This is a genomic window from Streptomyces sp. NPDC101110 (genome assembly GCF_044759525.1).
In the GTDB taxonomy this organism is placed as follows: domain Bacteria; phylum Actinomycetota; class Actinomycetes; order Streptomycetales; family Streptomycetaceae; genus Streptomyces.
In genome coordinates this window covers 110,909-165,079 of record NZ_JBIVZM010000011.1, presented here as the reverse complement: position 1 = coordinate 165,079, position 54,171 = coordinate 110,909, and the positions used below count along the sequence as shown (strand labels likewise).

58 protein-coding genes, 1 pseudogene and 1 riboswitch (2 of these 60 only partly in view) are annotated in these 54,171 nt (G+C 72.1%); of the genes and pseudogenes, 35 read left to right on the top strand and 24 right to left on the bottom strand.

What is annotated here, in order from left to right; genetic code table 11:
• The 3 genes from ACIQU3_RS25360 to ACIQU3_RS25350 form a co-directional block, all read left to right on the top strand.
• A protein-coding gene (locus tag ACIQU3_RS25360) for a luciferase family protein (protein ID WP_403738314.1) crosses the window boundary here: on the top strand, positions 1–89 show its 3' portion. 313 nt of this gene lie to the left of the window's left edge; only the last 89 of its 402 coding nucleotides appear in the window; its start codon lies off the left edge, out of view; its stop codon occupies positions 87–89.
• A gap of 3 nt (positions 90–92) precedes the next feature.
• Positions 93–1,265 carry a bifunctional class I SAM-dependent methyltransferase/NUDIX hydrolase gene (locus ACIQU3_RS25355; RefSeq protein WP_403738310.1) on the top strand — a complete coding sequence of 391 codons (1,173 nt, stop codon included), beginning with the start codon at positions 93–95 and terminating at the stop codon, positions 1,263–1,265.
• A gap of 129 nt (positions 1,266–1,394) precedes the next feature.
• Entirely contained in the window at positions 1,395–2,627 is a 1,233-nt protein-coding gene (locus tag ACIQU3_RS25350) for a phosphodiester glycosidase family protein (protein ID WP_403738305.1), read from the top strand.
• 2 nt (positions 2,628–2,629) lie between these two features.
• Here the strand turns inward: ACIQU3_RS25350 and ACIQU3_RS25345 are convergent, their stop codons facing one another.
• The 6 genes from ACIQU3_RS25345 to ACIQU3_RS25320 form a co-directional block, all read right to left on the bottom strand.
• The gene (locus tag ACIQU3_RS25345; protein ID WP_366712424.1) at positions 2,630–2,824 is read right to left on the bottom strand and encodes a hypothetical protein; all 195 of its coding nucleotides are present in this window, start codon (positions 2,822–2,824) and stop codon (positions 2,630–2,632) included.
• Between the two features lie 122 nt (positions 2,825–2,946).
• On the bottom strand, positions 2,947–3,810 hold the full coding sequence (locus ACIQU3_RS25340) for a phosphatidylinositol-specific phospholipase C/glycerophosphodiester phosphodiesterase family protein (protein WP_403927856.1): 864 nt from the start codon (positions 3,808–3,810) through the stop codon (positions 2,947–2,949).
• A 205-nt stretch (positions 3,811–4,015) separates the two neighbouring features.
• Positions 4,016–5,116, bottom strand: coding sequence for an acyl-CoA dehydrogenase family protein (locus ACIQU3_RS25335; RefSeq protein WP_403927854.1), 1,101 nt, complete (start codon positions 5,114–5,116; stop codon positions 4,016–4,018).
• Positions 5,095–6,276 (bottom strand): acyl-CoA dehydrogenase family protein, encoded by a 1,182-nt coding sequence (locus ACIQU3_RS25330; protein ID WP_403927851.1) that lies wholly within the window; start codon positions 6,274–6,276, stop codon positions 5,095–5,097. Before ACIQU3_RS25330 ends, ACIQU3_RS25335 begins: the two co-directional genes overlap by 22 nt.
• Positions 6,273–7,238, bottom strand: coding sequence for an NADPH:quinone oxidoreductase family protein (locus ACIQU3_RS25325; RefSeq protein WP_403927848.1), 966 nt, complete (start codon positions 7,236–7,238; stop codon positions 6,273–6,275). The genes ACIQU3_RS25330 and ACIQU3_RS25325 overlap by 4 nt, the downstream gene beginning before the upstream one ends.
• Before the next feature lie 107 nt (positions 7,239–7,345).
• Positions 7,346–7,918 carry an XRE family transcriptional regulator gene (locus tag ACIQU3_RS25320; protein ID WP_366712415.1) on the bottom strand — a complete coding sequence of 191 codons (573 nt, stop codon included), beginning with the start codon at positions 7,916–7,918 and terminating at the stop codon, positions 7,346–7,348.
• A gap of 77 nt (positions 7,919–7,995) precedes the next feature.
• On the opposite strand from ACIQU3_RS25320, the gene ACIQU3_RS25315 reads away from it, so the two are divergent.
• From ACIQU3_RS25315 to ACIQU3_RS25280, 8 genes and pseudogenes are all read left to right on the top strand, one after another.
• The gene (locus ACIQU3_RS25315; RefSeq protein ID WP_403927846.1) at positions 7,996–8,931 is read left to right on the top strand and encodes an NAD(P)/FAD-dependent oxidoreductase; all 936 of its coding nucleotides are present in this window, start codon (positions 7,996–7,998) and stop codon (positions 8,929–8,931) included.
• A gap of 29 nt (positions 8,932–8,960) precedes the next feature.
• Positions 8,961–10,499: an ATP-dependent DNA ligase gene (locus ACIQU3_RS25310; RefSeq protein WP_403738281.1), complete on the top strand. Its 1,539-nt coding sequence runs from the start codon at positions 8,961–8,963 to the stop codon at positions 10,497–10,499.
• Positions 10,496–10,957, top strand: a complete 462-nt coding sequence (locus ACIQU3_RS25305; protein WP_403738278.1) for an NUDIX domain-containing protein — start codon at positions 10,496–10,498, stop codon at positions 10,955–10,957. The genes ACIQU3_RS25310 and ACIQU3_RS25305 overlap by 4 nt, the downstream gene beginning before the upstream one ends.
• A 75-nt stretch (positions 10,958–11,032) precedes the next feature.
• Complete coding sequence (locus ACIQU3_RS25300) at positions 11,033–12,418, top strand: NADP-dependent succinic semialdehyde dehydrogenase (RefSeq protein WP_403738276.1); 1,386 nt, start codon at positions 11,033–11,035, stop codon at positions 12,416–12,418.
• A gap of 25 nt (positions 12,419–12,443) precedes the next feature.
• Positions 12,444–12,680, top strand: a complete 237-nt coding sequence (locus ACIQU3_RS25295; RefSeq protein WP_234749462.1) for a DUF6213 family protein — start codon at positions 12,444–12,446, stop codon at positions 12,678–12,680.
• Between the two features lie 143 nt (positions 12,681–12,823).
• Positions 12,824–13,888: pseudogene (locus ACIQU3_RS25290) on the top strand (type III polyketide synthase); the annotation flags it as partial.
• Position 13,889: 1 nt separating this feature from the next.
• Positions 13,890–14,030 carry a hypothetical protein gene (locus ACIQU3_RS25285; protein WP_403738272.1) on the top strand — a complete coding sequence of 47 codons (141 nt, stop codon included), beginning with the start codon at positions 13,890–13,892 and terminating at the stop codon, positions 14,028–14,030.
• A 7-nt stretch (positions 14,031–14,037) separates the two neighbouring features.
• Entirely contained in the window at positions 14,038–14,559 is a 522-nt protein-coding gene (locus tag ACIQU3_RS25280) for a cupin domain-containing protein (RefSeq protein WP_403738269.1), read from the top strand.
• Here ACIQU3_RS25280 and ACIQU3_RS25275 read toward each other — a convergent pair.
• A complete protein-coding gene (locus ACIQU3_RS25275; protein ID WP_403927844.1) occupies positions 14,556–15,782 on the bottom strand; it encodes an acyl-CoA dehydrogenase family protein in 1,227 nt (408 codons plus the stop codon). The genes ACIQU3_RS25280 and ACIQU3_RS25275 overlap by 4 nt on opposite strands.
• 172 nt (positions 15,783–15,954) lie before the next feature.
• On the opposite strand from ACIQU3_RS25275, the gene ACIQU3_RS25270 reads away from it, so the two are divergent.
• Positions 15,955–16,599, top strand: coding sequence for a TetR family transcriptional regulator (locus ACIQU3_RS25270; protein ID WP_403738263.1), 645 nt, complete (start codon positions 15,955–15,957; stop codon positions 16,597–16,599).
• Between the two features lie 97 nt (positions 16,600–16,696).
• Here ACIQU3_RS25270 and def read toward each other — a convergent pair whose 3' ends face one another.
• Positions 16,697–17,236 carry a peptide deformylase gene (gene def, locus ACIQU3_RS25265; RefSeq protein ID WP_403738260.1) on the bottom strand — a complete coding sequence of 180 codons (540 nt, stop codon included), beginning with the start codon at positions 17,234–17,236 and terminating at the stop codon, positions 16,697–16,699.
• Between the two features lie 158 nt (positions 17,237–17,394).
• Here def and ACIQU3_RS25260 point away from each other — a divergent pair, with 158 nt between their 5' ends.
• From ACIQU3_RS25260 to ACIQU3_RS25240, 5 genes are all read left to right on the top strand, one after another.
• The gene (locus ACIQU3_RS25260) at positions 17,395–18,633 is read left to right on the top strand and encodes a MurT ligase domain-containing protein (protein WP_366712399.1); all 1,239 of its coding nucleotides are present in this window, start codon (positions 17,395–17,397) and stop codon (positions 18,631–18,633) included.
• A 23-nt stretch (positions 18,634–18,656) separates the two neighbouring features.
• Positions 18,657–19,385, top strand: a complete 729-nt coding sequence (locus tag ACIQU3_RS25255) for a type 1 glutamine amidotransferase (RefSeq protein ID WP_234749448.1) — start codon at positions 18,657–18,659, stop codon at positions 19,383–19,385.
• Positions 19,386–19,588: 203 nt separating this feature from the next.
• The gene (locus tag ACIQU3_RS25250) at positions 19,589–20,614 is read left to right on the top strand and encodes a 6-phosphofructokinase (protein WP_403738255.1); all 1,026 of its coding nucleotides are present in this window, start codon (positions 19,589–19,591) and stop codon (positions 20,612–20,614) included.
• Between the two features lie 164 nt (positions 20,615–20,778).
• Positions 20,779–21,729 carry a cytochrome c oxidase assembly protein gene (locus ACIQU3_RS25245; RefSeq protein WP_403738252.1) on the top strand — a complete coding sequence of 317 codons (951 nt, stop codon included), beginning with the start codon at positions 20,779–20,781 and terminating at the stop codon, positions 21,727–21,729.
• Positions 21,730–21,810: 81 nt separating this feature from the next.
• Positions 21,811–21,990 carry a hypothetical protein gene (locus tag ACIQU3_RS25240; protein WP_221758929.1) on the top strand — a complete coding sequence of 60 codons (180 nt, stop codon included), beginning with the start codon at positions 21,811–21,813 and terminating at the stop codon, positions 21,988–21,990.
• A 4-nt stretch (positions 21,991–21,994) separates the two neighbouring features.
• Here the strand turns inward: ACIQU3_RS25240 and ACIQU3_RS25235 are convergent, their stop codons facing one another.
• The 4 genes from ACIQU3_RS25235 to ACIQU3_RS25220 are packed head-to-tail and all read right to left on the bottom strand — an operon-like array spanning position 21,995 to position 26,099.
• Positions 21,995–23,209 (bottom strand): sensor histidine kinase, encoded by a 1,215-nt coding sequence (locus ACIQU3_RS25235; protein WP_403738246.1) that lies wholly within the window; start codon positions 23,207–23,209, stop codon positions 21,995–21,997.
• Positions 23,206–24,921, bottom strand: coding sequence for a cation acetate symporter (locus tag ACIQU3_RS25230; RefSeq protein ID WP_403927841.1), 1,716 nt, complete (start codon positions 24,919–24,921; stop codon positions 23,206–23,208). Before ACIQU3_RS25230 ends, ACIQU3_RS25235 begins: the two co-directional genes overlap by 4 nt.
• Positions 24,922–24,948: 27 nt before the next feature.
• Positions 24,949–25,347 carry a hypothetical protein gene (locus tag ACIQU3_RS25225; RefSeq protein WP_403738240.1) on the bottom strand — a complete coding sequence of 133 codons (399 nt, stop codon included), beginning with the start codon at positions 25,345–25,347 and terminating at the stop codon, positions 24,949–24,951.
• Positions 25,348–25,349: 2 nt separating this feature from the next.
• The gene (locus ACIQU3_RS25220; protein ID WP_403738237.1) at positions 25,350–26,099 is read right to left on the bottom strand and encodes a LytR/AlgR family response regulator transcription factor; all 750 of its coding nucleotides are present in this window, start codon (positions 26,097–26,099) and stop codon (positions 25,350–25,352) included.
• A 121-nt stretch (positions 26,100–26,220) separates the two neighbouring features.
• Here ACIQU3_RS25220 and ACIQU3_RS25215 point away from each other — a divergent pair, with 121 nt between their 5' ends.
• The 5 genes from ACIQU3_RS25215 (at position 26,221) to ACIQU3_RS25195 (ending at position 33,079) form a co-directional block, all read left to right on the top strand.
• Positions 26,221–26,736 carry an Lrp/AsnC family transcriptional regulator gene (locus ACIQU3_RS25215; RefSeq protein ID WP_403927839.1) on the top strand — a complete coding sequence of 172 codons (516 nt, stop codon included), beginning with the start codon at positions 26,221–26,223 and terminating at the stop codon, positions 26,734–26,736.
• A 126-nt stretch (positions 26,737–26,862) separates the two neighbouring features.
• Positions 26,863–27,693, top strand: coding sequence for a dimethylargininase (gene ddaH, locus ACIQU3_RS25210; protein ID WP_403738232.1), 831 nt, complete (start codon positions 26,863–26,865; stop codon positions 27,691–27,693).
• Positions 27,690–28,943 (top strand): ornithine--oxo-acid transaminase, encoded by a 1,254-nt coding sequence (gene rocD, locus ACIQU3_RS25205; RefSeq protein ID WP_403927837.1) that lies wholly within the window; start codon positions 27,690–27,692, stop codon positions 28,941–28,943. The genes ddaH and rocD overlap by 4 nt, the downstream gene beginning before the upstream one ends.
• 371 nt (positions 28,944–29,314) lie before the next feature.
• On the top strand, positions 29,315–31,777 hold the full coding sequence (locus ACIQU3_RS25200) for a SpoIIE family protein phosphatase (RefSeq protein WP_403927834.1): 2,463 nt from the start codon (positions 29,315–29,317) through the stop codon (positions 31,775–31,777).
• A gap of 66 nt (positions 31,778–31,843) precedes the next feature.
• Positions 31,844–33,079, top strand: a complete 1,236-nt coding sequence (locus ACIQU3_RS25195; protein ID WP_403738221.1) for a PP2C family protein-serine/threonine phosphatase — start codon at positions 31,844–31,846, stop codon at positions 33,077–33,079.
• On the opposite strand, the gene ACIQU3_RS25190 is transcribed toward ACIQU3_RS25195, so the two are convergent.
• A complete protein-coding gene (locus ACIQU3_RS25190; RefSeq protein ID WP_403927831.1) occupies positions 33,080–33,535 on the bottom strand; it encodes an RpiB/LacA/LacB family sugar-phosphate isomerase in 456 nt (151 codons plus the stop codon). It abuts the gene before it with no gap.
• A 353-nt stretch (positions 33,536–33,888) separates the two neighbouring features.
• On the opposite strand from ACIQU3_RS25190, the gene ACIQU3_RS25185 reads away from it, so the two are divergent.
• Both ACIQU3_RS25185 and ACIQU3_RS25180 read left to right on the top strand, forming a co-directional pair.
• Positions 33,889–34,605, top strand: coding sequence for a lysophospholipid acyltransferase family protein (locus ACIQU3_RS25185; RefSeq protein WP_403738213.1), 717 nt, complete (start codon positions 33,889–33,891; stop codon positions 34,603–34,605).
• Between the two features lie 58 nt (positions 34,606–34,663).
• Positions 34,664–35,695, top strand: coding sequence for an NAD-dependent epimerase/dehydratase family protein (locus ACIQU3_RS25180; RefSeq protein ID WP_403738210.1), 1,032 nt, complete (start codon positions 34,664–34,666; stop codon positions 35,693–35,695).
• Between the two features lie 50 nt (positions 35,696–35,745).
• Here ACIQU3_RS25180 and ACIQU3_RS25175 read toward each other — a convergent pair whose 3' ends face one another.
• The 8 genes from ACIQU3_RS25175 to ACIQU3_RS25140 all read right to left on the bottom strand — a co-directional run bounded on the left by ACIQU3_RS25175 (position 35,746) and on the right by ACIQU3_RS25140 (position 42,829).
• Positions 35,746–37,353, bottom strand: a complete 1,608-nt coding sequence (locus ACIQU3_RS25175; protein ID WP_403738207.1) for an alpha/beta hydrolase — start codon at positions 37,351–37,353, stop codon at positions 35,746–35,748.
• A 131-nt stretch (positions 37,354–37,484) separates the two neighbouring features.
• Positions 37,485–38,258: an urease accessory protein UreD gene (locus ACIQU3_RS25170; protein WP_403738204.1), complete on the bottom strand. Its 774-nt coding sequence runs from the start codon at positions 38,256–38,258 to the stop codon at positions 37,485–37,487.
• Positions 38,255–38,932 carry an urease accessory protein UreG gene (gene ureG, locus ACIQU3_RS25165; protein ID WP_403738202.1) on the bottom strand — a complete coding sequence of 226 codons (678 nt, stop codon included), beginning with the start codon at positions 38,930–38,932 and terminating at the stop codon, positions 38,255–38,257. Before ureG ends, ACIQU3_RS25170 begins: the two co-directional genes overlap by 4 nt.
• 116 nt (positions 38,933–39,048) lie before the next feature.
• The gene (locus ACIQU3_RS25160) at positions 39,049–39,723 is read right to left on the bottom strand and encodes an urease accessory protein UreF (RefSeq protein WP_403738199.1); all 675 of its coding nucleotides are present in this window, start codon (positions 39,721–39,723) and stop codon (positions 39,049–39,051) included.
• A 10-nt stretch (positions 39,724–39,733) separates the two neighbouring features.
• On the bottom strand, positions 39,734–41,455 hold the full coding sequence (locus ACIQU3_RS25155) for an urease subunit alpha (RefSeq protein WP_403738197.1): 1,722 nt from the start codon (positions 41,453–41,455) through the stop codon (positions 39,734–39,736).
• Positions 41,448–41,759: an urease subunit beta gene (locus tag ACIQU3_RS25150; RefSeq protein ID WP_403738195.1), complete on the bottom strand. Its 312-nt coding sequence runs from the start codon at positions 41,757–41,759 to the stop codon at positions 41,448–41,450. Before ACIQU3_RS25150 ends, ACIQU3_RS25155 begins: the two co-directional genes overlap by 8 nt.
• 12 nt (positions 41,760–41,771) lie before the next feature.
• Positions 41,772–42,074 (bottom strand): urease subunit gamma, encoded by a 303-nt coding sequence (locus ACIQU3_RS25145; protein ID WP_053674248.1) that lies wholly within the window; start codon positions 42,072–42,074, stop codon positions 41,772–41,774.
• A gap of 113 nt (positions 42,075–42,187) precedes the next feature.
• Positions 42,188–42,829, bottom strand: coding sequence for a TetR/AcrR family transcriptional regulator (locus ACIQU3_RS25140; RefSeq protein ID WP_403738188.1), 642 nt, complete (start codon positions 42,827–42,829; stop codon positions 42,188–42,190).
• A 140-nt stretch (positions 42,830–42,969) separates the two neighbouring features.
• Between ACIQU3_RS25140 and ACIQU3_RS25135 the strand changes: the two genes are divergently transcribed.
• The gene (locus ACIQU3_RS25135) at positions 42,970–43,962 is read left to right on the top strand and encodes an ABC transporter permease (RefSeq protein ID WP_403738185.1); all 993 of its coding nucleotides are present in this window, start codon (positions 42,970–42,972) and stop codon (positions 43,960–43,962) included.
• A gap of 180 nt (positions 43,963–44,142) precedes the next feature.
• Here the strand turns inward: ACIQU3_RS25135 and ACIQU3_RS25130 are convergent, their stop codons facing one another.
• Positions 44,143–44,430, bottom strand: coding sequence for a type II toxin-antitoxin system Phd/YefM family antitoxin (locus ACIQU3_RS25130; protein ID WP_403738183.1), 288 nt, complete (start codon positions 44,428–44,430; stop codon positions 44,143–44,145).
• A 91-nt stretch (positions 44,431–44,521) separates the two neighbouring features.
• Here ACIQU3_RS25130 and ACIQU3_RS25125 point away from each other — a divergent pair, with 91 nt between their 5' ends.
• From ACIQU3_RS25125 to ACIQU3_RS25110, 4 genes are all read left to right on the top strand, one after another.
• Positions 44,522–45,157 (top strand): ATP-dependent Clp protease proteolytic subunit, encoded by a 636-nt coding sequence (locus ACIQU3_RS25125; RefSeq protein ID WP_403738179.1) that lies wholly within the window; start codon positions 44,522–44,524, stop codon positions 45,155–45,157.
• A gap of 6 nt (positions 45,158–45,163) precedes the next feature.
• On the top strand, positions 45,164–45,472 hold the full coding sequence (locus tag ACIQU3_RS25120; protein ID WP_403738176.1) for a hypothetical protein: 309 nt from the start codon (positions 45,164–45,166) through the stop codon (positions 45,470–45,472).
• Between the two features lie 335 nt (positions 45,473–45,807).
• A riboswitch (cyclic di-AMP (ydaO/yuaA leader) is annotated at positions 45,808–46,020 on the top strand.
• Positions 46,021–46,023: 3 nt separating this feature from the next.
• On the top strand, positions 46,024–46,497 hold the full coding sequence (locus ACIQU3_RS25115; protein WP_403738173.1) for a C40 family peptidase: 474 nt from the start codon (positions 46,024–46,026) through the stop codon (positions 46,495–46,497).
• An 81-nt stretch (positions 46,498–46,578) separates the two neighbouring features.
• Complete coding sequence (locus ACIQU3_RS25110; protein ID WP_403738170.1) at positions 46,579–47,208, top strand: DUF6328 family protein; 630 nt, start codon at positions 46,579–46,581, stop codon at positions 47,206–47,208.
• Positions 47,209–47,520: 312 nt separating this feature from the next.
• On the opposite strand, the gene ACIQU3_RS25105 is transcribed toward ACIQU3_RS25110, so the two are convergent.
• Positions 47,521–47,979, bottom strand: a complete 459-nt coding sequence (locus ACIQU3_RS25105; RefSeq protein ID WP_403927829.1) for an ATP-binding protein — start codon at positions 47,977–47,979, stop codon at positions 47,521–47,523.
• Positions 47,980–48,192: 213 nt separating this feature from the next.
• Here ACIQU3_RS25105 and ACIQU3_RS25100 point away from each other — a divergent pair, with 213 nt between their 5' ends.
• On the top strand, positions 48,193–49,053 hold the full coding sequence (locus ACIQU3_RS25100; RefSeq protein ID WP_403738163.1) for a helix-turn-helix domain-containing protein: 861 nt from the start codon (positions 48,193–48,195) through the stop codon (positions 49,051–49,053).
• A gap of 9 nt (positions 49,054–49,062) precedes the next feature.
• A complete protein-coding gene (locus tag ACIQU3_RS25095) occupies positions 49,063–49,293 on the top strand; it encodes a DUF397 domain-containing protein (RefSeq protein ID WP_403738160.1) in 231 nt (76 codons plus the stop codon).
• A gap of 51 nt (positions 49,294–49,344) precedes the next feature.
• On the opposite strand, the gene ACIQU3_RS25090 is transcribed toward ACIQU3_RS25095, so the two are convergent.
• Positions 49,345–50,472 carry an 8-amino-7-oxononanoate synthase gene (locus ACIQU3_RS25090; RefSeq protein ID WP_403738157.1) on the bottom strand — a complete coding sequence of 376 codons (1,128 nt, stop codon included), beginning with the start codon at positions 50,470–50,472 and terminating at the stop codon, positions 49,345–49,347.
• A 150-nt stretch (positions 50,473–50,622) separates the two neighbouring features.
• On the opposite strand from ACIQU3_RS25090, the gene bioB reads away from it, so the two are divergent.
• The 4 genes from bioB to bla form a co-directional block, all read left to right on the top strand.
• A complete protein-coding gene (bioB, locus tag ACIQU3_RS25085; protein WP_403738154.1) occupies positions 50,623–51,798 on the top strand; it encodes a biotin synthase BioB in 1,176 nt (391 codons plus the stop codon).
• Positions 51,791–53,119 (top strand): adenosylmethionine--8-amino-7-oxononanoate transaminase, encoded by a 1,329-nt coding sequence (locus tag ACIQU3_RS25080; protein ID WP_403738151.1) that lies wholly within the window; start codon positions 51,791–51,793, stop codon positions 53,117–53,119. The genes bioB and ACIQU3_RS25080 overlap by 8 nt, the downstream gene beginning before the upstream one ends.
• A 1-nt stretch (position 53,120) precedes the next feature.
• Complete coding sequence (gene bioD / locus ACIQU3_RS25075; protein WP_403738148.1) at positions 53,121–53,846, top strand: dethiobiotin synthase; 726 nt, start codon at positions 53,121–53,123, stop codon at positions 53,844–53,846.
• A gap of 84 nt (positions 53,847–53,930) precedes the next feature.
• Positions 53,931–54,171 carry the 5' end (the start) of a class A beta-lactamase gene (gene bla / locus ACIQU3_RS25070; protein WP_403738145.1) on the top strand. It continues 659 nt past the right edge of the window, so the window shows 241 of its 900 coding nt (coding positions 1–241); it begins with the start codon at positions 53,931–53,933; the stop codon falls past the right edge of the window.

The following is a 54,171-nucleotide window of genomic DNA, read 5'->3' as shown; positions in this document are numbered from 1 at the left end:
CCGCAGCCGACGACGACGGGCCGCGGCTCGCCGGGTGCAACTTCCACCGGGTCACGGTGCTGCCGCGTGACGCCGTGGCGGGCGGCTGAGCCTTGGGGGAAGCACCGGAGGCGGCCAACGCCGAGGCCTGGGACGCGTACGGGACACACCATCTGCGACGGGGCACGGAACTGCCCGAGGCGACGCGGATCGACTGGGGGTTCGAGGGCGGCGGGCCGGGGTGCGAGATCCTCGGGGAGCTGACGGGCCGGCGGGTGCTGGACCTCGGTTGCGGTCCGGCCCGGCACGCCGCTCATCTCGTCAGGGCCCACGGGGCGCTGGTGGACGCGGTCGACGCCTCCGCCGGGCAGTACGAACGAGCCCGTGCCCGCCACGGCTCGCTGCCCGGGCTGCGGCTGGTCCTCGCCGACGCGGTGGAGCACCTGCGCTCGGCGGAGCCGTACGACGTCGTCTACTCCGTCAACGCCGTTCCGTACGTCGATCCGCACCGGCTGCTGCCCGCCCTCGCCGGGGCGCTCCGGCCCGGTGGCACGCTCTGCTTCACCGTGCTGCACACCAACAGCCGGGGTGACGGGCCGTCGGACCGGGTCGCGGCCCGGCCGGAGATCCTGCGGCTGGCCGGCGGTGGTGTAGTCACGGTCCACATGTGGGTGCTCACCCCGGAGCTCTGGACGGAGCTGCTGACCGAATACGGGCTGCGCGTGGAGGGGATCGACGTCCTCGACACCCCGGAGGACGGCAACCTTGCCTCCTACCGGCTCTTCAGGGTCACCCGGTCCGTCCGGGTCTCCTCCCGGCCGCGGGTCGACAAGCCGCCGCTCCCGCACGCCGCGCTCGGAGCAGGCGCGATCGTGTTCGGACCACGGGGGCTGCTTCTGGGCCGGCACCGGCGAGGAACGTGGGAGCTGCCCGGCGGGACGGTGGAGCCCGGAGAGTCGTTGCAGGGGGCGGTGGTGCGCGAGCTCGGCGAGGAGACGGGTCTCACGGCGCGGCCCGAGGACGTCCGGCTGCTCGGGACGCTGCTGGACGACGCGGGCGGTGTCGTCCGTATGACCGTGGCCGCCCAGGTCACCGCCTGGCGGGGTGAGCCGTCGGACCAGCCCGGGGAGCGCGTGGGCCGCTGGCGGTGGTTCGCCCTGGACCGGCTGCCGGAGCAGCTGTTCGTGTGCAGCGCGCAGGCCCTCACCCTGTGGCGGCCCGGTCTGCCGATCGACCACGCCCCGGCGCACTCCACGCCGTTCGGCGCCGGAACGGGCGACCGCTGAAGCACCCGGACGGGTTGCGTATTTTCAGCCGTTCCCGCGTAGTGCGCGCTCAGCCGCCCTGCCGGACCCCGCGGTCTGGTGCACTGCCTCAGAGGATCCCGACATTTGACGAGGCATCAGGGGGGCGCGGTGACAGGTCGTCGCAGTCCAGGGAGAGCGGGCAGAGCGGTACTGGCGTTCCTCACGGCGTTCGGGGCACTGACCGGTGCGGCACTGGTCGGTGCGGCCCCGGCCGGCGCCGTCCAGAAGGGCGGACGGGTAGCTCCGGGGGTGACGTACGAGGAGTTCGACATCAAGGCGGCGAAGGGGGTGACGCACGCGCATGTGCTGAGGGTCGACCTCGGTAACCCGCGGGTACGGGTCGATCTGCTGTACCCGGGGGCCGTGGCCGCACGTGCGACGGTCTCGGCGATGGCGAACACCCAGGGCGCGGTCGCCGGTGTCAACGGTGACTTCTTCAACATCACCGAGACCCAGCACCCGGGCGTCGAGGCGACCGGAGCGAGCGTGGGTCCGGCGATCGCGTCCGGGCGGACGCTCAAGGCTGCCGTGCCGAACGGACAGCGTTTCGGGCCGGCGCTGCCGCCCGGCAGGACCACCGAGGACGTGTTCGGCGTCGGCGCCGACGGTCGGGCACGGCTGGACCGGCTGACGCTGGCCGGTTCGGTCCGTGCGGCCGGGACGCGGCTGCCGCTGGGCGGACTCAACCAGTACGCGCTGCCGGTGGGTTCGGTCGGTGCCTTCACCTCCGCGTGGGGCAGTGCGTCCCGGGTGCGCGCCACGTGCGGCACGGACACCGACCGCGCGGCCCCGTGCAGCACGGACACCTACGAGGTGACGGTCCGCCACGGCAAGGTCGTCTCGGCCGCCGACACCCCGGGCAGCGGGCCCGTCGCCGCGGGGACCACCGTGCTGGTCGGGCGGGAGGCGGGTGCACGGCAGCTGCGCAGGTTCGCCACCGGTGAGGCGGTCGGGGTCGAGCACCGTCTGGTGGCGGCGGACGGCGTCGCGTACCGGCTCGCCCTCGGCGGCTATCCGGTGCTCTCGGGCGGACAGCCGCTGCCGGGACTCGACAACACGACCTCGGCCGTTCGTACGGCCGTGGGGATCGCCGACGACGGGCGCTGCCTGCTGCTGCTCGCCCTGGACGGCGCCGCCGCCTACCGCAGCGGCATGACGATCGCCGAGGTCGCCGGCACGCTGCGGGACCTGGGTGCGCGGGACGCCTTCAGTCTGGACGGCGGCGGTTCGTCGACCCTGGTCGCGCGGAAGTTGGGCGCGAGCACCGTGTTCGTGCGCAACCACCCCAGCGGCGGTGCCGAACGGCCCGTGGCGAACGGCATCGGCGTGTTCTCGCGGTGATCTCAGGGCCGCAGGCCGCTGACGATCTCCGCGGTCGCGGTGAGCCCGCTGTTGATGGTGGGGGCGATGCTGGTGCTCGCCAGGGAGAAGCCGAGCAGCAGGCAGACCAGCGCGTGGGAGATCTTCAGTCCGCCGTTGCGCAGGAAGATCACCGCAAGGATCGTGAGCAGCAGCACCACAGAGATGGAAATGGCCATCGTCAACTCCTCCGCCACACCGCCACGTCCGGTTCACGGTGTTGGGCCGTAAGTGTGGCGTAGCGGAGGGTTCGTCCGGGCGACTGACCTGTCCGCCGAACGTGTGGTGTCCCGCTGCCGTGCTATGCGGTCCGACGGGCGTCGAGGAACGCCTCCAGGCCGGCGAGGTCGTCGGTGTTGAGGTGGTCGACTCCGGCGGCGAGGAGTTCACCCCACAGCGCGTCGCGGGCGGGCCCCGGCAGGTCGGGGGTGGCCCAGAACCGCACCCTCTGTCCGCGGGCGTGGGCGGCCCGGACGATGCCCCGCAGCTTCCGCCGCTCCCCGTCGGGGAAGGGGCCGATGCCCTGCCAGGTGAAGTTGAGGAACCAGTTGTCGCTGATCAGCGGGATGAACGAGGCGGGTGCCGGGCCGCCGAGGTCGGCGAGACGGCCGTCGTAGAAGGCGCGCCGGACGGTCTGGGCCTCCATGGGCGCGCGGGCGGCGCGATCGCCGGAGACGACTGCGGTGACCGGACCGCGGACGACGCAGCCGCGTGCGCAGGTGGTGAACAGGTGGCGGTATTGCCGGAGGTGGCGGTCGAGTTCGCGGTAGGTCGCGGCGCCCTCCGTCTTGATGTCGATGAGCAGTTGCAGTGAGCCGCGGCGCCCCCGGTACACCGAGCCGTGGTGGGCACGGACGCGGGCGGCGAGCGGGTCGAGATAGAGGGACTCCAGGGTGCGGGACGGGTCGAGATCCTGGGGGTCGTGGGCGACGAGGAGCCGGTCGCCCACGAGGTGGATGTCGGCCTCGACGCTGCCGAAACGGTGGTCGAGGGCGTCGAACAGCGGGCGTGGGTGCTCGTAGTCGTTGTGGGCGTGGGCGCGCCACAACGGGCGGGGCCGGTGGGTGCGTTCGCCGGCCGTCGCGGGTGCGGCGGGGAGGGCGATCGAGCCCGCGAGGGCCGCGCCGAGGGTGGTGAGGGCCGTGCGACGGGTGGTGAGGGCCATGCTCCGCCTCCCTGGAGATGCCGTACGGGAACCCTGCGAGTATGGGTCCGAACGGGCTCAAGAGGCAGGGCCGGGAGGGGAGTTGGCCGGACTGCCGCCCCGCGTTCACTTCACCGGCCGGGGCGCACGGAAAGGACCCGCCCCTGCTGGGACGGGCCCTTTCCGGGGTTTCCCGGTGCGGCTCCCGGAGTTGACGGGACGGACGTCAGGGGGCTGGGAGGTCGACCAGTGCGGCCACGGCCTCCCGGTGGGCGCCGGGCGTGCCGTAGGCGATCGAGTCGGCCTTCGCACGCTTGAGGTAGAGGTGCGCGGGGTGCTCCCAGGTCATGCCGATGCCGGCGTGCAGTTGCACCGCCTCCTCTGCGGCGTGCACGGCGACCGGTGCCGCGTACGCCTGGGCGACGGTGACGGCCACGTCGACGTCCTCGCCCTTGGCCAGGGCGTCGGCTGCGTTACGGGCGGCCGCGCGGGTGTTGACGACCTCCAGCCACAGCTGGGCCAGCCGGTGCTTGACGGCCTGGAACCCGCCGACGGGCCGGTTGAACTGCTTGCGTTCCTTCAGGTAGCGGACGGTCTCCGTCAGCGTCCACTCGGCCAGGCCGAACTGCTCGGAGGCGAGCAGCCCGGCCCCGGCGCGCAGGGCGCGGCGTACGGCGGGTTCGGCGTCGCCCAGCAGCCTGCCCTGCGCACCGTCGAGAGTGACGGTGGCGAGCGGCCGGGTCAGGTCCAGGGAGGTCTGGGGCGTGACGGTCGCGGCCCCGGCGTCGACCGCGTACAGACCGCCGTCGTCGGCCGGCACGAGCAGGACGTCCGCCGCGGCCGCGTCCGCGATGCCGGTGAGTTCGCCGTGCAGCAGGCCGTCCTCGTGCCGGACGGCCTGGTAGGCGGCGCCCGGCGCGACGTTGAGGGCCACCGCGAGGGTGCCGATGGCCGTCCCGGCCGCGAGCGCGCGCAGCAGGTCGTCGGCGTCGCAGGCCAGCAGCGCCTCGGTGGCGACGACCGCGCTCGTCAGGTACGGCACGGGGGCGACCGCGCGTCCCAGTTCCTCCAGCACCACGGCGGCTTCGCGGTGGGTGGCGCCCTGGCCGTCGAGTTCCTCGGGCACCAGCAGACCGGCGAGGCCCATGCCGTCGGTGAGGGCCTTCCACAGGGCCAGGTGGTGGGGGGTGTCCGACTCGGTGCGGGCGATGACGCCGGGTGCGTCGCAGTGGTCGGTGAGCAGGTCGCGGACGGCGGCGCGCAGCGCGTCTTCCTCTTCCGAGTACAACAGGTCTCGCTCGTTCTTCACCGGGCCAGGTCCTTCCATGCGACGTCCTTGTCGGTGCGCGGCTCGGCGGGCAGGCCGAGGACCCGCTCGGCGACGATGTTCAGCAGGACCTCGCTGGTCCCGCCCTCGATGCTGTTGCCCTTGGAGCGCAGATAGCGGTAGCCGGCGTCGCGGCCGGTGAAGTCGACGAGTTCCGGGCGCCGCATGGTCCAGTCGTCGTACAGCAGGCCCTCCTCGCCGAGGAGTTCCACCTCCAGGCCGCTGATCTCCTGGTTGAGGCGGGCGAAGGCCAGCTTCATGCCGGCGCCCTCGGGGCCGGGCTGGCCGGCGACGAGCTGCTGGCGCAGCCGCTCCGCGGTGAGGCGGGACACCTCGGACTCCACCCAGAGCTTCAGCAGCCGCTGGTGCAGGTCGTGGGTGCGCAGTTCGGGCCGTTCGCGCCAGGTCTTCGAGACCGGGCCGATCATGCCACCCTCGCGGGGCAGCCGCATGCCGCCGATGGCCACGCGCTCGTTGTTCAGGGTGGTCTGCGCGACCTTCCAGCCCTCGCCGACCGCACCGAGGCGCCGCGCATCCGGGATGCGGACGTCGGTGAGGAACACCTCGTTGAACTCGGCCTCTCCGGTGATCTGCCGCAGCGGCCGTACCTCTACGCCGGGGTCGGTCATGTCGCACACGAAGTAGGTGATGCCCCGGTGCTTGGGCACCTCCGGGTCGGTGCGGGCGATCAGGATCGCCCAGCGGGCCACGTGGGCGCTGGACGTCCAGACCTTCTGCCCGTTGACCAGCCAGCCGTCGCCCTCACGCACGGCCCGGGTGCCCAGCGCGGCGAGGTCGGACCCGGCGCCCGGCTCGCTGAACAGCTGGCACCAGACCTCCTCGCCCGTCCACAGCGGCCGGAGGTAGCGCCGCTTCTGCTCCTCGGTGCCGTACTGCAGGATCGTCGGGGCGGCCATGCCGAGGCCGATGCCGATGCGCCGTGGGTCGTTGTCGGGCGCCCCTGCGGCCTCCAACTCGGCGTCCACGACCGCCTGGAGGGAGCGCGGGACGCCGAGTCCGCCGAGGCCCTCGGGGTAGTGCACCCAGGCGAGCCCGGCGTCGAAGCGGGCCCGCAGGAAGTCCAGCCGGTCCGTGGAGGCCGGCGGGTGGGCGGCCAGCAACTCGCGGGTGCGGCGGCGCAGCTCGTCGGTGCCGGTCATGCTGCCTCCTCCATGACGACCGCGACCCGGCCGGTGCTCAGACCGTCCGCCACCTTCTGCACGGCGGCGGCCGCCGAGCCGAGCGGCACGCGCTCGCTGACCAGTGGCTTGATCGCGCCCCGGGCGGCCAGTTCGGTGAGCTGCTCGTGGCAGTGCTGGACCAGCTTGGGGTTCTTGGTGTTGTACAGGCCCCAGTGGAGCCCCAGGATCGAGTAGTTCTTCACCAGGGCGTGGTTCAGGCCCGGGCTGGGGATGGTGCCGCTGGCGAAGCCGACGACCACGATGCGTCCCTCGAAGGCGACGACCTTGGTGGACTGGGTGTAGGCCTCGCCGCCGACCGGGTCGTAGATCACGTCGGCGCCCCGGCCGCCGGTGGCCTCCTTGACGGCGGCGACGACGTCCTCGGAGCGCCGGTCGATCACGACGTCGCAGCCCAGCTCGCGGGCGACGGCCGCCTTCCCGGGGCCGCCGACGACACCGATGACGGTGGCGCCGGCGGCCTTCCCGAGCTGCACGGCCGCGCTGCCGACCCCTCCAGCGGCAGCGTGGACGAGCAGGGTCTCGCCGGCCTCCAGGCGGGCCCGGCGGTGCAGACCGAACCAGCCGGTCTGGTAGCCGATGTGCAGGGCCGCGGCCTCGGCGTCGTCGAGGGCGTCCGGCGCGGGCAGCAGCGCGGCGGCGTCCGCCACGGCGTACTCGGCGAAGCCGCCGTGCGGCAGGGCAGGGTTGGCGATCACGCGGCGGCCGTCCTCGGTCTCGCCGCAGATCTCCACGCCCGGCGTGAACGGCAGCGGGGGCCTGACCTGGTACTGGCCGCGGCACAGCAGGGCGTCCGGGAAGTTGATGTTGGCCGCTCGCACCTTCAGCAGGACCTGGCCGTCACCGGGCGTGGGCGGCTGAACGTCCTCGAGCCGCATCACCTCGCCCGGCTCGCCGTTCTCGTGCACTTGCCATGCCTGCATGCGGGGCCTCCACGGGGGACTGCTTCGTCTGACCGGGGTCGGTTCGCATACTAAGCGGTCGCTTGCCGATCAGGGAACCGTCTCCGGGCAAAGTCCCGCCGAGTACGTCACGCGCCCTTCGGCCGCGCCCGCACGTGCATCCGCTCGCCCTGCGGTCCGAACAGGCTCAGGAACTCCACCGGCCCCTCCCCCGTCGACCCGAACCAGTGCGGTACCCGGGTGTCGAACTCCGCGGCCTCCCCCGCCGTGAGCACCACGTCGTGCTCGCCCAGCACCAGGCGCAGCCTTCCGGACAGCACGTACAGCCACTCGTAGCCCTCGTGGGTCCGGAGGTCCGGCTCCTGTCTGCGCTTCGGTTCGAGGACCTTGTAGGCCTGCAGGCCGCCGGGCTGACGGGTGAGCGGCCAGTGGGTCCGCCCGCCCATCACGATCGGCTTGGACCGCACGCGCGGATCACCGGCCGACGGGGCGCCGACCAGCTCGTCCAGCGCCACCCGGTGGGCGCGCGCGATGGGCAGCAGCAGTTCGAGACTGGGTTTACGCAGGCCGGACTCCAGCCGCGAGAGGGTGCTGACGGAGATGCCGGTGGTCTCGGAGAGCGCCGCCAGGGTCACCTCCCGGTCCTTTCGCATCTGCCGCAGCCGGGGGCCGACCCCCGCGAGTACCTCGTCCGTCGTCATGGTCGTATTGCAGGATCGGCAAAGTCGTTTGTCAATCCCGCAGGGCCGGGGCGACGCTCGGCAGCGGAGGTGGTCACATGACCGAGAAGTACGCAGTGGTCGTCGTCGGCGGGGGCGCGGCGGGTCTGTCCGCGGCGCTGGTGCTGGGGCGGGCCCGGCACCGCACGCTGGTCGTGGACGCGGGTGAGCCGCGCAACGCGCCCGCCGCGCACATGCAGGGCTATCTGACACGGGACGGCATGCCGCCCGCCGAGTTCCTGGAGGCGGGCCGGGAGGAGATCGCCCGCTACGGCGTGGAGCTCGTGCGGGACCGGGTGGTGGGGTTGGAGAAGGACGGAGACGGGGACTTCACGGCGGTGCTGGCCGGCGGGCGGACCGTGCGAGCGCGGCGGCTGGTCGTCGCGACCGGGCTGCGGGACGAGCTGCCCCCGGTCGACGGGGTCGCCGAGCGGTTCGGCCGGGACGTGCTGCACTGCCCGTTCTGCCACGGCTGGGAGGTGCGCGACCGGCCGTTCGGAGTGCTGGCCACCGGTGCGGCGAGTGTGCACCAGGCGCTGATGGTGTCCCAGTGGTCGAAGGACGTGCGGTTCTTCCTGCACACCGTCGCGGAGGAGGAGCTGTCCGACGAGGATCTGCGCCGGCTCGCCGCGGCGGGGGTGGAGGTGGTGCCCGGGGAGGTCGCCGGGCTGGTGGTCGAGGACGACCGGCTCACCGGTGTCCGGCTCGCCGACGGTACGACGCACCCCCGCTCCGTACTGTTCCTCGCCCCGCGGGCCGTTCCGCGGACCGGCCTGCTGGAGCGGCTGGGCGCCGAGCTGCACGAGACGCCGTTCGGCGCGTACCCGGTGGTCGATCCGACCGGGCTGACGACCGTGCCGGGCGTGTGGGCCGCGGGCAACGCGATCGGCTTCGCCGAGCAGGTGGTGCACGCGGCGAGCGGCGGCTACCGGGCGGCGTCGGCGATCGTCGGGGACCTGCTGATGACCGATCTCGACACGGCCGCCGGGGTGTAGACGCACCGCCTCCGGTGCACCATGGCTGCATGCTGCTGCACCGGCTGGCCCGCGTGTCCCGGGAGGTCGCCGCCACCTCGGCGCGGTCCCGCAAGACGGCTCTGCTCGCGGAGCTCTTCCGGGACGCCGAGGCGGAAGACGTGCCGATCGTCATCCCGTACCTGGCGGGACGACTGCCCCAGGGCCGGATCGGCGTCGGCTGGAAGGTGCTGAGCCGCCCGGTCGCCCCGGCGGCGGAGCCGGGCCTGACCGTGCGGGAGGTCGATGCCCGGCTGGCCGAACTCGCCAAGGTGTCCGGCCCCGGCTCACAGGCGGAACGGACCCGGCTGGTCGGCGCGTTGATGGGAGCTGCCACCGAGGACGAGCAGCGGTTCCTGCTCGGGCTGCTCACCGGCGAGGTCCGCCAGGGCGCCCTGGACGCGGTGGCGGTGGAAGGGCTGGCGCAGGCGACCGGGGCACCGCCGGCGGACGTGCGGCGGGCCGTGATGCTCGCGGGTTCCCTCCAGGCGGTCGCCGAGGCGCTGCTCGCGGACGGCCCCGCCGCCCTGGAACGTTTCCGTCTGACCGTCGGCCGCCCGGTGCTGCCGATGCTGGCGCACAGCGCCACCTCGGTGGCCGAGGCGGTGGACAAGCTGGGCGCCTGCGCGGTCGAGGAGAAGCTTGACGGCATCCGCGTCCAGGTGCACCGGGACGGCGGCACCGTGCGGCTCTACACCCGCACCCTCGACGACATCACCGACCGTCTGCCCGAAGTGACCGGCGCCGTGCTGGAGTTGCGGGGCGAGCGGTTCATCCTGGACGGTGAGGTGATCTCGTTCGACGAGGGCGGGCGCCCCCGGTCGTTCCAGGAGACCGCCGGCCGCGTCGGCTCCCGCACGGACGTACGGACGGCCGCCCGCGCGGTGCCGGTCTCCCCCGTCTTCTTCGACGCGCTGTCCGTCGACGGCCATGACCTGCTGGACCTGCCCTTCGCCGAGCGGCACGCCGAACTGGCCCGGCTGGTGCCCGAGCCGATGCGGGTGCGGCGCACGCTCGTGTCAGGGCCCGGGGACACGCCCACGGCGGAGGAGTTCCTCGCCGAGACGCTGAAACGCGGCCACGAAGGTGTCGTCGCCAAGGCGCTCGATGCCCCCTACAGCGCGGGCCGGCGCGGGGCCTCCTGGCTGAAGGTGAAGCCCGTCCACACCCTCGACCTGGTCGTCCTGGCCGCCGAATGGGGGCACGGCCGCCGCACCGGCAAGCTGTCCAATCTCCACCTGGGCGCCCGCACCGCCGACGGTGGCCTCGCCATGCTCGGCAAGACCTTCAAGGGCATGACCGACGCGATGCTCACCTGGCAGACCGAACGCCTCCAGCAGCTCGCCGTCGAGACCGACGACCACGTGGTGAGGGTCCGCCCGGAACTCGTCGTCGAGATCGCCTACGACGGCCTGCAGCGCTCCACGCGTTACCCGGCCGGTGTCACGCTCCGCTTCGCCCGGGTGGTCCGCTACCGGGAGGACAAACGCCCCGAGGACGCCGACACGGTCGAGACGCTGCTCGCCGCGCACCCGGAGGTGAGGCCGTGAAGCGCAGCGCCGGCCTGCTGCTCTTCCGCACCGCCGACGGCGGCGTCGAAGTGCTGCTCGGCCATATGGGCGGCCCTTTCTTCGCCCGCCGCGACGCAGGGGCGTGGACGGTGGTCAAGGGCGAGTACGAGCCGGACGAGCCCGCCTGGGATGCCGCCCGCCGCGAGTTCGAGGAGGAGCTCGGACTGCCCCCGCCGGACGGCGAGCCCATCGATCTCGGCGAGGTCCGGCAGACCAACGGCAAGATCGTCACGGCCTGGGCGGTCCGGGCCGACCTCGACCCGGCGACCGTCACACCGGGCACCTTCCGCATGGAGTGGCCGCCGAAGTCCGGACGGCTCCAGGAGTTCCCCGAAGTGGACCGGGTGGCCTGGTTCGGCCTCGACGGGGCCCGCGCGGTGATCGTCAAGGCACAGGCGGCGTTTCTCGACCGGCTGGCGGAGCACTCGCTCCGATGAGGAGACACTCCCGCGTTGCGGTCCCCTCCGCCGCGCGGGAAGGTCGAGACACACCCGCTCCGAGGGAGGTCGGCCATGCCCATCGCAACGGTGAACCCGGCGAACGGCGAGACGCTCAAGACGTACGAGGCCATGGACGAGCAGGAGATCGAGCGCCGGCTCCAGCTCGCGGAGGCCACGTTCCGCACGTACCGGACGACGGCCTTCGACGAGCGGGCCCGGCTGCTGCACCGGGCCGCCGACCTCCTCGAGGAGGACCAGCAGGACATCGCCCGGGTGATGACCACCGAGATGGGCAAGCCGATCCAGCAGGCCCGGGCCGAGGCCGCGAAGTGTGCCAAGGCGATGCGCTGGTACGCCGACCACGCCCAGGAACTGCTCGCCGACGAGGAACCCGCCGACTCCGACGTGAAGGACTCCGGCGCCTCCCGCGTGCGGGTGCGCTACCGGCCCCTCGGCCCGGTGCTCGCGGTGATGCCGTGGAACTTCCCGCTGTGGCAGGTGGTCCGGTTCGCCGCGCCGGCACTGATGGCGGGCAACGTGGGCCTGCTCAAGCATGCCTCGAACGTCCCGCAGACCGCCCTTTACCTGGAGGACCTCTTCCACCGCGCGGGCTTCACCGAGGGCACCTTCCAGACCCTGCTGATCGCGTCCGCCGCGGTCGACGAGATCCTCCGCGACGAGCGCGTCAAGGCCGCCACGCTCACCGGCAGCGAGCCCGCGGGCCGCGCGGTCGCCTCCACCGCCGGAGAGATGATCAAGAAGACGGTGCTGGAACTGGGCGGCAGCGACCCGTTCGTCGTCATGCCCTCCGCCGACCTCGACCGGGCGGCGAAGGTCGCCGTGACCGCCCGGGTGCAGAACACCGGGCAATCCTGCATCGCCGCGAAACGGTTCATCGTGCACACGGACGTCTACGACGCCTTCGCCGAGCGGTTCGCCGAGGGCATGAAAGCGCTGAAGGTCGGGGACCCTCTGGCCGACGACACCGAGGTCGGGCCGCTCTCCAGCGAGCAGGGGCTGCGTGACCTGGAGGAACTGGTCGACGACGCGGTGCGCAGCGGCGCACAGGTGCTGTGCGGTGGCGAACGGCCGGACGGGCCCGGGTGGTACTACACGCCGACGATCCTCGCCGGCATCACCCGCGAGATGCGGATCCACCGGGAGGAGGCCTTCGGGCCGGTCGCCACCCTCTACCGGGCGGCCGACCTGGACGAGGCCGTGCTGATCGCGAACGACTCGCCGTTCGGGCTGAGTTCTAACGTGTGGACGCGCGACGACGCGGAGGTCGACCGCTTCGTCCGGGACCTCGAGGCCGGCGGGGTGTTCTTCAACGGCATGACGGCGTCCCACCCGGCGTTCCCGTTCGGCGGCGTGAAGCGGTCCGGCTACGGGCGTGAGCTGTCCGGGCACGGAATCCGCGAGTTCTGCAACATCACCACTGTTTGGCATGGTGCGTGAGTGTTGCGGGGCTACGATCCCGTCTGTGAACCGCGAAGTGACTCTGCCTCTGATCGTCGACGACCGCGGGACCCTGCAGGTGACTGCGGCGGATGTCAGCAAGCTCTTGCGGACGGTGGGAGGCCGATGGGTGCGGCTCGTGGAGGGCGGGGAATCGGGCCTGGACGAGGACACGGTCGCCGAGTTGGCCATCGAGCTGGCGAAGCTGGCCGACCGGATCGACGTGGCCTGCATCGCGCACAGCAGCGGGACCGCGACCTGAGTTCGGAACGCGGCGTCCCCGGTACGGAGTAGCTCCGCGCGAAGTCGGCGTACCGGCGGGTGATCGTAAGTGGACCACCCCTTGAGGTGACCCACTTCTGACCGGGGGGCTCAGGGCCTTCCGGGCGGCGAAAGCAGGCGCGGCTCATGGCGACTTTGTGCAGACCCTCGGTGTCCGTTCCGGAGCACGTGATCACGATGGAGGAGACCCTGGAGCTGGCGCGCGAGCGTCACGCCGGGCACCCTCAACTGCCGCTGGCCCTGCGTCTGATCGAGAATACCGGGGTGCGCACGCGGCACATCGTGCAGCCCGTCGAGGAGACGCTGAGGCACCCCGGGTTCGAGGACCGCAACAAACTGTACGAGGCCGAGGCGAAGGCCCGGGTGCCCGCCGTCGTCCAGCGGGCGCTCGACGACGCCGAGCTGCTCACCACCGAAGTGGACCTGATCGTCTACGTGTCGTGCACGGGATTCATGATGCCCTCGCTCACGGCCTGGCTGATCAACGAGATGGGCTTCGAGTCGACGACCCGGCAGCTGCCGATGGCCCAGCTCGGCTGTGCGGGCGGCGGCGCGGCGGTGAACCGGGCCCACGACTTCTGCACGGCCTATCCGGAGGCCAACGCGCTGATCGTGGCGTGCGAGTTCTGCTCGCTGTGCTACCAGCCCACCGATGTCGGCGTCGGCTCGTTGCTGTCGAACGGTCTGTTCGGCGACGGCGTCGCCGCCGCGGTGGTCCGCGGCCGTGGCGGCGAGGGCGTGCGGCTGGAGCGCAACGGCTCGTACCTGATCCCCAAGACCGAGGACTGGATCACGTACGACGTGAAGGCGACCGGTTTCCACTTCCTGCTGGACAAGCGGGTCCCAGGGACGATGGAGCCGCTCGCACCGGTGCTGAAGGACCTCGCCGGGGACCACGGGTGGGACGCCTCCGACCTGGACTTCTACATCGTCCACGCGGGCGGCCCCCGTATCCTCGACGACCTCAGCAGCTTTCTGCGGGTCGAGCCGCACGCCTTCCGGTTCAGCCGGGCCACCCTCACCGAGTACGGCAACATCGCCAGCGCGGTCGTCCTGGACGCGTTGCGCCGGCTGTTCGACGAGGGCGGCGCGGAGCAGGGGGCGCGCGGACTGCTCGCCGGGTTCGGGCCCGGCATCACCGCCGAGATGGCCCTGGGCCGCTGGCACAGCGCCGACCGGACGCGGTGACATGGGCGACGAGACGATCACCGAAAGCCCGCCCCCGGTCCGAGCCCCGCGGCTGCGGCGCGCCGTCGCCGCCGCTTTCACGGCGCCCGGGGTGGAGCGGGTGCGCGAGCGGGCCCGGTCTGCCCTGCCCGTGACCCGGTGAGCCGGTGATGACCGCGACGGAAGGGCTGTTCGTCCCACCCGGCCACGGCCGGACCATGGAGACCTCCGCCCAGCGTGTCACCTTCAAGGTGACCGGCACGCACTCCCGGACGGCCTCCACCTTCGAGGTGGTCGTGCCCCCGGGTTTCGACGTCGGCGCCCATGTGCACACCCGCAGCGAGGAGTTGTTCTACGTGCTCGAGGGCGAGCTGGACGTCCTCGCCTTCGAGCCCCGCATCCGCACGCCCGACCACTGGCAGAAGTGGGAGTCCCCCGCGGGCAACCGGGTGGTCCGGGCGACCCCGGGGACGGTGATCGTCGTGCCCCCGGGATGCCCGCACGCGTTCGCCAACCCGACCGACACACCGGCGAAGATGTTCTTCCAGGCGAGCCCGCCGCCCGACCACGAGCGGTACTTCGAGGAACTGCTGGAGATCCTCGCCGGCGGGGGCCCGCCGGACCAGGCGGCGATCGGGGAACTACGGGCGCGCTACGACATCGAGCAGCTGACGCCGCTCAGGCACCGTTAACGGATCGGCACACCGCCGAGGGTCCGGGCGATGACCAGCCGCTGGATCTCGCTCGTGCCCTCGAAGATGGTGTAGATGGCCGCGTCCCGGTGCATCCGCTCCACGGGGTACTCCCGTGTGTAGCCGTTGCCGCCGAGGATCTGGATCGCCTGGGCCGTGACCTTCTTGGCCGTCTCGCTGGCGAACAGCTTGGACATCGAACCCTCGGCGGCCGTGAACGGCTTGCCGTTGACCGCCATCCAGGAGGCGCGCCACACCAGCAGCCGGGCCGCGTCGATGGAGGTGCGCATGTCCGCGAGCTGGAAGGCGACGCCCTGGTTGTCGATGATCGGCCGGCCGAACTGCTCGCGCGTCCTCGCGTAGTCGAGGGCGACCTCGTAGGCGGCGCGGGCGGTGCCCACCGCCATGGCTCCGACCGCGGGCCGGGACGCCTCGAAGGTGGCCATCGCCGCGTTCTTCACCCGCTCCCCGCCCTGCTTGGCCCTCTCCCGCGCCCGGGCCAGCCGCTCGTCCAGCTTCTCCTTGCCGCCGAGCAGGCAGGAGCCGGGAACGCGCACGTTGTCGAGGATGACCTCGGCGGTGTGCGAGGCGCGGATGCCGTGCTTCTTGAACTTCTGGCCCTGGGACAGCCCCGGCGTCCCCGGCGGGACGATGAACGAGGCGTGCCCCTTGGAACCGAGCTCGGCGTCGACGACCGCGACGACCACGTGGACGTTGGCGATACCGCCGTTGGTCGCCCAGGTCTTGGTGCCGTTGAGCACCCACTCGTCCTTGGCCTCGTCGTACACGGCCCGGGTGCGCATGGAGGCCACGTCGGAGCCGGCGTCGGGTTCGGAGGAGCAGAAGGCGGCGACCTTGACGTCGCCTGCGTCGCCGTACATCTGGGGGATCCAGGTGCCGATCTGCTCCTCGGTGCCGTTGGCGAGGACGCCGACGGCGGCGAGGCCGGTGCCGACGATGGACAGGGCTATGCCGGCGTCGCCCCAGAACAGCTCCTCCATCGCCATGGGGATGCCGAGACCGGTCGGGTCGAAGTACTGCTGGGCATAGAAGTCCAGCGAGTAGATGCCGACCTTCGCGGCCTCCTGGATGACCGGCCAGGGAGTCTCCTCACGCTCGTCCCATTCGGCGGCCGCGGGGCGGATGACGTCGGCCGCGAAGCCGTGCAGCCAGTCCCGGACCTCCTTCTGTTCGTCGTTGAGCTCCATGGTGAACTCGGCCATGTCGTCCCCTCCAGCGGCACACGTGCATGTTACTTGCGGTAACAGCAGTCTGTTACCGGTGGGTAGTCGAAGTCAACTCCTACCGACCGGTCGGCACCCGTTCGGTGTCGGGGGCACGCTTCAGTGTTAGTTTTCGCAGGCGTCATGGAAACAGCACGGGTGGGGAGAGACCATGGACACCACGCAGCGGACCGATCAGCAACGGTCCGCCGACCGCCGCCGGCGTGAGCTGCTGGAGGCTGCCGACCGGGTGGTGCTGCGCGACGGCCCGCAGGCCTCGATGAACGCGATCGCGGCGGAGGCCGGCATCACCAAGCCGATTCTCTACCGGCACTTCGGCGACAAGGGCGGACTGTACGCCGCTCTCGCCATGCGGCACACGGACGCCCTGCTGGACTCGCTGCGGGCGGCACTCGACGCGCCGGCGGACCGCCGGGAGCGGGTCGAAGCCACGCTGGACACCTACCTCGCGGCGATCGAGGCGCGGCCCCAGGTGTACCGGTTCCTGATGCACCCGGCGGAGGGCGGCGGGCCCGGGGACCAGGGGTTCGACGTCGGCAAGCACAGCGCGCCGCTGCTGCGGCGGATGGGCGAGGAGCTGGCGCAGGTCATCGAGGAGCGGCTGGACCTCGGGCCGGGCGGGCAGCAGCTGGCCAGGGTGTGGGGCCACGGGATCGTCGGCATGATGCATGCGGCCGGCGACTGGTGGCTGGGGGAACGGCCCTGTTCCCGTGCGGAGTTGGTACGGAGTCTGGCCGATCTGCTGTGGGGGCGGCTCGCCGCGGTCGGGGACCGGGTGGGTGGCCCGGGGTTCTGACGGCCGCGTGCCGTCGGCGGGGCCGTGGGGGTCGTACACCCCCACGCGGCGGGGCCGCATGCCGAACGCAGCCCCGCGCCCCTGAGGTACGAACGATTCAGGTGTTCCAGGAGGCCCGGGCCACCTGGCGCATCAGTCTGCGACGGCGCCAGCCGGTCAGGTGGTCCGCGTAGACGCGGCCCTCCAGGTGGTCGCACTCGTGCTGGAGGCAGCGGGCGAAGAAACCCGTGCCGTGGACGGTGACGGGTTCTCCCGTCACCGTGAAGCCTTCGACGACCGCGTGGTCGTGGCGTTCCGTGCCCGCTTCCAGGCCCGGGAGGGACAGGCAGCCCTCGGGACCCCGGATCACGACGCCGTCCGCCTCGGTCAGACGAGGGTTGACCACATGGCCCACATGGCGGACCTCCTCGTCGTCCGGGCAGTCGTAGACGAAGACCCGGAGCGGTTCGCCGACCTGGTTGGCGGCGAGGCCGACGCCCTGGGCGGCGTACATCGTCGCGAACAAGTCCTCGACAAGCCGCGCCAGTTCGGGGCCGAAGTCGGTGACCTCCGCGCAGGGCGAGTGCAGGAGCGGGTCGCCGTGCAGAGTGAGGGGTCTCACGCGGCCGTGGGCGCCGGGGATGGAGCTGTGTCGCATGGCGGCAAGAGTAAGGTCCTGTCGGTCCGCGTCTCCCACACGAGTTCGCCACAGTGCCACGGTTCGGGAGTGCGAATGGATCTCGATAGGCTGAGCTCCACATCACGTGGCCGTCAGGCTTGAAGGCGCGGCGCGTACGCAAGGAGGATCGAGAACTGATGGCAGGCAACTCGGACCCGCTCTCGCCGCGGGCCAAGCTGGCCGTGACCGCGGGCAAGGCGGTCGCGGCGGCATCGCGCGCCGCAGGGCGCGGCAGCGGTTCGGTGATCGGCGGCCGGGTGGCGCTCAAGCTCGACCCCGAGCTCCTGGCCCGGCTCGCACAGAACCTGGACGTGGTCCTGGTCTCGGCGACGAACGGCAAGACCACCACCACCCGGCTCATCGCCGAGGCCCTGCGCGCGGCGGGACCGGTCGTCTCCAACGCGCTCGGCGCCAACATGCCGGCCGGCATCACCTCCGCGCTCGCGGGCGGCTCGGACGCGCGCTACGGCGTCATCGAGGTCGACGAGAAGTACCTCGCCGGCGTCGCCCGGGACACCGCACCGAAGTGCATCGCCCTGCTCAACCTCTCGCGCGACCAGCTCGACCGCGCCGCCGAGACCCGCATGCTCGCCGAGAACTGGCGGGAGGGACTCGCGGGTTCCAAGGCCGTGGTCGTGGCCAACTGCGACGACCCGCTGGTGGTGTGGGCGGCCTCGTCCTCCCCCAACGTGATCTGGGTCGCCGCCGGGCAGATGTGGAAGGACGACGCCTGGTCCTGCCCGTCGTGCGGTGGCGTGATGCAGCGCCCCGGCGACGACTGGTTCTGCGGCGAGTGCGGCTTCCGCCGCCCCACCCCGAGCTGGGCGCTCTCCGGTGACCACGTGCTCGACCCGCACGGTTCGGCCTGGCCGATCCACCTCCAGCTGCCCGGCCGTGCCAACAAGGCCAACGCCGCCTCCTCGGCCGCCGTCGCGGCCGTGTTCGGGGTGCCGCCGCAGGTCGCGCTGGAGCGCATGTACCAGGTGCAGGCGGTGGCCGGGCGGTACGACGTCGTCCAGTTCCAGGGCCGCGACCTCAGGCTGCTGCTGGCGAAGAACCCGGCCGGCTGGCTGGAGACGTTCTCCCTGATCGACCCGCCGCCCACCCCGGTCATCCTGTCGGTGAACGCGCGCTCCGCCGACGGCACCGACACCTCCTGGCTGTGGGACGTCGACTACTCGCGGCTGACCGGTCACCCGATCTGCGTCGTCGGCGACCGGCGGCTGGACCTGGCGGTGCGCCTGGAGGTCGCCGACCAGCACTTCCAGGTCTACGAGAACCTCGACCAGGCCGTGGCGGCGTGCCCGCCGGGCCGGATCGAGGTCATCGCCAACTACACGGCGTTCCAGGACCTGCGCCGCCGGGTCGGCAACTGAGCACGAGACGTCAGGGGACTTTTGTGAGCGACAACCAACTGCGGGTCGTCTGGATCTATCCCGACCTGCTCAGCACCTACGGCGACCAGGGCAACGTCCTCGTCGTCGAACGCCGGGCGCAGCAGCGCGGGCTGGACGTGGCCCGGCTGGACGTGCGCAGCGACCAGCCGATCCCGACCTCCGGCGACATCTACCTGATCGGCGGCGGTGAGGACCGGCCGCAGCGGCTCGCCGCCGAGCGGCTGCGCCGGGACGGCGGACTGACCCGGGCCGTGGAGAACGGCGCCATCGTGTTCTCGGTGTGCGCCGGCTACCAGATCCTCGGGCACGAGTTCATCAACGACCTCGGCCAGCGCGAGCCCGGCCTCGGGCTGCTGGACGTGGTGTCGGTGCGCGGCGAGGGCGCGCGGTGCGTCGGGGACGTGCTGGGCGACATCGACCAGCGCCTCGGCCTGCCCCCGCTGACGGGCTTCGAGAACCACCAGGGCGTCACCCATCTGGGCCCCACCGCCCGCCCGCTCGCCCGGGTGCGCTTCGGCAACGGCAACGGCACGGGCGACGGGACGGAGGGCGCGTACAACGACACCGTCTTCGGCACGTACATGCACGGGCCGGTGCTGGCCCGCAACCCGCTGATCGCGGACCTGCTGCTGAAGCTGGCCCTCGACGTCAACGCGCTGCCGCCGACGGACGACCGCTGGTACGAGGCCCTGCGCAACGAGCGCATCGCCGCTGCTCAGCAGCCTGCCTAGGCGCAGCGCCGCAGCGTGCCCGGGGTACGCGTCAACCTGCTGGTCAACAGCCCGTATGACGGCCCATCCGCACAGGTGAGCGGGGTCGTCCAGCAGGCGGACGCGTGCTTCGGTCCGGCCCCTCGATGCCGCTAGGGTGGCGGGGATTCCAGCCGGACAACGTGGTCCGGTCCCCGGCCCACGTTGAGAAGGTATTTCGGGCTATGCGCATTGGTGTCCTCACGTCCGGCGGCGACTGCCCCGGCCTGAACGCCGTCATCCGGTCCGTCGTGCACCGTGCCGTCGTCGACCACGGCGACGAGGTCATCGGCTTCCGGGACGGCTGGAAGGGCCTCCTGGAGTGCGACTACCTCAAGCTCGACCTCGACGCGGTGGGCGGCATCCTCGCCCGCGGCGGCACCATTCTCGGGTCCTCCCGGGTCCAGCCCTCCCATCTGCGGGACGGTGTGGAGCGGGCCAAGGGCCACGTCGAGGAGCTCGGCCTCGACGCGATCATCCCCATCGGCGGCGAGGGCACGCTCAAGGCCGCGCGGCTGATGTCCGACAGCGGTCTGCCCGTCGTGGGTGTACCCAAGACGATCGACAACGACATCGCGGTCACGGACGTCACGTTCGGCTTCGACACGGCCGTGGGTGTGGCGACCGAGGCCCTGGACCGGCTGAAGACCACCGCCGAGTCCCACCAGCGGGTTCTGGTGGTGGAGGTCATGGGCCGGCACACCGGCTGGATCGCCCTGCACTCCGGCATGGCGGCCGGTGCGCACGCCATCGTCGTCCCCGAGCGGCCCTTCGACATAGAGGAGCTGACCCGTCGGGTGGGCGAGCGGTTCGAGGCGGGCAAGCGCTTCGCGATCGTGGTGGCGGCGGAGGGGGCGAAGCCCCGGGCCGGGACCATGGAGTTCGACGAGGGCGGCAAGGACATCTACGGGCACGAGCGGTTCGCCGGGATCGCCCGGCAGCTGTCCGTGGAGCTGGAGGGACGGCTGGGGAAGGAAGCCCGGCCGGTGATCCTCGGGCACGTGCAGCGGGGTGGTACGCCGACCGCCTACGACCGGGTGCTGGCCACGCGGTTCGGGTGGCACGCGGTGGAGGCGGTGCACCGGGGTGAGTTCGGGCACATGACCGCGCTGCGGGGGACCGACATCGTGATGGTGCCGCTGGCAGAGGCTGTGGAAACGCTGAAGACCGTTCCCGACGACCGGTACGAAGAGGCGGAGTGCGTGCTCTGAAGCGCTGCTGAGTCGCCGGGTGCGGGTTGAGTGTGGTTGATCGCGCCGTTCCCCGCGCCCCTGAGGACGCTGAACCGCCCCCGGTCGTAGTGGTGACCGGGGGCGGTTCTACTCTTGTGGGCGGACAACTTGCTGCACACCCCCACGAAACAGGAGCCGGCGGAATGGATCACAGCGGGCACGGCATGACCATGGATCTGCCGCCGTTCACGCTGGGGCGAGGTCTGGAGTGGTCGGCGGACCCGTTCTTCCTCGTCGCATGCCTGGCCGGGCTGGCCCTGTACGGGTGGGGTGTCGTGCGCCTCGTCCGGCGCGGGGACAAGTGGCCCGTGGGGCGTACGGTCGCGTTCGTCCTGGGCGTGCTGAGCATCATGCTCATGATGTGCACCGGGCTGAACGACTACGGCATGGTCATGTTCAGCGTGCACATGGTGCAGCACATGGTGATCAGCATGGTGTCGCCCATCCTCATCCTGCTCGGTGCGCCGATCACGCTGGCGCTGCGGGCGCTGCCCACGGCGGGGCGGGGCCGCAAGGGGCCCCGTGAGCTGCTGCTGATGTTCCTGCACAGCCGGTACATGCGGATCGTCACGCACCCGGCGTTCACGATCCCCCTGTTCATCGCGAGCCTCTACGGGCTGTACTTCACGCCCCTCTTCGACACCCTGATGGGCTCCAAGGCGGGCCACATCGCGATGATGGTGCACTTCCTCGCGGTCGGTCTGGTGTTCTTCTGGCCGATCATGGGCGTGGACCCGGGCCCGCACCGCCCGGGCTACCTGATGCGGATGCTGGAGCTGTTCGCGGGCATGCCCTTCCACGCGTTCTTCGGGATCGCGCTGATGATGGCGTCCGAGCCGATGGTCGAGACGTTCAAGAACCCGCCCGGCTCGCTCGGCATCGAGGCGCTGTCCGACCAGAACGCGGCGGGCGGCATCGCCTGGGCGTTCAGCGAGATCCCCTCCGTGCTCGTGCTGGTGGCCCTGCTGTTCCAGTGGTACGCCTCGGACCAGCGACAGGCCCGGCGCACCGACCGGGCCGCCGACCGCGACGGGGACAAGGAGCTGGAGGCGTACAACGCCTATCTGGCATCTCTGAACACGCAAGGGCGCTGAGGACCTCTTCGGCACGGGCCGTGCGCGCCGGGCGTCCGCCGGGCACCATGGAGGGACCGGACCATGAGGAGGGGTGTTGTGATGCCCGGATCCACGAACGGTTCCAACGCGACGAAGACCATGGGAGCGCTCACACTGGGCGGGCTGGTCGTGGTGACGGCCTACACGGTGGCGCTCGGGAGCAACGGCTGGCTGTGGTTCGGCTGGGTCGTCCTCGGTCTGATCACCCTGGGACTGGTGGTCACGACGCGCAGCACCTGACGCCTCACTCCCGGGCCGGACGCCCCGCCGAGTGCACACCGGGCTGGTATTTCGGGAGCCGGACGGTGATCTTCATGCCGGCGCCGGTGGCCGTCTCGATGACGAGGCCGTAGTCGTCTCCGTAGACCTGGCGGAGCCGGTCGTCGACGTTGGACAGGCCGATGCCGCCCGAGGGGCTGACCTCGCGGGCCAGGATGCGGCGGAGCAGGCCGGGGTCCATGCCGGCGCCGTCGTCCTCGATGACGACCAGGGCCTCGGCGCCCGCGTCCTGGGCGGTGATCTGGATGCGGCACCGGCCCGCGGACACGGCCTTGCCCTCCAGGCCGTGCTTGACGGCGTTCTCGACGAGCGGCTGGAGGCAGAGGAACGGCAGGGTCACCGGCAGCACCTCCGGCGCTATCTGGAGGGTGACGGAGAGGCGGTCGCCGAAGCGTGCCCGGACCAGCGCCAGGTAGTGGTCGATGGCGTGGAGCTCCTCGGCAAGCGTGGTGAAGTCGCCGTGCCGGCGGAACGAGTAGCGGGTGAAGTCGGCGAATTCGAGGAGCAGCTCGCGGGCGCGCTCGGGGTCGGTGCGGACGAACGAGGCGATCACCGCGAGCGAGTTGAAGATGAAATGGGGCGAGATCTGGGCCCGCAGTGCCTTGATCTCGGCCTCGATGAGCCGGGTGCGGGACTGGTCGAGATCGGCCAGCTCCAGCTGGACGGACACCCAACGGGCGACCTCACCCGCGGCCCGGACGAGCACCGCCGACTCGCGGGGCGCGCAGGCGACCAGCGCGCCGTGCACCCGGTCGTCGACGGTGAGCGGGGCGACGACCGCCCAGCGCACCGAACAGTCGAGGCTGTCGCAGGTGAGCCGGAAAGCCTCACCGCGGCCGGTTTCCAGGGCACCGGCGAGGCGGTCCATGATCTCGTCCCGGTGGTGCGCGCCGTCGCCGTCCCAGACCAGGACGTCGGTGCGGTCGGTGAGGCAGAGGGCGTCCGTGCCGAGCAGGGAGCGCAGTTTGCGGGCGGACTTGCGGGCGGTCTCCTCCGTCAGGCCGGCCCGCAGCGGGGGTGCGGCGAGGGACGCCGTGTGCAGGGTCTCGAAGGTGGCGTGCTCGACGGGGGTGCCGAGTCCGGCGAGGCTCTTGGCCCGTGCCGTCCGCCGCCCGAGCCAGACGCCGAGAGCGAGCACCGGGAGCACGCCGACGCACAGACCTGCCAGGAAACCGCTCACGCCGGCACCTCCGAGCGCAGCTCCTCCGGGAGATGGAACCGGGCCAGGACCGCCGCGGTGCCGGGCGGGACCCGGCCGGGCGTGGCCAGGGACACCATGATCATGGTGAGGAAGCCCAGCGGCACCGACCACAGCGCGGGCCAGGCGAGCAGGGCGTGCAGGGCGGCGCCCTCGCCCGGGTAGCCGGCCATGGTCGCGGCGACGGCGAGCAGGGCGGAGCCGCCGCCGACCAGCATCCCGGCGGCCGCGCCGGGCGGGGTCAGCCGCCGCCACCAGATGCCGAGGACGAGCAGCGGACAGAACGAGGACGCCGAGACCGCGAAGGCGAGCCCCACGGCGTCGGCGACCGGCAGCCCGCCGACCAGGACGCTCGCCGCGAGGGGCATCGCCATGGCGAGGACCGTGCCGAGCCGGAAGTGCCGTACGCCGCGGGACGGCAGGACGTCCTGGGTGAGGACTCCCGCGACCGCCATGGTCAGGCCCGAGGCCGTGGAGAGGAACGCCGCGAAGGCGCCCCCGGCGACCAGCGCGCCCAGCAGGTCGCCGCCCGCTCCCCCGATCATGCGGTCGGGCAGCAGCAGGACGGCGGCGTCCGGGTCGCCGGTGAGGGTGAGTTCGGGGGCGTAGAGGCGGCCGAGGGCGCCGTAGACGGGGGGCAGCAGGTAGAAGGCGCCGATCAGGCCCAGGACGGCGACGGTGGTGCGGCGGGCGGCGACGCCGTGCGGGCTCGTGTAGAAGCGGACCACGACGTGCGGCAGGCCCATGGTGCCCAGGAAGGTGGCGAGGATCAGACCGTACGTGGCGTACAGCGGCCGTTCCTCGCGGCTTTCGGCCTGCGACGGGGACAGGTCGCCGCCGCCGCTGCGCCGGGCCTCGGGGACGGCGGCGCCCCGGGGAAAGGTGAGCCGGGTGCCGCGCTCGATGTGGTGGGTCCCGGCGGTCAGTTCCAGCCGCGTCCCGGTGTGGGTGCGGCCGTCGACGGTGCCGGTCACCATGACGCTCAGCGGCCGGTCCAGCCTCAGGTCGATCGCGTCGTCGACGCGGACGACGCGCTGCTCGCGGAAGGTGGCCGGTTCGTCGAAGGCGTGCCGGGGCGCTCCGTCGCTCTGCCAGGTGAGAACCAGGAAGAGCGCGGGGACGAGCAGGGCGGTGAGTTTCAGCCAGTACTGGAAGGCCTGCACGAAGGTGATGCTGCGCATGCCGCCGGCGGCGACGGTGGCGGTCACGACGACGGCGACGATCACCCCGCCGAGCCAGTCGGGCGCCCCGGTCAGCACCGTCAGGGTGAGCCCGGCGCCCTGCAGCTGGGGCAGCAGATACAGCCACCCGACACCGACGACGAAGGCTCCGGCGAGCCGCCGTACGGCCTGGGAGGCGAGGCGCGCCTCCGCGAAGTCGGGAAGCGTGTAGGCGCCGGAGCGGCGCAGCGGGGCGGCCACGAAGATCAGCAGGACCAGGTAGCCGGCGGTGTAGCCGACCGGGTACCAGAGCATGTCGGGGCCCTGGACCAGGACGAGGCCCGCGATGCCGAGGAAGGAGGCGGCGGAGAGGTACTCGCCGCTGATGGCGGCGGCGTTGAGGCGGGGGCCGACGGTACGGGAGGCGACGTAGAAGTCGGACGTGGTGCGGGAGATGCGCAGGCCGAAGGCGCCGACCAGGACCGTCGCGACGACGACCAGGGCGACGGCGGGTATGGCGTAGCTGGAGTTCATCGGGGGCCGGGGTTCATCGGTGCGGCGTCAGCGGTCTTCTACCAGGCGTACGAAGTCGCGTTCGTTGCGCTCGGCCCGGCGGACGTACCAGCGGGCGAGCAGCACCAGCGGGACGTAGAGGCCGAAGCCCAGGACGGCCCATGCGAGACGACGGGCGTCGGGCATCGCCGCGAAGAGCAGCGGGAGCGGGCCGACGAGCAGGCCGAGGACGGTGAACACGGTGAGAGCGGCACGCAGTTGGGTGCGCATCAGGGAGCGGACGTAGGTGTGGCCGAGGGTGGTCTGCTCGTCGATCTCGGTGCGCGGACGGTAGGAGCCGGAGGAGGTCTGCGGGTATCGCCCGCGCGAGCGGAGCCGGGTGTGCGGGCCGGTATGCCGGGGCGGGCCGGTGACGACGACACGGCGTTCGGTGTGGTCCTGGGGCACCGTCAGGGCCTCCTCATGAGCAGGTCGCGCAGTTCGCGTGTGTGCCGCCTGCTGACCTGGAGCTCCTCGGAGCCGACGAGGACGCTGACGGTGCCCGCGTCGAGGCGGAGTTCGCCGATGTGGCGCAGTGCGACGAGGTGACGGCGGTGGATGCGGACGAAACCGCGGCTGCGCCAGCGCTCCTCCAGGGTGGAGAGCGGGATGCGCACCAGGTGACTGCCCTTGTCGGTGTGCAGGCGGGCGTAGTCGCCCTGGGCCTCGACGTGGGTGATGTCGTCGACGGCGACGAAGCGGGTCACGCCGCCGAGTTCGACGGGTAGGTGGTCCGGGTCGGGTTCGTGGACGGGGATGCGGGGGGCTGCGCCGCGCAGTTCCACGGCCCGGCGGACGGCCTCGGCGAGCCGCTCCTTGCGGACCGGTTTGAGCACGTAGTCGACGGCCTTGAGGTCGAAGGCCTGTACGGCGAAGTCCTCGTGGGCGGTGACGAACACGACGAGCGGCGGCCGGGCGAAGCCGGTGAGCAGCCGCGCGAGGTCGAGACCGTCGAGGCCGGGCATCTGGATGTCCAGGAAGACGACGTCGATGGCGTCGGGCCCGCCCGGGCCGGACTCCAGGGCGCGGTTCATGCGGCGCAGCGCCTCGGTCGCGTCGCCCACGCCCTGCGCGCTGCCGATGCGCGGGTCGGCGTGCAGGAGGTAGAGCAGTTCCTCCAGCGAGGGGCGTTCGTCGTCGACAGCCAGGGCGCGCAGCATGAACCCGGAGTGTAGGGGTGATCCGAACGTCTGGACATGTGCCGGGGGTGGACGTTCGCGCCGGATGCGGTGCACGGGCCGGCGGGGCGCGGGCCGGGATGCCGGTGGATACAGTGCCCGCATGAACAGCAGGTCCACGCCGTTCGACGAACTCGACCGGAAGATCATCACCGCGTTGATGGCGAACGCGAGGACGTCGTTCGCCGAGATCGGCACGGCGATCGGGCTGTCGGCCACGGCGGTCAAGCGGCGGGTCGACCGGCTGCGCGAGACGGGTGTGATCACCGGGTTCTCGGCGACGGTGAAGCCGTCGGCGCTGGGCTGGCGCACGGAGGCCTACGTCGAGGTGTACTCCGAGGGCGCCGCCCCGCCGCGGCGGCTGGCCGAGGTGGTGCGGGACTATCCGGAGATCGCCGCGGCGATGACCGTGACCGGCGGCGCGGACGCGCTGCTGCACGTGCGGGCGCGGGACGTGGAGCACTTCGAGGAGGTGCTGGAACGGATCCGGCAGGAACCGTTCATCCGGAAGACGATCAGTGTGATGGTGCTGTCCCACCTGCTGCCGGAGAGCCCGGAGGCGGGGGCGAGTCATCCGGCCCCGGAGGGCGTGGGAGGCGGCGCAGCAGACGTGCGCTGAGCGGCTTCAAGACGCAGCGTTCCTGCGTGAACGCGCAATCTTTGTTTCTTGTCGGGCACGGTCGCCACTTCCTACCGTTGTGTCAATCCCCAGTCACACACCGTGAGGAAGCGGAGGGACCCCTCTGTGCCCGACTCCCGTGTGCCGCGTCGGCGGCGCTACCTCGTCTGCGAGCCCAGACACTTCGCCGTGCAGTACGCGATCAACCCGTGGATGCATCCCGACGAACCCGTCGACGTCATCCGTGCCCTGGACCAGTGGCAGTCGCTGGTCGACACCTACCGCGCCCACGGCCATACCGTGGACAGTGTGAAACCCGTTCCCGGCCTGCCGGACATGGTTTTCGCCGCGAACGCGGCGGTCGTCGTCGACGGCCGCGTCTTCGGGGCGCTCTTCCACGCGCCCGAACGCCGTCCCGAGTCCGTGCCGTACGAGGCGTGGTTCAAGACGGAGGGTTACGACGTCTACCACCCCGAGTCGGTGTGCGAGGGCGAGGGCGACCTGGTGCCGGCCGGCCGCTGGATCCTGGCCGGGACGGGCTTCCGCACGACCCGGGAGGCCCACAGCGAGGTGCAGGAGTACTTCGGGACGCCGGTGATCAGCCTGACGCTGGTGGATCCGTACTTCTACCACTTGGACACGGCGCTGTTCGTCCTCGACGACGGGCACGACGGGAACATCGTCTACTACCCCGGGGCGTTCTCGCCGGGCAGCCGAGAAGTGCTGGCCCGGCTGTACCCGGACGCGGTGCTCGCCACCCGCGAGGACGCGATGGCGTTCGGCCTCAACTCCGTCTCCGACGGGCGCCACGTGTTCATCTCACCGGGGGCGACGGGCCTGGCCGAGCAGCTGGCCGGCCGTGGCTACGTACCCGTCCCCGTCGACCTGTCCGAGTTCCACAAGGCCGGTGGCGGCATCAAGTGCTGCACCCAGGAGATCCGGGAGATCCGCTCATGACCGCACCCGTCCGCACCGAGGACCCGCAGGGGGGCCGTGACCCGCGTCAGACGCGTGGCTCGCAGGAGCTGATCCGCGCGGAGGAGCCGGTCCTCGCGCACAACTACCACCCGTTGCCGGTGGTCGTCGCCCGCGCCGAGGGCACCTGGGTGGAGGACGTCGAGGGGCGGCGCTACCTCGACATGCTGGCCGGCTACTCGGCCCTCAACTTCGGTCACCGGCATCCTGCGCTGATCGAGGCGGCCCACCGCCAGCTCGACCGGCTGACCCTCACCTCGCGCGCGTTCCACAACGACCGGCTCGCCGAGTTCGCGGAGCGGCTGGCCGCGCTGACCGGCATGGACATGGTGCTGCCCATGAACACCGGTGCGGAGGCGGTGGAGAGCGGGGTGAAGGTGGCCCGGAAGTGGGCCTACGACGTCAAGGGCGTGCCGGCCGACCGGGCGACGATCGTGGTCGCCGCGGACAACTTCCACGGCCGTACGACGACGATCGTCAGCTTCTCCACCGACGAGACGGCCCGGGCGGGCTTCGGGCCGTTCACCCCGGGGTTCCGGATGGTGCCGTACAACGACCTGGCCGCGATGGAGGAGGCGGTCGACGAGACGACGGCGGCGGTGCTGATCGAGCCGATCCAGGGCGAGGCGGGGGTGATCATCCCGGACGACGGCTATCTGGCGGGCGTGCGGGAGCTGACCCGCCGCAAGGGCTGTCTGTTCATCGCGGACGAGATCCAGTCCGGGCTGGGCCGCACGGGCCGCACGCTGGCGGTCGAGCACGAGCCGGTGGTGCCGGACGTGCTGCTGCTGGGCAAGGCGCTGGGCGGCGGCATCGTGCCGGTGTCGGCGGTGGTCGGGCGCCGGGAGGTGCTCGGGGTGCTGCACCCGGGTGAGCACGGCTCGACGTTCGGAGGCAATCCGCTGGCGGCGGCGGTCGGCACGGCGGTGGTGGAGCTGCTGGAGACGGGCGAGTTCCAGCGCCGGGCGGCCGAACTGGGCGAGACCCTGCGCGACGGTCTGACGGGGCTGGTCGGCAAGGGCGTGGTGGGCTTCCGCTCACGCGGCCTGTGGGCGGGCGTCGACATCGACCCCGCGCTGGGCACGGGCCGCGAGATCAGCGAACGTCTCATGCGGGAGGGGGTCCTTGCGAAGGACACCCACGGCTCCACGATCCGCCTGGCCCCACCGCTGACCATCACGGGCGAGGAGCTGACGGGGGCAATCGGGGCGCTGGAGAAGGCACTGGGGTAAGAAACGAGGCCGGGCCGGCCGGGGCCGGCCCCGGACCGGGCTCCCGGGGGGCGGCGCGCACCGGATGCCGGGATGCACTGCCTGGTCAGGGCAGATCCCGTGACACCCGGGCTCCGGGCTCCGGGCTCCGGGCTCCGGGCTCCGGGCTCCGGGCTCCGGGCTCCGGGCTCCGGGCTCCGGGCTCCGGGCTCCGGGCTCCGGGGTGGGGGTGTACTCGATGTGGGTGCCGTCTTCCAACGGCCGGCGGAACGTCTCCCACCGCACCCGGTCCTGCGCCCCGGCCGGCCCTGCACAAGCCGCCCCTCCTGGCCGGAAGGGTGAAGATTGAGGCAAGAGGTGGTAGACCACTCTCAGCGACAGAGAGGTCGGCCGTGGGCGCAGACGAGGCGTACGGCGTTGCCCGGCAACGGTTCGACGTGGCCGACGCGGCGCCCCTGTTGCTCGATCCACAGGGCGTGGTGACGGGCTGGACGAGCGATGCCCGGCGGCTGCTGGCGTACCCGGCTTCCGAGGCGGTCGGCAGGAAGCTGGCCGACCTGCTGGTCGGAGAGGACGCCGAGCGCGTACCCGACCTGGTGGAGCGGTGCCGCAGGGACGGCGGCTGGACGGGGCTGCTGACGGCCCGCCGCAGAAACGGGCAGCCGGTGCGGGTCGCGGCGCGGATCACCGCGGCCGAGGAAGCGCAGGGCGGTGCCCGCTGGCTGATGCTCCTGTCGCAGATGTCCGAGGGCGCTCCCGGCTGGGACATGAGCCGCTCGGTCCTGGAACAGATGGCGGCGGGCGCCCCCGTCGGCATCGCGATCGTGGACACCGACCTGCGTTTCGTGTGGTCGAACGCCGCCCTGGAGCAGTTCGGCGGCGGTCCGGCGGCGCGCCGGCTCGGGCTGCGCTTCGCGGACGTGCAGCCGGGGATGGACCACCAGGCGGTCGAGGCGCAGATGCGGCGCGTGCTGGAGACCGGCGAGCCGGTGGTCGGCTACGAGCACGTGGGCCATGTGCGCTCGGCCCCGCTGCACGAGACGGCCCACATGCTGTCGTTCACCCGGCTCGAGGACGACCGGGGCCAGCCCATCGGCGTGTACTACACGGTCGTGGACATGACCGATCGGCACCGTGCGCGACAGCGGCTGGCGCTGCTCGACCGGGCGGGCGAGAGCATCGGCCGCAGCCTCGACCTCACGCGCACCGCGCAGGAACTGGCGGACGTGGTCGTGCCGGGGGTGGCCGACTTCGTCACCGTGGACCTGCTGGAGTCGGTGCTGCGGGGCGGCGAGCCGGCACCCGGGCCGCTCGAGGACTCGGAGGAACCGGTGGAGCTGCGCCGCGCCGGCTACCGGTCCGCGCACGCCGACCTCCTGGATGCCGTCATCGAGGTCGGCGAAGGGGTGGCCTTCCGGGCGGGCACGCCGCCGTTCCGCTGTCTGGCCACGGGGCGATCCTGGCGTTCGGAGCGGCTCGACCCGCTGACCCGTGACTGGACCACGAGCACCCCGAGCGGCCGCCGGGCCACGTTCCTGGAGCTCGGCATGCACAGCGTGATGACCGTGCCGATCCGCTCGCGCGGCATCACCCTGGGCATCACGACCTTCTACCGGCGCCGGGAGCGGGAGCACTTCGACGAGGAGGACCTGCGGCTGGCCGAGGACCTCGTCGCCCGTGCGGCCGTCTGCGTGGACAACGCCCGCCGCTACACCCGTGAGCGGGACGCCGCGCTGGTCCTGCAGCGCAGCCTGCTCCCCCATCGGCTGCCCGAGCAGGACGCCGTCGAGGTGGCCGCGTGCTACCGGCCGGCCGACGAGCTGACCGGTCTCGGGGGCGACTGGTACGACCTCATCCCGTTGTCGGGGGCGCGGGTGGCGCTGGTCGTGGGCGAGGTGCCCGGGCACGGCATCGACGCCGCCGCGGCCATGGGGCAGTTGCGGACCGCCGTACGGACCCTCGCGGCTCTGGATCTGCCTCCGGAGGAGGTGCTGGCACACCTCGACGACCTGGTGGCGCGTTCGGCGCGGGAGGAAGGCGCCGAGCCCGGGACGGTGGGCGCCCCGGGAACGCAGTCCGTGGGCTCCGGCTGCCTGTACGTGATCTACGACCCCGTCGACGGCGGCTGTGCCATGGCGGCGGCGGGGCATCCCGCCCCGGCCGTGGTCCAGCCCGACGGCTCGGTGGTGTTCGTCGAACTGCCACAGGGGCCGCCACTCGGGGTGGGGGGCCCGCCCTTCGAAGCGGTCGAGCTCTCCCTGGCGGAGGACAGCACACTGGCGCTGCACACCGACGGGCTGCTGGCGCGGGGCGAGACCTGGGCCGTCGACGCGGGCCGGGACCGGCTGCGCGAGGCGCTGGAGCGAGGCGGTTCGCTCGAGTCGTACTGCCGGTCCGTCGTCGACGCCCTGGTCCCGGCTCATCCGTACGACGACGTGGCCCTGCTGATGGCCCGGACGAAACGTCTCGGCACCGGCCAGGTCGCGGCCTGGGACCTGCCCGCTGATCCGGCCGTGGTCGCCGACGCCCGCCGCACGGCCACCCGGCAGCTTTCGCACTGGGGCCTGGAAGAGCTGGCCTTCACCACGGAACTGGTGGTGAGCGAGCTGGTCACCAACGCCATCCGGTACGCCACCGGGTCCATCCGGCTCCGGCTGATCCGGGAACGCGCCCTGGTGTGCGAGGTCCTCGACGGTGGCGCCACCGCGCCCCATCTGCGCCATCCCCGTACGACCGACGAGGGCGGGCGCGGGCTGCTGCTGGTCTCCCAGCTCACCCAGCGGTGGGGGACGCGGTTCGTCCCCGAGGGCAAGGTCATCTGGGCCGAGCAGTCACTGGCAGATCTCGCCGACTGAGGCCGGTTGAGGTTCCCCCATACCGTGCGAAACTGGTGTGACCCCGGCGGCGGTGAGGCGGCAGCCATGGCGGAGACGGCGATCGACTACGGTGCGGTGTTCCAGGCTCTGCCCGGCATGGTGGCGCTCCTGACTCCCGACCTCGTGTACGCGGACGTCAACGAGGAGTTCGTCCGCGTCTCCGGCCGCTCCCGCGAGCAACTGATCGGCAAGTACCTGTTCGACGTCTTCCCGGACAACCCGAACGACCCGGCCGCGACGGGCATGCGCAACCTGGAGGCCTCGCTGTACCGCGTCCTGGCCACCGGGGAGCGCGACGCCATGGCCCTGCAGCGCTACGACGTAGAGGACCCCGAGCGGCCCGGTGAGTGGCACAAGCGCTACTGGAGCCCGGTGAACGCGCCGCTGCTCGGCCCGGACGGCAAGGTCGTGCTGATCCTGCACCGCGTGGAGGAGGTCACCGAGCTGATCCGGGCCCGGGGCGGCCCCGCGGGGAACCGGGGCCGGGCCCGGGTGCTGGAGGCCGAGCTGTACACGCGCGCCCGTGAGCTGCAGGAGCTCAACGAGCGGCTGCGCCAGGCACACTCCCGGGAGCGGGAGGTGGCGCTGGCGCTCCAGGGGGCGATGCTCCCCGCACCACGGCAGGTCCGCCGCCACCGGACCGCCGTCCGGTACCGGCCCGCGGTGGGCGCGCTCAACGTGTGCGGTGACTGGTACGACCTGGTCGACCTGGTGGGCGGCGACCGGATCGGCGTGGCCGTGGGCGACGTGGTCGGGCACGGCCTGGAGGCCGCCGGGGTGATGGGGCAGCTGCGCAGCGCGCTCAGCGCCGCCTCCCGGGTCGCCCACGGGCCGGCCCAGGCCCTGGACGTGCTGGGGCGCTACGCACACGTCATCGACGGGGCCGAGTCGGCGACCGCCGCCACGACCTTCATCGACTGCGACCGCCACCTCATCACCTACAGCAGCGCCGGACATCCCCCGCCCGTACTCGTGCACGACGACGGCCGCACCGAGTTCCTCGACCAGGCCACGGACACCCCGCTGGACGCCCGCCCCGACCCGATCCCGAGACCTCAGGCCGAGACCACGTACGCGCCGGGCGCCACGCTCGTGCTCTACACCGACGGCCTGATCGAGCGGCGCCACGAGGACATCGACAAGGGCCTGCACCGGCTCGCCGACGCCCTGCGCGACCACCGGGACCAGGACCCCGAGACGCTCGCCGACACCGTGCTGTCGGAGCTGCTGCCGCCCGGTGGCGCCACCGACGACACCGCGCTGATCATCGTGCGCCTGTGACTACATCCGGGCCTTGCCGTGGTCGAGCAGCCGGAGACGGTCGACGTTCTGCCGGTCCTCGGCGTCCGCGCTGGGCTCACCGGCGAACCAGGCGTCCAGGATCTCCGTCAGCAGCGGCTGCGAGGTCAGGCGCAGGCTGAGCGCGAGCACGTTCGCGTCGTTCCAGCGGCGCGCCCCGCCGGCCGTGTAGGCGTCCGTGCACAGGGCCGCCCGCACGCCGGGCACCTTGTTCGCCGCGATCGAGGCGCCCGTGCCGGTCCAGCAGCACACCACCGCCTGATCGGCCGTGCCGTCGGCGACCTCGCGGGCCGCGGCCTCGGAGCACACCGCCCACTGCGGATCGTCCCCTTGGCGCAGCGCGCCGTGCAGGCGCACGTCGTGCCCGCGCTCGCGCAGGGCGGCCACCAGGGAGCGGGCGACGGGTTCGTCCATGTCCGAGGAAACAGAGATCCGCATGTCTGGCAGGTTACTCGCCGGGGCGGCCCGGGCCACCTGCCCACAGCCGCCGCCCGTCGGCAAGAGCCACCGGCCCGCCACGCACCCCCGGTATCGCGCCAGGCCACCCGTTCGGCTTGCCCGTCACCCGGGTGGCGCAGCACGCTGTTCCCGCGGTCCTCCCCAGCCGCATGCGCACCACCGGATGCACCAGCCTGACTGACCGTCAGTCAATTGGCGAAGGATCTGTGCGGTCCGCCCGCACGAGGTGCCCGGTGGCCGTGCCTGCACCTACACTGGCACCCCACGACATGCCGGTTGACCTGCTGGAACGCGGCGGCTGAGTCCACCGCGAGAGTCGAGGAGCGCCCGCTTTGTTCTACTACCTGCTGAAATACGTGCTGCTGGGCCCGCTGCTGCGACTGGTCTTCCGGCCCCGCATCGAGGGCTTGGAGCACGTGCCCGCGGAGGGCGCCGCCATCGTCGCCGGCAATCACCTGTCGTTCTCGGACCACTTCCTGATGCCCGCGATCCTCAAACGGCGCATCACCTTCCTCGCCAAGGCCGAGTACTTCACGGGACCGGGCATCAAGGGCAGGCTGACGGCCTTCTTCTTCCGCAGCGCGGGGCAGATCCCGGTCGACCGCTCCGGAAAGGACGCGGGGCAGGCAGCGATCCGCGAGGGCCTCGGTGTGCTGGGCAAGGACGAACTGCTCGGCATCTACCCGGAGGGCACCCGCTCGCACGACGGCCGGCTGTACAAGGGCAAGGTGGGGGTGGCGGTGATGGCCCTCAAGGCCGGCGTCCCGGTGATCCCCTGCGCGATGATCGGCACCTTCGAGGCCCAGCCGCCCGGCAAGGTCATCCCCAACATCCACCCCGTGGTCATCCGCTTCGGCGAGCCCCTGGACTTCTCCCGCTACGAGGGCATGGAGAACGAGAAGGCCGTCCTGCGCGCCATCACCGACGAGATCATGTACGCGATCCTCTCCCTCTCCGAGCAGGAGTACGTCGACCGGTACGCGGCCGTGGTGAAGGCCGAGGAGGCCGCCGCCAAGGAGCGGAAGTTCCGGCGCATGCCCCTCGGTTGAGCTCTGCTGTCGGCAGAGGCCGGTTCCCGGCCGGCGCCCGGCGATCTACGGTCGCGGCATGAGACGTGCTGTGGTGATCGGGGCGGGTGGACAGATCGGCCGCCCGGTGGTGGAGGCCCTGGCGAAGGACGGCTGGGAGGTGACGGCCGTCTCGCGTGGCGGCGGCCGGGACGAGGGCCGGCCCGGCGGAGTGCGGACGCGGCGGCTGGACCGTGAGGACGACACGGCGCTCGCCGGACTGATCGGCGACGGCTGCGACCTCGTGGTCGACCTGATCGCCTACTCGTCCCGGCACGCACGGCAGTTGACGGACCTGGCCGACCGGATCGGGGCGGCCGTGGTGATGTCGACGGTGTCGGTGTACGACGACGGAACGGGCCGCGGCTTCGACACCATGAGCGAGCCGGACGGGCTCCCGCGGTACCCCGTGCCGATCACGGAGGACCAGGCGACGGTTATGCCGGGGGACGCCACGTACAGCACCCGCAAAGCGGCCCTGGAGCGCGAACTGCTGGCGGCGGGCGACCGGTTGCCCACGACCGTGCTGCGCCCGGGCGCGATCCACGGGCCGTACAGCCCGCTCCCCCGCGAGCTGTACTTCGTCAAACGCAACCTCGACGGCCGGCGCAGGCGGGCCCTAGCCTTCCGCGGCGAGAGTGTCTTCCACACCTCGGCCGCGCGCAACATCGCCGAACTGGTCCGGCTGGCGGCGGCCCGGCCGGGTTCGCGGGTGCTCAACGCCTGCGATCCGCGGCCGCCGACCGTGTCGGAGATCGGGGCGGCCGTGGACGCGGTCATGGGCGTGGAGACGCAGACCGTTCTCCTGGACGGGCCGGCGTCGGCATCAGTGGGCCGGTCGCCCTGGTCGGTGGAGCTGCCGGTGGTGTGCGACATGGCCGCCGCGGAAAGGGAGTTGGGCTACCGGCCGGTGGTGACCCACCCGGACAGCCTGCCGGAGACCGTCGAGTGGCTCACCCGCCGGCTGTCGGAGCAGGACTGGCGGGAGGCGTTCCCGACCCTCGCCCGCGCCTACCCGGACCTGTTCGACTACGCGGCGGAGGACGCCTGGTTCGCGGCCCGGCGGACATGAGGAAGGGGCGGCCGGTGTCCCGGCCGCCCCTCACCACCGCCGGACGACGGCTACGGCTTCGGCGTGGCGTGCGGCGCGCACGTCACGTCGGCGCCGTCCAGCTTGCCGGTGAGCAGGTAGCTGTCCACCCGGGGGTTGATGCACGGGTTCACCAGGCTGGTGACACCGTGGGAGCCCGCGTCCTTCTCCGTGATCAGGCGGGAGCCCTTGAACCGCTTGTGGAGTTCCACGGCACCCTCGTAGGGGGTGGCCGCGTCCCGCTCGGACTGGACGATGAGCACGCCGGGCAGGCCCTTGCCGGTCTTGACGTTCAGCGGCGTCTGCCGCTTGGTCGGCCAGGTGGCGCACGGCAGGTTCATCCAGGCATTGGCCCAGGTCATGAACGGGTGGTCACGGTGCAGCCGGGTATTGTCCCGGTCCCAGGTGCGCCAGTTGGTGGGCCACGGGGCGTCGGCGCACTCCACTGCCGTGTAGACGGCGTTGCTGTTCTCCGAGGCCGCGTTGCCCGCCGTGTCGGACAGGTCGGGGGCGGCGGCGTCGACGAGAGCCTGGGTGTCACCGGCGACGTACTTGCTGAAGACCGAGGCGGTGGACGCCCAGGCGGAGTCGTAGTACGGGGCGCTCTGGAAGAAGGAGATGAGCTCGGCCGGGCCGACGACCCCGCCGAGGGGGCTCTTCTTCGCGGTGGCGCGCAGCTCCAGCCACTTCGCCTGGACGGCGGCGCGGGTGGTGCCGAGGTGGTAGGTCGCGTCGTTCGCGGCGACCCAGTCCTGCCAGTCCTTCCAGCGGCCCTCGAACGCGACGTCCTGGTTCAGGTTGGCCTGGTACCAGATGTTCTCCCGGGAGGGGTCGACGACGCTGTCGACGACCATGCGGCGCACATGTCCCGGGAAGAGGGTGCCGTAGACGGCGCCCAGGTAGGTGCCGTAGGAAACGCCGAGGAAGTTGAGCTTCTTCTCGCCGAGGGCGGCGCGGATGACGTCGAGGTCGCGCGCGGTGTTCAGCGTGGTCATGTGCGGCAGCACGGCGCCGCTGCGCTCCTGGCAGCCCTCGGCGTACTCGCGGGCCAGCTTGCGCTGCGCGAGCTTGTCGGCCTCGGAGTCGGGCACCGGGTCGGCCTTGGGGGCCTTGACGAACTCCTGCGGGTCCACGCAGGAGATGGGCGTGGACTTGCCGACGCCCCGCGGGTCGAAGCCCACGAAGTCGTAGGCCTTGGCCACGTTGGCCCAGACGGCGCTCTTGTTGGTGACCCGGGCCGGGAAGCGGAGCCCGGAGCCGCCGGGGCCGCCGGGGTTGTACAGGAGCGCGCCCTGCCGCTCGGCCTGGGTGCCCGTGTTGCCGATGCGGTCGACGGCGAGCTTGATCTGCTTGCCGTGGGGCCGTGCGTAGTCGAGCGGCACGGTGACGAACCCGCACTGGATCGGCTTGGCCAGGTTCCAGTCGGCCGGGCAGTCCTGCCAGTCGATGCCGGCCTTCGCGGCCCGGGCGGCGGCGATCGCGCTGCCGCGGGCCTCCCGGTCCTGGCCGTGTCCGCTGCCCGCACCCGCGTTCGCGTTCGCGGTGGGCGCCGCGACGGCGCCCGCTATCAGCGTGGCCGTGACGAGCGCGCCGGCCGAACCGAGCACCGCCACCCGCCTCTTCGGTCTCGAACCCCTCAAGGGGGACCTCCCCGTACCTCGTCGAGATCAGTACGGAGGATCCTCCCGGTTGTGAGGTCCCTGACAAAAGGGGTCGGGCGTCCTTCTTTGCCAATCCGATAAACGGAGAGGTGGTTCTGCTCTACGGACGCCTATGCCCGCGGGAGCGACGCGAGGGCCTCGTCGAGCAGCCGGCGCAGCCGGAGGGCGTCCGGCGCCACCGCGGTCACCAGCGCGGCGGGCCCGGCGAGCGGCACCAGCGACGCCCCCTCCCCCAGCACTTCGGCCGTCACCGGCTCGGCGGCGAACTCCGGTCGCACCACCACCAGTTGACCGACGGCGCGGTGCCCGGCCAGCACGGCGGGGCCGTCCCACCCGCCCGGCGCCCCGGGCCCGCAGGCCAGTTCCTGGTCGAGCACGGCCCGACCGGCGACCCACACGGTCAGACGGCTCGTGAGCCGGCCGGGTTCCTCACCGACGCGTCCCAGCACCTGTTCCTCGCGCAGCACGAGACGGGCCGTGGCGGCGAGTTCGACGCGGGTGGTGACATACAGGTCGCTGCCCTGGGCGGAGATCAACTGCTCCGGCAGCCAGTGCAGTTCGCCGTGGTCGGCGACGGTGAGCCGGACGTCGTACCGCGCGTCGCCCTTGGCCTGTCCGGGCAGTGCGATGGTGGCCGCGGCCGACCCAACGGACAGGCGCGCGCCCTCCCCCACCCGGCCCTCCACGGTGAAGTGGTCACCACCGAGCGGCCCGCTCATCGCGCCGACCAGCATGACCCGCGCCCCGGCGCCGACCGCCCGGGTGCGTCGCAGCGCCAGGGGCCCGTCGCTCTCCAGCACGGGCAGGGAGGTCCCGCCCCGCCCGTCGTCCCGGGCGACGATCCGCGCCACGGACCGCACACCGGCACCGGCACGCACGCTCACGCGGTCCACTCGGCGAGGCGCGACCGCACCCACGCGGCGACGTCCGCCACCCCGGCCTCGCTGCGCAACGACTGGAAGACCACCGGCAGTTCAGCCCGTTGCGCCTTGGCGTCGGCGGCCATCCGGGCAAGGTCGGAGCCGACGTACGGGGCGAGGTCGGTCTTGTTGACGACGAGCAGGTCGGCGGTGGTCACACCCGGTCCGCCCTTGCGCGGGATGTCGTCGCCCCCGGCCACGTCGATGACGAAGATCTGCGCGTCGACGAGCCCCTTGGAGAAGGTCGCCGTGAGGTTGTCCCCGCCGGACTCCACGAGCACCAGGTCGAGCGGCCCGGCCGCGTCCTCCAGGTCCTCCACCGCCTCCAGGTTGGCGGAGATGTCGTCCCGGATCGCGGTGTGCGGGCAGGCGCCCGTCTCCACGGCGGTGATCCGCTCCGGCGGCAGCACGGCCTCGCGGAGCAGGAACTCGGCGTCCTCGCGCGTGTAGATGTCGTTGGTGACGACGGCGAGCGCCAGCTCGTCCCTGAGGGCCCGGCAGAGCGCGGCGACGGTGGCGGTCTTCCCGGACCCCACGGGTCCGCCGAGCCCGATGCGGAGCGCTCTGCGGGTGCCGTCGGGGCGGTGGGCGTCCGCGCTGAGGGCTGCGGGGCCGTGGTCGGTGTGGTCGAGGTGCATGTGCGGCTCCTTGGGGGTGGGTGGCGGGCGCTGGTGCGGAGTGCGGGTGGGTGGGGGCTGGTCGCGCAGTTCCCCGCTCCCCTGAGGGGTCGGTCTGCACGGCGTTCGGAGGATGGCTACGAGGCGAACAGCCGTACGGGCCAGCCCGCGTGCGCCTCCGCGCCGATCTCCAGCAGCGGCGCCGACGCGGCCGGCAACGCGTCGGCCCCCTCGGCGACCGTGTTGCGGGCTGCCTCCACCGCCCGGTCCGCGATCCGGTCCACTTCCGGCGCCAGCCGGGCCAGCACCCGTGTCGCGTCGAACGGGTCCAGACTCAGCAACCGCACCGTCGCCGAGGCGGGCCCGCTCACGCTCTCGTACGCCGCGCAGTAGGCCGCGTCAACCGGTCCCAGCCCCGCCGACCGGGCCGCCAGCCCCAGCACCACCGGCTGATGGGCGCCCTTGGGGAAATCCCTGCCGAGTGCGTCCAGTTCGGCGGACGGCCAGGTCGCACGGGCCGCCCGCAGCAGTTGCCGCCCCAGTCTGCGCGCGGCGACCCGCAGGGCGGGTGACGGCGTCCGCGCGTCCGCGGCACGGTCGAGCGCGACGGGGTCGGTCCCGAGGGCGGCAGCCGCCGCGAGGCCCGCCGCGACCAGCCCAGCCGTGTGCAACCGCCCCCGGCAGAACGCCTCCAGACTCGCCGCGCCTTCGATCCGCCCGGCCTTGACCGCAGCCTCGGCACCCCCGGAATGGGCATGGCCCCCGGCGGGAAACCGTCCGTCGGCCAGGACGAGCAGCGCTGCACGCGACATCAGACCCCCCTCAGAACAGGAAGTACCGCTGAGCCATGGGAAGTTCGGCCGCGGGCGCCGCCTCGACCAGCTCCCCGTCGATGTGCACGGCGAAGCTGTCGGGATCGACCCGCACCTCGGGCCGCGCGTCGTTCTCGCGCATATCGGCCTTGGTGACCCCGCGCGTCGACTCGATCGCCGCGAACCGCTTGCCGAGCCCCAGCCGCTCCGGCAGCCCCGCCTCGACGGCCAGGGGCGCGACGAAGTTGAGGGAGTTGGAGGCCGGCGCCCGCCCGATCGCCCCGTACATGGGCCTCGGCAGGATCGGCTGCGGTGTCGGGATCGAGGCGTTCGCGTCACCCATCTGCGCGTAGGCGATCTGCCCGCCCTTGATGACGAGTTGCGGCTTGACGCCGAAGAACGCCGGTTCCCAGAGCACCAGGTCGGCCAGCTTGCCGCTCTCCACCGATCCGATCTCCCGGGCCAGGCCCTGGGCGAGCGCCGGGTTGATCGTGTACTTGGCGACATAGCGACGTACCCGGCGGTTGTCGGCGCGCCCGTCCCCGGGCAGCGCGCCGCGCCGCCGCTTCATCACGTGCGCGGTCTGCCAGGTGCGCATGACGACCTCGCCGACGCGTCCCATCGCCTGGGAGTCGGAGGAGATGATGGAGATCGCGCCCAGGTCGTGCAGTACGTCCTCCGCCCCGATCGTGGACGGCCGGATCCGGGACTCGGCGAAGGCCAGGTCCTCCGGCACCGCTGGGTTGAGGTGGTGGCAGACCATCAGCATGTCGAGGTGTTCCTCGGCGGTGTTGACGGTGAACGGCCGGGTCGGGTTCGTGGAGCTGGGCAGCACGTACGACTCGGAGACGACGGTCATGATGTCCGGCGCGTGCCCGCCGCCCGCACCCTCGGTGTGGTACGCGTGGATGCCCCGCCCGGCGATGGCGGCCAGGGTGTCGCCCACGAATCCGGCCTCGTTGAGGGTGTCCGTGTGGATGGCGACCTGGATGCCCGTCCGCTCGGCGACGGTCAGCGAGGCGTCGATGACCGCGGGAGTGGAGCCCCAGTCCTCGTGCAGCTTCAGGCCGAGGGCGCCGCCGCGGATCTGGGACAGCATCGCCTCGTGGGAGACGGTGTTGCCCTTGCCGAGCAGGCCGATGTTCAGCGGGTGGGCCTCCATCGCCTCCAGTATCCGGGCGAGATGCCAGGGTCCGGGGGTCACGGTGGTGGCCTTGGAGCCCTCGGCCGGACCCGTGCCGCCGCCGACGAGGGTCGTGATGCCCGACGAGAGCGCCTCGTCGGCGATCTGCGGGCAGATGAAGTGGACGTGTGCGTCTATCGCACCGGCCGTGAGGATCCGCCCGTTGCCGGCGATGATCTCGGTCTCCGGGCCGATCACCAGGTCCGGGTGGACGCCCTCCATGGTGTCGGGGTTGCCGGCCTTGCCGATGCCGGTGATCCGCCCGTCGCGGATGCCGACGTCGGCCTTGACGATCCCCCAGTGGTCGATGATCACCGCACCGGTGATCACGGTGTCCGGAGTGCCCTCCGCGCGGGTGGCCCGGGCCTGGCCCATGGACTCGCGGATGACCTTGCCGCCGCCGAACACGGCCTCGTCACCGGCCAGTCCGGGGCCGCCGGAGCGGTCCTCCTCGATCTCGACCAGCAGGTCGGTGTCGGCGAGGCGGATCCGGTCGCCGGTCGTGGGGCCGAACAGGTCGGCGTACGCGGCACGCGAGATCTCAGGCATCGAGAGCACCTCCGGTCTCCCCGCGCAGACCGGGCACCACACGCGCGCCGGCCAGCGGAACGAGTTCCACGTCGACGGGGATCCCGGGCTCGAAGCGCACGGCGGTGCCGGCGGCGACGTTCAGCCGCCTGCCGCGTGCGGCGGCGCGGTCGAACTCCAGGCCGGGGTTGGCCTCGGCGAAGTGGTAGTGGGAGCCGACCTGCACGGGCCGGTCGGCGGCGTTGAGGACGGTCAGCCGGGTGACCTCGCGGCCCTCGTTGTAGGCAATCGGGTCGTCGGCGAAGAGGAACTCTCCGGGAATCACGGCGGTCTCCCGTCAGACGATCGGCTCGTGGACGGTGACGAGCTTGGTGCCGTCCGGGAAGGTGGCCTCGACCTGGACGTCGTGGATCATCTCCGGGATGCCCTCCATGACGTCGTCCCTGGTCAGGATCTTGCGCCCGGAGGACATGAGCTCGGCGACGGTGCGGCCGTCGCGGGCGCCCTCCAGAATGTGCGAGGTGATGAGCGCGACCGCCTCGGGGTGGTTGAGCTTCAGCCCGCGGGCCCGGCGCTTCTCGGCCACGTCGGCCGCCACGTGGATCAGCAGTCGTTCTTGCTCGTGCGGGGTCAGCTGCACGTCCCACCTCACAGTCGTCACTCCGGGCCGTGCGGGACCCGGTTGCCGCGGCCACGGGGCAAAGTGCCAGGTGGCGTGGATCGGCAGGCTAATTGGACCGCGTTTCGGGCACGTTAACCGAGCTGTGATCCTCCGGCGCCCTCGTCCCGCATGCCCGTCAGTGCCCGCAGGCCGTCCCGGAGGACCTCGACCGGGGCGGGCCCGAAGAGGGACTGCTGCGCGATGAACCCGAGCACGGAGGCGATCATCGTCCGGGCCACGTGGTCCGGCGCCACGTCCGCCCGCATCATGCCTGCCTCCTGATATCCCTCGACGACCCTCCCCCAGGCCGTACGGACCGAGCCGTAGCCCTCTCGCAGGACGGCCGCCAGCTCCTCGTTGCGCAGGGTCTCCGTCCACACCTGGACGACGAGCCGCGGAAAGGCGGGCCGGCCGTCGACGACCAGCGACTCCCGCGCGGCGAGTGTCTTGCCGAGGACCGAGGCGACGAGTTCGTCAGGCGGCGGGGGCGGGCTCTGCCGCGCGGCCTCCTCGAAGGCCTCTCGGACGGAACCGAGCGTCTCGGCGACGATCGCGCCGATCAGCTCCTCCTTGCCGCTGAAGTAGCGATAGACCGCCCCGGCCGAGAGGTCGACCTCCTTCAGCACGTCCTGCATGGACGTGGCGTGGAAGCCGTTGCGGGCGAAGCAGAGCGCGGCGCCGTCGAGGATCTGGCGGCGGCGGGCGTCGAGATGTTCCTGGGACACGCGAGCCATGATCCCCAAAGTAAAACGAATATTCATTCTTGACAAGACGCCGCGACCGGAGCACGGTGAGGACAGAGCAAAACGAACGATCCTTCTTTTTGGCGTTCCCCGCTCCGTTCCCTGGTTCCGCTCGCCTCAGGAGACCCCTCATGCCATCTCGCAACCGACATGTGATCGCGGTCGTCGTCCTCGTGCCCGTCCTGGCGGCCCTCGCACTGTGGGCCTTCGCCTGGCCGGCCTCTCGCCTCGCTCCCCGTGACCTGCCGCTGGGCGTGGCCGGACCACCCGCGGCGGTGACCCAGGTCGAGCGGCAGCTGGAGCGGCACGAGGGCGCCTTCGAGATTCACCGCTACGGCGACGAGGCGGCCGCCCGGGACGCCATCGAGGACCGGAGCGTGTACGGCGCGGTCGTGGTCACCCCACAGGGGCCGGAACTGCTCACCGCGTCGGCGGCCGGACCGGCTGTCGCACAGCTCCTCCAGCAGGCCGTGGCGCAGCAGGCCGCCGTCGGGGGCACCGAGGTCCGGACGGTCGACGTCGTACCCACCCCGACCGGCGATCCGCGCGGCGCGGTGCTGAACGCCGCCGTCCTGCCCCTCGCCCTGGCGGGTATCGCGGCCGGCGCGGTGGTCACCCTGCTGGGGCTGCGCGGGGGCCGGGCCGTGCTCGCGCTGCTCGGCGCGTCCGCCCTGGTGGGTGTGGTCGCGGCGGGGATCGCGCACAGCTGGCTCGGGGCGCTCACCGGCGCCTGGTGGACGGAAGCGGGCGTGCTGGCCCTGTCCACGCTGGCCGTCAGCGGCGCCGTGGCCGGACTCGCCGCGCTGATCGGCCCCGCCGGCACGGGCGTCGGGGCCGCCCTGGTGATGCTGATCGGCAACCCCTTCTCCGGCGCCACCTCGGCCCCGCAGATGCTGCCGGAGCCGGCCGGCGCGATCGGGCAGTGGCTGCCGCCCGGCGCGGGCACGTCGCTGCTGCGCTCGGTGTCGTACTTCGACGGCGCGGCGGCGTCCGGCCCGGCCCTGACCCTGACCTGGTGGGCGGCGCTCGGCCTGGGCGCCGTACTGCTCGGCGGCTCGCTGCGGGCGCGGAAGCAGGACGGCGAGCCCGCGGCCGACCGTCGGGAGCTGTCGCCGGTCGGCTGACCCCGCCCGTCGTGCTGCACGGGCACGGAGCGACCGTGCGTCCTCGCCGTAGCGGGCGGGGACGCACGGTCTTCACGTCTGCATGGGCTTGTCGCGCGCCCGGGTTACTCGCATGCCCGGGCTTGTCGCGCGCCCGGACTTGTCGCGCGCTCAGCTTCTCCCCATGCCCGGGGCGCCGGTCTACGCCGGGCCGGCCCTGCGGTGCTCCGCCGCGATGCCGAACCGCTGTGGTTCGCCAGGAGTGGACGCGACCTGACGGACCGTGGACACCGCGCTGATCACCTGCTCCTCCGTGGCCTCCGCGAGCTCCCGGTCCTCCTCGAGACGCCGCAGGTCGTCGGCCGAGACGAGGGCGACGAGGGGCTTGCCGTGCCGGGTGACGACGACGCGTTCCCCGGCGTACACCACACGGTTGATCAGGTCGGCGAGCTCAGCCCTGGCTTGCGTCACCGGAATCTCGTAGGCCATGTCCCCATCATAACGTCACGTACGTCCTGTACATTTTTTACGGAGACGGCTGTCGCTGGGGACAGCCGCGCCCGCGAGGAGGGGGTTCGCCATGATCCGACCGTCCGCCCGCCAGGTACTGCCCGAGTTCACCGAACGCACGGGGTCGGGGCACCGGACGATGGACCCGTATGCGAGGCTCCTCGAGGAGCGGATCGTCTTCCTCGGGGCACCGGTGGACGAGACCTCGGCGAACGACGTGATGGCTCAGTTCATGCACCTGGAGCACCAGGCCCCCGAGCGCGACATCTCGCTCTACATCAACTCCCCCGGCGGCACCTTCCACGCGATGACGGCGATCCACGACACGATGCGCTACGTCTCCTGCGACGTGGAGACCATCCTTCTGGGCCAGGCCGGCGCCGTCGCCTCGGTGCTGCTCGCGGCGGGAACGCGCGGAAAGCGATTCGCGCTGCCCGACGCGCACCTGGTGATCCATCAGCCGGCCCTGCCCGAGCCGGTCCGGGGCCAGGCGAGCGATCTGGCCATCCAGGCGGCCGAGTTGGTACGCGTGCGGAGCCGGATGGAAGAGCTGCTCACGCTGTACACCGGCCGCACCGGCGAGCAGGTGCGCGCGGACATCGAGCGGGACATGGTCCTCACCGCCCAGGAGGCGGTCACGTACGGACTGGTGGACGGCATCATCCCCGGCCGCAAGGCCACCCTCGTCCCGCCGACCGGGCAGTGAGCCCCGATGCTCCCGCCCGAACTGCCGCCGCTGCCCGCCCTGACACGCGCCGAGGCCGAACTGATCGACCGTTACCTCGACGTGGTCGACCTGCTCGGCAGGATCAACCCGGCCCGGGACGGCGACACCTACCGCGGTCTGCGCGCCGCCCAGGCCCTGGTCGGCAAGGCGACGGCGCTGCGGGACGCACTCGCCCTGATGCACCAGCGGGGCGAGACGGAACTGCACGCGCAGACCCTGGCCCGGGCACTGCGGGTACTGGACGGTGAGCGGCGCACGGCCCGGCTCACCCTGCCCCCGGGGTCCGCCAGTTGACGCGGATCGCCGCCCCTCTCGCCCGCCTCGCCCGCGGGGCGCCGGGAGGTGAGTTGAAACGGACCAAAAGACGTACCCCTGTTCGGAGTAGACGGGAGACCGATTTCAGGAGCGTTCCGGTTGCGCAACGCGCGGGGACACAGGGCGGAGTGGGGCATTCCGTCGCTGGTCCGGCGGTTCGCGAACCCGTGGACAGCGGCGCGAACGCACACGTGTCCACCCGAACGGGTGAGTGGTGAGTAACAACACAAATCCCCGGTTCCGTTGGGAAATCCGGACAGGCATGCGCCAAGATCCCTGACTGACGACAAGCCCCCGCCGCTGTGGCGGGGCGATCCGGGCGGACGCCGAGTCCTGCCGCCGCCCGGATGACCGGTCGACAGGAGTGGATCGGCAGGAGTGGAGGACCCGAGCACGACGGGTCGCCGGGACGGTCACGCCATGACCGGACCCGAGCAGCCCTTGGGGTGAAGCCGCGTCAGCGGCCGGGCAACTTTGTCAGCCCGAATCCGACAGGTCATCCTTCACAGGCGGCTGACGAAGGGTTGCGCATGACTGCGCTCAATCGTGTCCCGTCGCTCATGGCCCGGGCCGGCACCGCCTCGGCGCTCACCATCGCCGCGGTGGGCGGCTCGATCGTGGCACCCGGCTTCGCCTCCGACGCCGCGGCAGCCACGCCGGCGACCAAGGCACTCCAGATCGCGGCCTCGAAGAAGGGTGCACCTTACAAGTACGGGGCCACCGGTCCGCACCGGTTCGACTGCTCCGGGCTCACGCTCTACTCGTTCAAGAAGGCCGGCAAGAAGCTCCCCCGCACGGCTGCCCAGCAGTACAACAAGACCCGCCACATCTCCGCCAAGAACCGCAAGGCGGGAGACCTGGTGTTCTTCCACTCGGGCAGCAACGTGTACCACGTCGGTATCTACGCGGGTAAGAACAAGCTCTGGCACTCCCCGAAGACCGGTGACGTGGTGCGGCTCCAGAAGCTCTGGACCAAGAGCGTCTGGTACGGGCGCGTGAAGTGATCCCCCTGGCGTGCGGCGGCGTCCTGACGCGCCGCCGCACGCCGGAGCGTGACACGGGCTTCCCTGGATACCCGTCGCTTCATGGCCGAGCACCGTCCCTGCACCGCGCGCAACGAGACCCCGCTGCAACGCGCCGACCGCAACTTCGTCGAGCTGCTGCAGGAACTGCGCGTCACCCAGACGGGCGTACAGATCCTCTTCGCCTTCCTGCTGTCGCTGGCCTTCACCTCGCGCTTCGAGGGCCTCGACACGGTCCAGCGCGTCACCTACGTCGTCACGCTGCTGCTGGCGGTCCTGGCAGCCGCTCTCTTCACCGCCCCGGCCGCACTGCACCGCTCCCTGTTCCAGCAGGGCGCCAAGCCCCGCATCGTGCAGGTCTCCTCGCGTCTGGCCACGACGGGCCTGAGCGTGCTGGTGTTCGCGTTCAGCGGCTCCGTGCTGCTGGTGGTCGACGTGACCACGGGCCGGACCGGCGGGGTCATCGCCGGCGCCGCGACCTTCCTGGTCTGCGTCGGCCTCTGGGGGGTGCTTCCGCGGCTGGTGCGACGGGCGGTGCTGCGGGGGGCTTCGGACGGTGCCGGGGAGCGGACCGAGGAGGAACCGGAAGGGGGCGCCGCCGGGACCCCCGCACCACTGCGGCGCACCGTGGGGCAGCCGTCGGGGCTTCGAGGAGCGCAAGCACACCGGGAGACGTCGGCTCGGCACCGGTGACGGCCGCGGGCTCCGGCGGGCCTGAAAGGCGCGGAGCGGGCGTCGTAGCCGTGGGGGTGGCCCGGATGTGGGTCGCGCGGGCCGGGGTGCGTCGTGCACCCGCCGGGAGGCCTTTCAGGTCCTGCCGCGGCGAAGGGTCTCGCTCTGCTGGGCTTGCCCAGCTGGGGGGGTCTCGCCCTGCTGAGGATCTTGCCCAACTGAGGGTCTCGCCCTGCTGAGGATCTTGCCCAACTGAGGGTCTTGCCCAACTGAGGATCTTGCCTGGTTGAGGGTCTTGCCCTGCTGGGGTCTTTCAAGCCGTGTCGTGACCGGCTACGGCTCCTGATGGCCCGCCCTCGTCATCGGCTGGGCCGGGACGGCCCACGGAAGCTCGATCGAGATGGTCTTGCCTCCCTCACCGGTTCTGCGGATGCGCAGTCTTCCGCCGCACTCGGCGGTCAGCCAGCGGATGATGACCAGTCCCCGGCCGTTGTCCTGCTGGACGGCCGCGGGCAGGCGTCTGGGAAAGCGCGGGTGGCTGTCGGTGACACCGATCCGCAGCCGTTCGTCCCGTTCCAGTTCGACGTCCACGGTGAACGTGGGCGACTGGCCGAAGGTGTGCTGGACGGCGTTGGTGGCGAGTTCCGAGACGATGAGCCGGACGGTGTCGGACACCTCCGTGTCCGCCGGCAGGCCCCACTCCGCCAGCGTGCTCACCACATAGGCACGCGCGGCGGAGACCGAGGCGGGATCGCTCGGCAGAGTGACGGATGCTTCCAAATGGTCTGCCATGGCGACCTCGTCCCTTTCCCACGGGACCGCGGTCCGACACGGAGCGGATGGTTCGAGTACGGTCCCGGACTGGTGCTTGGTCGCCAGACTGCCACCAGAACACCCGTCAAGGTCGTGGATCCGCCAAGATATGCATATATCTGTCGCCCGAAGCGGTGAACTCTGCGACGCGAGACCGTATTTGGGTGGCTCCGAAGGAGTAAGGAGGAGCCCATGCAGCACGGTCCCGCGGTGCGCCGCCGGAAACTGGGCGCCGAACTGCGTGCGCTGCGCTCCTCGGCGGGGCTCACGAGCGGTGAGGCGGCCCGGCAGGTGGGCTGGCACCAGTCCAAGGTCAGCCGGATCGAGACGGGCACGAGCGGGGTGAAACCAGCCGACGTCCGGTCACTTCTCGACGCCTACGGGGTGACGGACCCCCAACTCCGCGATCTTCTCATGGTGTTGGCGGGCTCCGACGACAACGATGGCCGACACCACTGGTGGCACGCCTATCGCGGCGCGCTGCCGCCGACGTACCGGGATTTCATCAGCCTGGAGTCGCAGGCCGGCGCGATGCGCACGCTGGAGACCACCGTCGTCCCCGGCCTGCTTCAGACGCCCGAGTACGCGCGTGCGGTGACGAGGGCCGCGGTGGAGGGACTCTCGGAGGACAGGCTCGACACGCTCGTCGAGGTGCGGCTGGCCCGGCAGGACGTGCTGCGCGCGGATCCCCCGCTGGAACTCAGCGCCGTTCTGGACGAGGCCGTGCTGCGGCGGGAGGTCGGCGGGCCGGGCGTCATGGCCCGTCAACGGGAACGGCTGATCGAGGCGGCCCGGCTGCCCCAAGTGCGCCTCCAGGTACTGCCGTTCGCCGCCGGGGCACACATCGGCGTCAGCGGATCTTTCGTTATCTTGTCATTTTCGAGCACTTCTGATCTGGACGTGGTTGTTCTCGACCACTTGACGAGTAGCCTCTACCTCGAACGGAAAGAAGACCTCCAGGCCTACACGGAGGCCTTCAACGCCCTTCAGATCCACGCCCTTTCGCCCGAGGACTCGTTGGATTTCATCGCCGGGACAGCCACCGGCGCGTAAGGAGGCACCATGCGTGCACTGCCTCGTCACGTCCCCTCAAGCGTCGAACTCAACGGTGTGCGGTGGTTGCGCAGCAGCTACAGCACCGGCGCGAACAACTGCGTCGAGACCGCCCGTCCGGACGCCCCGCCCTGGGCGGGGCTGCTCGCCGTGCGGGACTCCAAGGACCCGGCCGGACCCGCGCTGCTCTTCTCCGTGGGGAGCTGGGCGGCCTTCGCGGCCGGGGTGGACCGTATGTGACCGCGGTCGATCAGACCGTCATCGTGCGACGCACGGCCGTGTCACGCCGACTCATGGCCGCGTCTCGCCGATCAGTCGTACAGCGCGTTCGATCTGCTGACCGGTCAGGTCCGCGCGTGCGGTCAGCCTGAGCCGTGAGATGCCGTCCGGCACGGAAGGTGGCCGGAAGCACCCCACGGCCAGGCCCGCCGCGCGGCACTGTGCCGCCCAGCGCACGGCATCCTCGGGAGAGGCCGCCCGCACCGAGACCACCGCGGCGTCCGGACGCACCGCCTCCAGACCCGCGGCGGTCAGGCGTGCGTGCAGTTCACCCGCCACCGCGCGGGCCCGTGCCGCCCGCTCCGGCTCGCGGCGCAGCAGCCGCAGGGCCGACAGGGCCGCGCCCGCCGCCGCGGGGGCGAGTCCCGTGTCGAAGATGAACGTCCGGGCGGCGTTGACCAGGTGTTCGACGACCCGGGCCGGGCCGAGGACGGCTCCGCCCTGGCTGCCGAGCGATTTGGACAGCGTGACCGTCGCGACGACGTCGTCCGCGCCCGCGAGCCCCACCGCCTGTGGGGCGCCGCGACCACCGTCACCGAGAACCCCCAGCCCGTGGGCGTCGTCGACGACCAGCCCCGCGCCGTGCTCCCGGCAGGCCTCGGCCAGGGCCGCGAGGGGGGCCGCGTCGCCGTCGACCGAGAAGACCGTGTCGGACACGGCAATGGCCGTGCCCTCGTGACCGGCCAGCGCCTTGCGCGCGGCGTCCGGCTCGGCATGCGCCACGACCTGGGTACTGCCGCGGGCGAGCCGGCAGCCGTCGATGAGCGAGGCGTGGTTGCCCGCGTCGGAGACGATCAGGGAGCCGTGCGGGGCCAGCGCGGTGACCGCCGCGAGGTTGGCGGCGTAACCGGAGGAGAAGACGAGAGCGGCCTCGAAACCGCAGAAATCGGCCAGTTCCCGTTCGAGCTCGGCGTGCAGTTCGGTCGTGCCGGTGACGAGCCGGGAGCCGGTCGCGCCGCCGCCCCAGGTACGCGCGGCCCGGGCCGCGCCCTCGGTGACCTCGGGGTGGCGGGCCAGCCCGAGGTAGTCGTTGCTCGCCAGGTCCAGGAGCGGCGAATCGGCCGGACGGGGGCGCAGAGTCCGTACGAGTCCGGCGCGGGCACGCAGCTCCGCCTGCTCGTCGATCCAGCCGAACGCCATGGGTGGTCCTCCGGGGAATTTGTAGGCAGTGCACAGACACTAGCGGGACCACCAGCAGGTCACTGTGTGGCAATACCCACACCTCCAAGCGACTCTGTTGTGCGAACTCTCCTTTGCCCCGGACACCTCCTTAGGACAGGATCGGCTTCCATGGACCTGCTGAACACGCTGGTGGACAAGGGGCTTCGGCGCGAGCTGCCGACCCGCGACGAGGCTCTGGCCGTTCTCGCGACGACCGACGACGACTTGCTCGATGTGGTGGCCGCGGCCGGAAAGGTGCGTCGGCACTGGTTCGGCCGTCGGGTGAAACTGAACTATCTCGTCAACCTCAAGTCCGGCCTGTGCCCCGAGGACTGCTCCTACTGTTCGCAACGGCTCGGCTCGACGGCCGGGATCCTGAAGTACACCTGGCTGAAGCCCGACCAGGCGTCCGACGCCGCGGCGGCCGGGGTGGCCGGAGGGGCCAAGCGGGTGTGCCTGGTGGCGAGCGGACGCGGCCCGACCGACCGGGACGTGGACCGGGTCTCCGAGACCATCAAGGCGATCAAGGACAACAACGAGGGCGTCGAGGTGTGCGCCTGCCTCGGCCTGCTCTCGGACGGCCAGGCGGAGCGGCTGCGCGAGGCCGGTGCCGACGCCTACAACCACAACCTCAACACGTCCGAGGCGACGTACGGCGAGATCACCACCACGCACACCTACGAGGACCGCGTCGACACCGTGCAGAAGGCGCACGCGGCCGGTCTGTCCGCCTGCTCCGGGCTGATCGCGGGCATGGGCGAGACGGACGAGGACCTCGTGGACGTGGTCTTCTCGCTGCGTGAGCTGGACCCGGACTCGGTTCCGGTCAACTTCCTGATCCCGTTCGAGGGCACCCCTCTGGGCAAGGAGTGGAACCTGACCCCGCAGCGGTGCCTCAGGATCCTGGCGATGACGCGCTTCGTCTGCCCGGACGTCGAGGTGCGGATCGCGGGCGGGCGCGAGGTCCATCTGCGCACGATGCAGCCGCTCGCGCTGCACCTGGCCAACTCGATCTTCCTCGGCGACTACCTCACCAGCGAGGGCCAGGCCGGCAAGGCCGACCTGGAGATGATCGCGGACGCCGGCTTCGAGGTGGAGGGCACCGACCAGGTGACGCTGCCGGAGCACCGGGCCGCCGGTGGCTGCCACGACGGTGGCGGGGTCTGCGGTTCCGGGGGTGGCGGAGCCTGCGGTTCCGACGCCGCGCCGGAGGCCTCCGAGCCCCGTACGGCCGCGGATGCCCGAACCGACCTGGTCGCCGTCCGCCGCCGGGGCGCCGGAACGGACCTCGCGCCCAATGCCTGAGCTGACGGTGCCCGAGCTGCTGGAACTCGACCGGCGGCATGTGTGGCATCCGTACGGTCCGATGCCCGGACGGCAGGAACCGCTCGTCGTGGAGTCGGCGAGCGGGGTACGGCTGCGGCTCGCCGACGGCTCGGCGGTGCCGGGCGGTTCCGGGGACGGTTCGGGCGGGCCGGACGGTCCGCCCGAGCTGGTCGACGGGATGTCGTCCTGGTGGTCGGCGATCCACGGCTACAACCACCCGGTGCTCAACGAGGCCGCGCGCGGCCAGGTGGAGCGGATGAGCCATGTGATGTTCGGCGGGCTCACCCACGAGCCCGCCGTGCGCCTGGCGAAGCTCCTTGTCGACATGTCGCCCGAGGGTCTGGAGCATGTCTTCCTCGCCGACTCCGGATCGGTGTCGGTCGAAGTCGCGGTCAAGATGTGCCTGCAGTACTGGCGTTCGCTGGGCCGTCCCGGCAAACAGCGGCTGCTGACCTGGCGCGGTGGCTACCACGGCGACACCTGGCAGCCCATGTCGGTGTGCGACCCGAAGGGCGGGATGCACGACCTGTGGACCGGGGTGCTGCAGCGTCAGGTGTTCGCCGACCCGCCCCCGGCGGAGTACGACGAGGCCTACGCCGAGCACCTGCGGTCACTGATCGAGCGGCACGCCGGTGAGCTGGCCGCGGTGATCGTCGAACCGGTGGTGCAGGGCGCGGGCGGGATGCGGTTCCACTCCCCCGCGTATCTGCGGGTGCTGCGCGAGGCGTGCGACGCGCACGACGTGCTGCTGGTGTTCGACGAGATCGCGACCGGGTTCGGCCGTACGGGCGCGATGTTCGCGGCGGAGCACGCGGCCGTCACGCCCGACGTGATGTGCCTGGGCAAGGCGCTGACCGGCGGATACCTGACGATGGCGGCGACGCTGTGCACCGCGCGCGTGGCCGACGGCATCTCGCGGGGCGAGGTGCCGGTGCTCGCGCACGGTCCGACGTTCATGGGCAATCCGCTGGCGGCGGCGGTGGCCTGCGCCTCGATCGAGCTGCTGCTGGGTCAGGACTGGCTCGCGGAGGTGAAGCGGATCGAGTCGGGGCTGCGGGACGGGCTCTCGGCCGCTTCGGACCTGCCGGGTGTGAAGGACGTACGGGTGCTCGGCGCCATCGGGGTCGTCCAGCTGGACCACGCCGTGGACATGGAGGCGGCGACGGCGGCGGCCGTGCGCGAGGGCGTGTGGCTGCGGCCGTTCCGCGATCTGATCTACACCATGCCGCCGTACGTGACGGGCGACGCGGACCTGGCGCGGATCGCGCGGGCGGTCCTCGCGGCGGCGCGGGAGGGATGACATGCCGGTACTGGTGATCACGGGCACGGGCACGGAGGTCGGCAAGACCGTCGTGACCGCGGCCCTCGCGGCGACGGCCCTGGCCGCCGGCCGCTCGGTGGCCGTGCTGAAGGCGGCGCAGACGGGTGTGCGGCCGGACGAGCCCGGGGACGCCGCCGAGGTGGCGCGCCTCGCGGGCGCGGTGACGACGGCCGAACTCGCCCGGTACCCCGAACCACTGGCCCCGGCCACGGCGGCGCGCCGGGCCGGCCGGGCCCCGGTCCATCCGCACGAGGTCGCGGAGGCCGCCGCCAAACTGGCCACCGAACACGACCTGGTGCTGGTCGAGGGCGCCGGCGGACTGCTCGTCCGGTTCGACGCGGCCGGAGGGACCCTGGCGGACGCGGCCCGGCTGCTGTCGGCGCCGGTGCTGGTGGTGGCGCCCGCCGGCCTCGGCACCCTCAACGCCACGGAGCTGACGGCGCGAGAACTGCGCTTCCGGGGGCTCGACCCGGCCGGGATCGTGATCGGGAGCTGGCCGACGGCCCCGGACCTCGCGGCGCGCTGCAACCTCGCGGACCTGCCGGAGGTGGCCGGAGCGCCGCTGCTGGGTTCCGTCCCGGCCGGGTCGGGCGCCCTGCCCCCCACCGCCTTCCGTGAGGCCGCGCCGCACTGGCTGGCGCCCCGGCTGGACGGCTCGTGGGACGCGGAGGCGTTCCGGGTACGGGAGGCGCCCGAGGCGTTCTGAGGGCCGGGGCCGGCGGGCGGCGGAACCGGTGCGACCGTGATCGCGTGTTGATGTACGACCGTGATCATCTCCGAAGGGACCACCTTGCACGCGAACGGATTACGCCCGTCCCGCCGTACGGCCCTCGCGCTGGGCACGGCCGCCGCCCTCTCGCTGGGCGGTGGCACGGCCCACGCGTCGGCCGGCACCGCCGGTCTCACCGCGCGGCTGCGGAAGCTGGAACGGGAGCACACCGCGCGGCTGGGCGTGTACGCCCGCAATCTGCGCACCGGCCGGACGGTGGCCTACCGGGCCGACGAACGCTTCCCGATGGCCTCGGTGTTCA

What these genes read in the sequence shown, in the direction of transcription:
- ureG (WP_403738202.1), bottom strand. Translation starts at nt 38,932, where the DNA reads ATGCACCTCGACCACACCGACCACGGCCCCGCAGCCCTCAGCGCGGAC.
- ACIQU3_RS25285 (WP_403738272.1), top strand. Translation starts at nt 13,890, where the DNA reads ATGGGCGACGAGACGATCACCGAAAGCCCGCCCCCGGTCCGAGCCCCG.
- ACIQU3_RS25125 (WP_403738179.1), top strand. Translation starts at nt 44,522, where the DNA reads ATGATCCGACCGTCCGCCCGCCAGGTACTGCCCGAGTTCACCGAACGC.
- ACIQU3_RS25220 (WP_403738237.1), bottom strand. Translation starts at nt 26,099, where the DNA reads ATGCTGCGCGCCCTGGCTGTCGACGACGAACGCCCCTCGCTGGAGGAA.
- ACIQU3_RS25320 (WP_366712415.1), bottom strand. Translation starts at nt 7,918, where the DNA reads ATGACGACGGACGAGGTACTCGCGGGGGTCGGCCCCCGGCTGCGGCAG.
- ACIQU3_RS25325 (WP_403927848.1), bottom strand. Translation starts at nt 7,238, where the DNA reads ATGCAGGCATGGCAAGTGCACGAGAACGGCGAGCCGGGCGAGGTGATG.
- ACIQU3_RS25260 (WP_366712399.1), top strand. Translation starts at nt 17,395, where the DNA reads ATGGCAGGCAACTCGGACCCGCTCTCGCCGCGGGCCAAGCTGGCCGTG.
- ACIQU3_RS25080 (WP_403738151.1), top strand. Translation starts at nt 51,791, where the DNA reads ATGCCTGAGCTGACGGTGCCCGAGCTGCTGGAACTCGACCGGCGGCAT.
- ACIQU3_RS25120 (WP_403738176.1), top strand. Translation starts at nt 45,164, where the DNA reads ATGCTCCCGCCCGAACTGCCGCCGCTGCCCGCCCTGACACGCGCCGAG.
- ACIQU3_RS25245 (WP_403738252.1), top strand. Translation starts at nt 20,779, where the DNA reads ATGGATCACAGCGGGCACGGCATGACCATGGATCTGCCGCCGTTCACG.
- ACIQU3_RS25110 (WP_403738170.1), top strand. Translation starts at nt 46,579, where the DNA reads ATGGCCGAGCACCGTCCCTGCACCGCGCGCAACGAGACCCCGCTGCAA.
- ACIQU3_RS25115 (WP_403738173.1), top strand. Translation starts at nt 46,024, where the DNA reads ATGACTGCGCTCAATCGTGTCCCGTCGCTCATGGCCCGGGCCGGCACC.
- ACIQU3_RS25275 (WP_403927844.1), bottom strand. Translation starts at nt 15,782, where the DNA reads ATGGCCGAGTTCACCATGGAGCTCAACGACGAACAGAAGGAGGTCCGG.
- ACIQU3_RS25310 (WP_403738281.1), top strand. Translation starts at nt 8,961, where the DNA reads ATGCTGCTGCACCGGCTGGCCCGCGTGTCCCGGGAGGTCGCCGCCACC.
- ACIQU3_RS25090 (WP_403738157.1), bottom strand. Translation starts at nt 50,472, where the DNA reads ATGGCGTTCGGCTGGATCGACGAGCAGGCGGAGCTGCGTGCCCGCGCC.
- ACIQU3_RS25135 (WP_403738185.1), top strand. Translation starts at nt 42,970, where the DNA reads ATGCCATCTCGCAACCGACATGTGATCGCGGTCGTCGTCCTCGTGCCC.
- ACIQU3_RS25340 (WP_403927856.1), bottom strand. Translation starts at nt 3,810, where the DNA reads ATGGCCCTCACCACCCGTCGCACGGCCCTCACCACCCTCGGCGCGGCC.
- ACIQU3_RS25215 (WP_403927839.1), top strand. Translation starts at nt 26,221, where the DNA reads ATGAACAGCAGGTCCACGCCGTTCGACGAACTCGACCGGAAGATCATC.
- ACIQU3_RS25155 (WP_403738197.1), bottom strand. Translation starts at nt 41,455, where the DNA reads ATGCCTGAGATCTCGCGTGCCGCGTACGCCGACCTGTTCGGCCCCACG.
- ACIQU3_RS25190 (WP_403927831.1), bottom strand. Translation starts at nt 33,535, where the DNA reads ATGCGGATCTCTGTTTCCTCGGACATGGACGAACCCGTCGCCCGCTCC.
- ACIQU3_RS25100 (WP_403738163.1), top strand. Translation starts at nt 48,193, where the DNA reads ATGCAGCACGGTCCCGCGGTGCGCCGCCGGAAACTGGGCGCCGAACTG.
- bioB (WP_403738154.1), top strand. Translation starts at nt 50,623, where the DNA reads ATGGACCTGCTGAACACGCTGGTGGACAAGGGGCTTCGGCGCGAGCTG.
- ACIQU3_RS25195 (WP_403738221.1), top strand. Translation starts at nt 31,844, where the DNA reads ATGGCGGAGACGGCGATCGACTACGGTGCGGTGTTCCAGGCTCTGCCC.
- ACIQU3_RS25140 (WP_403738188.1), bottom strand. Translation starts at nt 42,829, where the DNA reads ATGGCTCGCGTGTCCCAGGAACATCTCGACGCCCGCCGCCGCCAGATC.
- ACIQU3_RS25270 (WP_403738263.1), top strand. Translation starts at nt 15,955, where the DNA reads ATGGACACCACGCAGCGGACCGATCAGCAACGGTCCGCCGACCGCCGC.
- rocD (WP_403927837.1), top strand. Translation starts at nt 27,690, where the DNA reads ATGACCGCACCCGTCCGCACCGAGGACCCGCAGGGGGGCCGTGACCCG.
- ACIQU3_RS25180 (WP_403738210.1), top strand. Translation starts at nt 34,664, where the DNA reads ATGAGACGTGCTGTGGTGATCGGGGCGGGTGGACAGATCGGCCGCCCG.
- ACIQU3_RS25250 (WP_403738255.1), top strand. Translation starts at nt 19,589, where the DNA reads ATGCGCATTGGTGTCCTCACGTCCGGCGGCGACTGCCCCGGCCTGAAC.
- ACIQU3_RS25330 (WP_403927851.1), bottom strand. Translation starts at nt 6,276, where the DNA reads ATGACCGGCACCGACGAGCTGCGCCGCCGCACCCGCGAGTTGCTGGCC.
- def (WP_403738260.1), bottom strand. Translation starts at nt 17,236, where the DNA reads ATGCGACACAGCTCCATCCCCGGCGCCCACGGCCGCGTGAGACCCCTC.
- ACIQU3_RS25160 (WP_403738199.1), bottom strand. Translation starts at nt 39,723, where the DNA reads ATGTCGCGTGCAGCGCTGCTCGTCCTGGCCGACGGACGGTTTCCCGCC.
- ACIQU3_RS25335 (WP_403927854.1), bottom strand. Translation starts at nt 5,116, where the DNA reads ATGGAAGGACCTGGCCCGGTGAAGAACGAGCGAGACCTGTTGTACTCG.
- ACIQU3_RS25230 (WP_403927841.1), bottom strand. Translation starts at nt 24,921, where the DNA reads ATGAACTCCAGCTACGCCATACCCGCCGTCGCCCTGGTCGTCGTCGCG.
- ACIQU3_RS25280 (WP_403738269.1), top strand. Translation starts at nt 14,038, where the DNA reads ATGACCGCGACGGAAGGGCTGTTCGTCCCACCCGGCCACGGCCGGACC.
- ACIQU3_RS25300 (WP_403738276.1), top strand. Translation starts at nt 11,033, where the DNA reads ATGCCCATCGCAACGGTGAACCCGGCGAACGGCGAGACGCTCAAGACG.
- ACIQU3_RS25105 (WP_403927829.1), bottom strand. Translation starts at nt 47,979, where the DNA reads ATGGCAGACCATTTGGAAGCATCCGTCACTCTGCCGAGCGATCCCGCC.
- ACIQU3_RS25345 (WP_366712424.1), bottom strand. Translation starts at nt 2,824, where the DNA reads ATGGCCATTTCCATCTCTGTGGTGCTGCTGCTCACGATCCTTGCGGTG.
- bioD (WP_403738148.1), top strand. Translation starts at nt 53,121, where the DNA reads ATGCCGGTACTGGTGATCACGGGCACGGGCACGGAGGTCGGCAAGACC.
- ACIQU3_RS25315 (WP_403927846.1), top strand. Translation starts at nt 7,996, where the DNA reads ATGACCGAGAAGTACGCAGTGGTCGTCGTCGGCGGGGGCGCGGCGGGT.
- ACIQU3_RS25130 (WP_403738183.1), bottom strand. Translation starts at nt 44,430, where the DNA reads ATGGCCTACGAGATTCCGGTGACGCAAGCCAGGGCTGAGCTCGCCGAC.
- ACIQU3_RS25240 (WP_221758929.1), top strand. Translation starts at nt 21,811, where the DNA reads ATGCCCGGATCCACGAACGGTTCCAACGCGACGAAGACCATGGGAGCG.
- ACIQU3_RS25095 (WP_403738160.1), top strand. Translation starts at nt 49,063, where the DNA reads ATGCGTGCACTGCCTCGTCACGTCCCCTCAAGCGTCGAACTCAACGGT.